Origin of the sequence: Ralstonia sp. Ralssp110 (assembly GCF_047325135.1) — a bacterium.
In the GTDB taxonomy this organism is placed as follows: Bacteria; Pseudomonadota; Gammaproteobacteria; order Burkholderiales; family Burkholderiaceae; genus Ralstonia; species Ralstonia mojiangensis.
In genome coordinates this window covers 2,032,702-2,089,516 of record NZ_CP168610.1, presented here as the reverse complement: position 1 = coordinate 2,089,516, position 56,815 = coordinate 2,032,702, and the positions used below count along the sequence as shown (strand labels likewise).

At 62.9% G+C, this 56,815-nt stretch carries 51 protein-coding genes and 1 tRNA gene; 32 read left to right on the top strand and 20 right to left on the bottom strand.

What is annotated here, in order from left to right; genetic code table 11:
- Positions 1-28: 28 nt before the first annotated feature.
- A complete protein-coding gene (locus tag ACEN9T_RS18680) occupies positions 29-358 on the bottom strand; it encodes a hypothetical protein (RefSeq protein WP_092971433.1) in 330 nt (109 codons plus the stop codon).
- A gap of 169 nt (positions 359-527) precedes the next feature.
- The gene (locus ACEN9T_RS18675) at positions 528-1,421 is read right to left on the bottom strand and encodes an HAD-IIB family hydrolase (RefSeq protein ID WP_413706729.1); all 894 of its coding nucleotides are present in this window, start codon (positions 1,419-1,421) and stop codon (positions 528-530) included.
- Positions 1,422-1,617: 196 nt separating this feature from the next.
- Between ACEN9T_RS18675 and ugpB the strand changes: the two genes are divergently transcribed.
- The 9 genes from ugpB to zapE all read left to right on the top strand — a co-directional run bounded on the left by ugpB (position 1,618) and on the right by zapE (position 13,868).
- Positions 1,618-2,934 carry a sn-glycerol-3-phosphate ABC transporter substrate-binding protein UgpB gene (gene ugpB, locus ACEN9T_RS18670; RefSeq protein ID WP_092971432.1) on the top strand — a complete coding sequence of 439 codons (1,317 nt, stop codon included), beginning with the start codon at positions 1,618-1,620 and terminating at the stop codon, positions 2,932-2,934.
- Between the two features lie 76 nt (positions 2,935-3,010).
- A complete protein-coding gene (gene ugpA, locus ACEN9T_RS18665) occupies positions 3,011-3,892 on the top strand; it encodes a sn-glycerol-3-phosphate ABC transporter permease UgpA (RefSeq protein ID WP_092971431.1) in 882 nt (293 codons plus the stop codon).
- A gap of 18 nt (positions 3,893-3,910) precedes the next feature.
- The gene (gene ugpE, locus ACEN9T_RS18660; protein ID WP_413706728.1) at positions 3,911-4,759 is read left to right on the top strand and encodes a sn-glycerol-3-phosphate ABC transporter permease UgpE; all 849 of its coding nucleotides are present in this window, start codon (positions 3,911-3,913) and stop codon (positions 4,757-4,759) included.
- A gap of 10 nt (positions 4,760-4,769) precedes the next feature.
- Positions 4,770-5,867: a sn-glycerol-3-phosphate import ATP-binding protein UgpC gene (locus ACEN9T_RS18655; RefSeq protein WP_092971429.1), complete on the top strand. Its 1,098-nt coding sequence runs from the start codon at positions 4,770-4,772 to the stop codon at positions 5,865-5,867.
- On the top strand, positions 5,864-6,616 hold the full coding sequence (ugpQ, locus tag ACEN9T_RS18650; protein ID WP_413706727.1) for a glycerophosphodiester phosphodiesterase: 753 nt from the start codon (positions 5,864-5,866) through the stop codon (positions 6,614-6,616). The genes ACEN9T_RS18655 and ugpQ overlap by 4 nt, the downstream gene beginning before the upstream one ends.
- A gap of 291 nt (positions 6,617-6,907) precedes the next feature.
- Positions 6,908-9,772 (top strand): 2-oxoglutarate dehydrogenase E1 component, encoded by a 2,865-nt coding sequence (locus ACEN9T_RS18645; protein WP_092971427.1) that lies wholly within the window; start codon positions 6,908-6,910, stop codon positions 9,770-9,772.
- A gap of 134 nt (positions 9,773-9,906) precedes the next feature.
- The gene (odhB, locus tag ACEN9T_RS18640) at positions 9,907-11,163 is read left to right on the top strand and encodes a 2-oxoglutarate dehydrogenase complex dihydrolipoyllysine-residue succinyltransferase (protein WP_413706726.1); all 1,257 of its coding nucleotides are present in this window, start codon (positions 9,907-9,909) and stop codon (positions 11,161-11,163) included.
- A 69-nt stretch (positions 11,164-11,232) separates the two neighbouring features.
- Entirely contained in the window at positions 11,233-12,669 is a 1,437-nt protein-coding gene (gene lpdA / locus ACEN9T_RS18635) for a dihydrolipoyl dehydrogenase (RefSeq protein ID WP_092971425.1), read from the top strand.
- 101 nt (positions 12,670-12,770) lie between these two features.
- Complete coding sequence (gene zapE / locus ACEN9T_RS18630; RefSeq protein WP_413706725.1) at positions 12,771-13,868, top strand: cell division protein ZapE; 1,098 nt, start codon at positions 12,771-12,773, stop codon at positions 13,866-13,868.
- A 20-nt stretch (positions 13,869-13,888) separates the two neighbouring features.
- Here the strand turns inward: zapE and ACEN9T_RS18625 are convergent, their stop codons facing one another.
- A complete protein-coding gene (locus ACEN9T_RS18625; protein WP_092971423.1) occupies positions 13,889-14,731 on the bottom strand; it encodes a 2-phosphosulfolactate phosphatase in 843 nt (280 codons plus the stop codon).
- 175 nt (positions 14,732-14,906) lie between these two features.
- On the opposite strand from ACEN9T_RS18625, the gene ACEN9T_RS18620 reads away from it, so the two are divergent.
- The 9 genes from ACEN9T_RS18620 (at position 14,907) to ACEN9T_RS18580 (ending at position 22,974) form a co-directional block, all read left to right on the top strand.
- A complete protein-coding gene (locus ACEN9T_RS18620) occupies positions 14,907-17,450 on the top strand; it encodes a heavy metal translocating P-type ATPase (protein WP_413706724.1) in 2,544 nt (847 codons plus the stop codon).
- A 10-nt stretch (positions 17,451-17,460) separates the two neighbouring features.
- Positions 17,461-17,640: a cbb3-type cytochrome oxidase assembly protein CcoS gene (ccoS, locus tag ACEN9T_RS18615; protein ID WP_092971421.1), complete on the top strand. Its 180-nt coding sequence runs from the start codon at positions 17,461-17,463 to the stop codon at positions 17,638-17,640.
- Between the two features lie 95 nt (positions 17,641-17,735).
- Positions 17,736-19,193 (top strand): cytochrome-c oxidase, cbb3-type subunit I, encoded by a 1,458-nt coding sequence (ccoN, locus tag ACEN9T_RS18610; RefSeq protein WP_092971420.1) that lies wholly within the window; start codon positions 17,736-17,738, stop codon positions 19,191-19,193.
- Positions 19,194-19,203: 10 nt separating this feature from the next.
- Positions 19,204-19,887 carry a cytochrome-c oxidase, cbb3-type subunit II gene (gene ccoO / locus ACEN9T_RS18605; RefSeq protein ID WP_092971419.1) on the top strand — a complete coding sequence of 228 codons (684 nt, stop codon included), beginning with the start codon at positions 19,204-19,206 and terminating at the stop codon, positions 19,885-19,887.
- A gap of 3 nt (positions 19,888-19,890) precedes the next feature.
- A complete protein-coding gene (locus ACEN9T_RS18600; protein WP_009238364.1) occupies positions 19,891-20,073 on the top strand; it encodes a cbb3-type cytochrome oxidase subunit 3 in 183 nt (60 codons plus the stop codon).
- 12 nt (positions 20,074-20,085) lie between these two features.
- Positions 20,086-21,009, top strand: a complete 924-nt coding sequence (gene ccoP / locus ACEN9T_RS18595; protein ID WP_092971418.1) for a cytochrome-c oxidase, cbb3-type subunit III — start codon at positions 20,086-20,088, stop codon at positions 21,007-21,009.
- On the top strand, positions 21,006-22,469 hold the full coding sequence (gene ccoG / locus ACEN9T_RS18590) for a cytochrome c oxidase accessory protein CcoG (protein WP_092971417.1): 1,464 nt from the start codon (positions 21,006-21,008) through the stop codon (positions 22,467-22,469). Before ccoP ends, ccoG begins: the two co-directional genes overlap by 4 nt.
- A 26-nt stretch (positions 22,470-22,495) precedes the next feature.
- Entirely contained in the window at positions 22,496-22,723 is a 228-nt protein-coding gene (locus tag ACEN9T_RS18585; protein ID WP_092971416.1) for a FixH family protein, read from the top strand.
- Complete coding sequence (locus tag ACEN9T_RS18580; protein WP_092971415.1) at positions 22,720-22,974, top strand: hypothetical protein; 255 nt, start codon at positions 22,720-22,722, stop codon at positions 22,972-22,974. The genes ACEN9T_RS18585 and ACEN9T_RS18580 overlap by 4 nt, the downstream gene beginning before the upstream one ends.
- A gap of 20 nt (positions 22,975-22,994) precedes the next feature.
- Here the strand turns inward: ACEN9T_RS18580 and fnr are convergent, their stop codons facing one another.
- Entirely contained in the window at positions 22,995-23,723 is a 729-nt protein-coding gene (gene fnr / locus ACEN9T_RS18575) for a fumarate/nitrate reduction transcriptional regulator Fnr (RefSeq protein WP_092971874.1), read from the bottom strand.
- Between the two features lie 181 nt (positions 23,724-23,904).
- On the opposite strand from fnr, the gene ACEN9T_RS18570 reads away from it, so the two are divergent.
- The 8 genes from ACEN9T_RS18570 (at position 23,905) to truB (ending at position 34,431) form a co-directional block, all read left to right on the top strand.
- Entirely contained in the window at positions 23,905-24,648 is a 744-nt protein-coding gene (locus ACEN9T_RS18570) for a sulfite exporter TauE/SafE family protein (RefSeq protein WP_413708479.1), read from the top strand.
- Positions 24,649-25,132: 484 nt separating this feature from the next.
- Positions 25,133-25,972 (top strand): SMC-Scp complex subunit ScpB, encoded by an 840-nt coding sequence (gene scpB / locus ACEN9T_RS18565; RefSeq protein WP_092971873.1) that lies wholly within the window; start codon positions 25,133-25,135, stop codon positions 25,970-25,972.
- Between the two features lie 92 nt (positions 25,973-26,064).
- Complete coding sequence (locus tag ACEN9T_RS18560; protein ID WP_413708478.1) at positions 26,065-27,849, top strand: pseudouridine synthase; 1,785 nt, start codon at positions 26,065-26,067, stop codon at positions 27,847-27,849.
- Between the two features lie 206 nt (positions 27,850-28,055).
- Entirely contained in the window at positions 28,056-28,544 is a 489-nt protein-coding gene (gene rimP, locus ACEN9T_RS18555; protein WP_092971412.1) for a ribosome maturation factor RimP, read from the top strand.
- The gene (gene nusA, locus ACEN9T_RS18550; protein ID WP_413706723.1) at positions 28,541-30,016 is read left to right on the top strand and encodes a transcription termination factor NusA; all 1,476 of its coding nucleotides are present in this window, start codon (positions 28,541-28,543) and stop codon (positions 30,014-30,016) included. The genes rimP and nusA overlap by 4 nt, the downstream gene beginning before the upstream one ends.
- Before the next feature lie 62 nt (positions 30,017-30,078).
- Positions 30,079-32,973 carry a translation initiation factor IF-2 gene (gene infB / locus ACEN9T_RS18545; RefSeq protein WP_092971410.1) on the top strand — a complete coding sequence of 965 codons (2,895 nt, stop codon included), beginning with the start codon at positions 30,079-30,081 and terminating at the stop codon, positions 32,971-32,973.
- Between the two features lie 125 nt (positions 32,974-33,098).
- Complete coding sequence (gene rbfA / locus ACEN9T_RS18540) at positions 33,099-33,470, top strand: 30S ribosome-binding factor RbfA (RefSeq protein ID WP_004626422.1); 372 nt, start codon at positions 33,099-33,101, stop codon at positions 33,468-33,470.
- 1 nt (position 33,471) lies between these two features.
- Positions 33,472-34,431, top strand: a complete 960-nt coding sequence (truB, locus tag ACEN9T_RS18535) for a tRNA pseudouridine(55) synthase TruB (protein ID WP_092971409.1) — start codon at positions 33,472-33,474, stop codon at positions 34,429-34,431.
- Between the two features lie 67 nt (positions 34,432-34,498).
- Here truB and ACEN9T_RS18530 read toward each other — a convergent pair whose 3' ends face one another.
- From ACEN9T_RS18530 to ACEN9T_RS18515, 4 genes are all read right to left on the bottom strand, one after another.
- Positions 34,499-36,055 (bottom strand): DHA2 family efflux MFS transporter permease subunit, encoded by a 1,557-nt coding sequence (locus ACEN9T_RS18530; protein WP_413706722.1) that lies wholly within the window; start codon positions 36,053-36,055, stop codon positions 34,499-34,501.
- A 3-nt stretch (positions 36,056-36,058) separates the two neighbouring features.
- Positions 36,059-37,348: an HlyD family secretion protein gene (locus ACEN9T_RS18525; protein WP_092971407.1), complete on the bottom strand. Its 1,290-nt coding sequence runs from the start codon at positions 37,346-37,348 to the stop codon at positions 36,059-36,061.
- Positions 37,349-37,394: 46 nt separating this feature from the next.
- Positions 37,395-38,924, bottom strand: coding sequence for an AdeC/AdeK/OprM family multidrug efflux complex outer membrane factor (locus ACEN9T_RS18520; protein ID WP_413706721.1), 1,530 nt, complete (start codon positions 38,922-38,924; stop codon positions 37,395-37,397).
- A gap of 73 nt (positions 38,925-38,997) precedes the next feature.
- Entirely contained in the window at positions 38,998-39,516 is a 519-nt protein-coding gene (locus tag ACEN9T_RS18515; protein WP_260773391.1) for a MarR family winged helix-turn-helix transcriptional regulator, read from the bottom strand.
- 250 nt (positions 39,517-39,766) lie between these two features.
- Between ACEN9T_RS18515 and typA the strand changes: the two genes are divergently transcribed.
- The gene (gene typA / locus ACEN9T_RS18510; RefSeq protein ID WP_092971405.1) at positions 39,767-41,587 is read left to right on the top strand and encodes a translational GTPase TypA; all 1,821 of its coding nucleotides are present in this window, start codon (positions 39,767-39,769) and stop codon (positions 41,585-41,587) included.
- 73 nt (positions 41,588-41,660) lie between these two features.
- Here typA and metC read toward each other — a convergent pair whose 3' ends face one another.
- The 7 genes from metC to ACEN9T_RS18475 form a co-directional block, all read right to left on the bottom strand.
- Positions 41,661-42,860, bottom strand: a complete 1,200-nt coding sequence (gene metC / locus ACEN9T_RS18505; protein WP_413706720.1) for a cystathionine beta-lyase — start codon at positions 42,858-42,860, stop codon at positions 41,661-41,663.
- 26 nt (positions 42,861-42,886) lie between these two features.
- A complete protein-coding gene (locus tag ACEN9T_RS18500; RefSeq protein WP_413706719.1) occupies positions 42,887-44,476 on the bottom strand; it encodes a rhodanese-like domain-containing protein in 1,590 nt (529 codons plus the stop codon).
- Positions 44,477-44,567: 91 nt separating this feature from the next.
- Entirely contained in the window at positions 44,568-45,161 is a 594-nt protein-coding gene (locus tag ACEN9T_RS18495; RefSeq protein WP_092971403.1) for a cysteine dioxygenase family protein, read from the bottom strand.
- A gap of 74 nt (positions 45,162-45,235) precedes the next feature.
- Positions 45,236-45,991: an amino acid ABC transporter ATP-binding protein gene (locus ACEN9T_RS18490; protein ID WP_092971402.1), complete on the bottom strand. Its 756-nt coding sequence runs from the start codon at positions 45,989-45,991 to the stop codon at positions 45,236-45,238.
- Between the two features lie 29 nt (positions 45,992-46,020).
- Positions 46,021-46,713, bottom strand: a complete 693-nt coding sequence (locus ACEN9T_RS18485; RefSeq protein WP_024975903.1) for an amino acid ABC transporter permease — start codon at positions 46,711-46,713, stop codon at positions 46,021-46,023.
- 4 nt (positions 46,714-46,717) lie between these two features.
- Positions 46,718-47,410, bottom strand: a complete 693-nt coding sequence (locus ACEN9T_RS18480; protein ID WP_413706718.1) for an amino acid ABC transporter permease — start codon at positions 47,408-47,410, stop codon at positions 46,718-46,720.
- Positions 47,411-47,426: 16 nt separating this feature from the next.
- Positions 47,427-48,263: a transporter substrate-binding domain-containing protein gene (locus tag ACEN9T_RS18475; RefSeq protein WP_092971871.1), complete on the bottom strand. Its 837-nt coding sequence runs from the start codon at positions 48,261-48,263 to the stop codon at positions 47,427-47,429.
- 187 nt (positions 48,264-48,450) lie between these two features.
- On the opposite strand from ACEN9T_RS18475, the gene ACEN9T_RS18470 reads away from it, so the two are divergent.
- Positions 48,451-49,320: a LysR substrate-binding domain-containing protein gene (locus ACEN9T_RS18470; protein WP_012435357.1), complete on the top strand. Its 870-nt coding sequence runs from the start codon at positions 48,451-48,453 to the stop codon at positions 49,318-49,320.
- On the opposite strand, the gene ACEN9T_RS18465 is transcribed toward ACEN9T_RS18470, so the two are convergent.
- Positions 49,313-50,218, bottom strand: coding sequence for a sterol desaturase family protein (locus ACEN9T_RS18465; protein ID WP_413706717.1), 906 nt, complete (start codon positions 50,216-50,218; stop codon positions 49,313-49,315). The genes ACEN9T_RS18470 and ACEN9T_RS18465 overlap by 8 nt on opposite strands.
- Positions 50,219-50,364: 146 nt before the next feature.
- On the opposite strand from ACEN9T_RS18465, the gene ACEN9T_RS18460 reads away from it, so the two are divergent.
- Complete coding sequence (locus tag ACEN9T_RS18460; RefSeq protein ID WP_413706716.1) at positions 50,365-51,474, top strand: enoyl-CoA hydratase/isomerase family protein; 1,110 nt, start codon at positions 50,365-50,367, stop codon at positions 51,472-51,474.
- A gap of 95 nt (positions 51,475-51,569) precedes the next feature.
- Positions 51,570-52,553, top strand: coding sequence for a tRNA dihydrouridine(20/20a) synthase DusA (dusA, locus tag ACEN9T_RS18455; RefSeq protein WP_413708477.1), 984 nt, complete (start codon positions 51,570-51,572; stop codon positions 52,551-52,553).
- Between the two features lie 72 nt (positions 52,554-52,625).
- Here dusA and ACEN9T_RS18450 read toward each other — a convergent pair.
- Together ACEN9T_RS18450 and ACEN9T_RS18445 are read right to left on the bottom strand one after the other, a co-directional pair.
- A tRNA-His gene (locus ACEN9T_RS18450) sits at positions 52,626-52,701 on the bottom strand.
- Positions 52,702-52,791: 90 nt separating this feature from the next.
- Complete coding sequence (locus ACEN9T_RS18445) at positions 52,792-53,187, bottom strand: DUF4440 domain-containing protein (protein ID WP_092971397.1); 396 nt, start codon at positions 53,185-53,187, stop codon at positions 52,792-52,794.
- A gap of 132 nt (positions 53,188-53,319) precedes the next feature.
- Here ACEN9T_RS18445 and ACEN9T_RS18440 point away from each other — a divergent pair, with 132 nt between their 5' ends.
- A complete protein-coding gene (locus ACEN9T_RS18440; protein WP_092971396.1) occupies positions 53,320-55,050 on the top strand; it encodes a dipeptidase in 1,731 nt (576 codons plus the stop codon).
- A 16-nt stretch (positions 55,051-55,066) separates the two neighbouring features.
- Positions 55,067-55,378 carry a cupin domain-containing protein gene (locus ACEN9T_RS18435; RefSeq protein ID WP_092971395.1) on the top strand — a complete coding sequence of 104 codons (312 nt, stop codon included), beginning with the start codon at positions 55,067-55,069 and terminating at the stop codon, positions 55,376-55,378.
- A 342-nt stretch (positions 55,379-55,720) separates the two neighbouring features.
- Here ACEN9T_RS18435 and ACEN9T_RS18430 read toward each other — a convergent pair whose 3' ends face one another.
- Both ACEN9T_RS18430 and lexA read right to left on the bottom strand, forming a co-directional pair.
- Positions 55,721-55,906 (bottom strand): hypothetical protein, encoded by a 186-nt coding sequence (locus ACEN9T_RS18430; RefSeq protein WP_004626476.1) that lies wholly within the window; start codon positions 55,904-55,906, stop codon positions 55,721-55,723.
- A 119-nt stretch (positions 55,907-56,025) separates the two neighbouring features.
- Positions 56,026-56,676, bottom strand: a complete 651-nt coding sequence (gene lexA, locus ACEN9T_RS18425; RefSeq protein WP_092971394.1) for a transcriptional repressor LexA — start codon at positions 56,674-56,676, stop codon at positions 56,026-56,028.
- Positions 56,677-56,815 lie beyond the last annotated feature (139 nt).

Here is a 56,815-nt window from a genome sequence, read left to right as displayed (position 1 = left end):
TTTTTTGTGTCGCGAATGCGTGCCGTGCTTAGTGCAGCTTGTGCTTCAGCTGCGACAGTTCTTCATGCGCGCGCATCACGGCAGATTCCACGGAATGGTCCACCTTGCCAGTGGCGTTCTGGCAGGCCATCTTCGCGCGGTCGGAACAGGCTTCCAACTTGTCGATGGCTTCTACGAAAGTCTGCTGGTCTTCAGCGCCTTCCAGCCGCGAGTGGCATTGGCGGGCCTGGTCGTCCAGTTGCTGGATCGATTGCTTCAGCGAGTCAGGCACGTCCTTGTGCGAGGCGCAGGTCCGGGCCAGTTCGGCGATGGTGCTTTCCGCATGTTCAAAACGCTGGCGCAGTTTCTGTGTTTGCATGGAGGGCTCCTGTCGGTTGCGTAGAAAAGGCGTTGGCACCGCATGCACCGATATGAGGCCGTCACATGGTGCAAGGCGGTGCAACGCCCAATTTCGGCGCAAGCGGCGTGCCGCGTGCGGCAAGCGCCGCAGAAGCTCCACGTCGTGTTGCGGTGCAAAGATGTCCGGGTCAGCCGTGCGGTGCGGGCAGGGCGAGGGAGCGCGCCTCAAGGATGCGTTCGGCGACTTCGGCAAAGCCGCCGCCGCCTTCACCCTCAGTAAGGTAAGCGGGCGGCACGGGCAGCGCATCGATCACGTCCAGCACATTGGCCACACCCACCGAGAGCGGGAAGAACTCGAACATTGCAGCATCGTTGGCAGAGTCGCCCACGAACACCCAGCTTTCGCGTTCAGCATGCAGGTCGATACCGAATGCGCGGCGTGCGAGCGACACGCTGGCGCTCAGCTTGTCGTGCTTGCCGAACCAGCCGTTCACGTGAATCGAACTGACCGTGGCATGCATGCCGTGCGTGCGCATGATGTCGACGATGTGCTGCACGGCGTGCTGCGGCAGCGGCGGGACTTGCTCAGCATGATCGACAGCGAGATCCGCTGCGTGCCAGGCCTGGTCCGTTGCCAGCGCTGAACCCGGCACCGCACGCCGAATCTCTGCGCCGACTTCACGGATGCGCTCCAGATTGCGCGCGCGCGTTTGGGCGTCGTCAACAAAGTCGGTGGCCAGGTGCCCGCGCGAATCGACGCGCATGGCAAACGCGCCGTTCTCGCCGATCACGGCATCGACGGGCCACAGCCGCGCAATGACTTCGCACCAGGCAATCGAGCGGCCGGTGACCGGCACGACCCTGATGCCGGCACGATGCAAACGCTCCAGCGCCGAGTACGTCTGCGCGGGGAGCTTACCCCTCGTAGTGAGGGTGCCATCCACGTCGGTAAAGACGCCGGTGATATTGCGCAGTGCATCATCCGAGAGTTGATGCAGGGCCAGCGGAACTCGCCGCTCGGCGATGACGGGCGTGGTTTCAGGCGAGTCCGGAGCGGCAGGAGTGGTGGGTTGGGCGAGCATGCTGCGCGTGCAAAAGAGAGTGTCTTGAATCATTCTAACGGCCGTTGCAAGCCAAACCTTGGAGGGATTTCCCGATTTCTTTGTGACAGAAAGGGAAGTAACATCCCGCTGTCATAAAAATGACCGACCGTGCATATACAGTCGGCGCGCGGTGGGCGGAGCGAGGGAGCCCGCCGGGTCGAAACAAGGAGAAATGATGTCGATCAAGAAGATTGCGGGGGCGGCAGCAGTACTGGCCGCGTGTACGTTTGCGCAAGGCGCGTACGCAGTGACGGAAATCCAATGGTGGCATTCGATGGAAGGCGCCTTGAACGACAAGGTGAACGAGATCGCCACCAAGTTCAACGCCAGCCAGTCTGACTACAAGATCGTGCCGGTCTACAAGGGCCAGTACGATGAATCGCTGGCTGCGGGCATCGCGGCCTTCCGCGCGGGCAACGCACCGGCCATTCTGCAAGTGTTCGAGGTGGGTACCGCCACCATGATGAACGCCAAGGGCGCCATTGTGCCGGTCGCCAAGATCATGAAGGACGCCGGCGAGAAGTTTGACCCGAAGGCCTACGTGCCGGCCGTGGCGGGTTACTACACGTCGAACAAGGGCGAGATGCTGTCGTTCCCGTTCAACAGCTCGACGACGATCATGTATTACAACAAGGACGCCTTCAAGAAGGCCGGCCTTGACCCGAACAAGCCGCCCGCAACGTGGCAGGAAGTGGCTGTCGACGCGGCCAAGCTGAAGGCCGCGGGCGTGGCCTGCGGCTACACGACCGACTGGCAGTCGTGGGTGCATCTGGAAAGCTTCTCGGCCTGGCACAACGTATCGTTCGCTACCGAGAACAACGGTTTTGGCGGAGCAAAGGCTCGCTTGAACTTCAATGGCCCCGTGCAGATCAAGCACATCGAGAACCTGCTCGACATGGAGAAGAAGGGCTACTTCACCTACGCCGGCCGCAAGGACGAGCCGAAGGCGAAGTTCATCGCGGGTGAGTGCGCCATGCACACGGGTTCGTCGGCAGCGCTGGCGAACATCCGCAAGAACGCCAAGTTCAACTTCAGCCCGGCCCCGCTGCCGTACGAAGCCGGCGTGGCGGGTGCCCCTCAGAACACGATCATCGGCGGGGCTTCGCTGTGGGTGATGGGCGGTCACAAGGCTGAGGAGTACAAGGGCGTGGCGAAGTTCTTCACGTTCCTGTCACGTCCGGAAGTGCAGGCCGACTGGCACCAGTCGACGGGTTATCTGCCCGTTACCCTGGAAGCGTATGAGCTGACGAAGAAGTCCGGTTTCTATGAAAAGAACCCCGGTGCCGACGTGGCGGTCAAGCAGATGATCGTCAAGACGACCGACAAGTCGCGCGGCATTCGTCTGGGCAACTTCCCGCAGATCCGTCAGGTGATCGACGAAGAGCTGGAAGCCGTCTGGGCCGGCAAGAAGACGCCGAAGGAAGCGCTGGACACGGCTGTGTCACGCGGCAACGAGCTGCTCGCCCGTTTCGAGAAGACCGTCAAGGAATAAGCGCCGATTCGGTGCTCGTCTAAACCGCCGGCCTCGTGCGCTCGCACAGGCCGGCGGTGCGTTTTTGGAATGTCGCATGGAAAAACGCGTCGTTTTTCGGTCGCGCTGGCTGCCGTATGTGCTGGTTGCCCCGCAGATCGTCATCACTCTGGTGTTCTTCTTCTGGCCCGCGGGGCAGGCGCTATATCAGTCGCTGCTGCGCCAGGATGCCTTCGGCATCAACCTCGAATTCGTGGGGCTGGAGAACTTTCGTGATCTCTTCAACGACCCGACCTACCTCGGTTCGTTCCAGACCACGGCGGTATTCGCCATCGGCGTCGCGCTGGTGGGTCTCGGCACCTCGCTGGCACTGGCGTATTTTGCCGATCGCGCGCTGCGTGGCGCCACGTTCTACAAGACCTTGCTGATCTGGCCGTACGCCATTGCGCCGGCCGTGGCGGGCGTGCTATGGAGCTTCCTCTTCAACCCCTCGCTGGGTATCGTGTCGTTCGTGATCCGCAAGATGGGCGTGGACTGGAACTTCGTGCTCAACGGCGGGCAGGCGCTCACGCTGGTGGTCATCATCGCGGCGTGGAAGCAGATCAGCTACAACTTCCTCTTCTTCCTGGCGGGGCTGCAGAGCATCCCGAAGTCGCTGATCGAAGCGGCCGCCATTGACGGTGCCGGGCCGTGGAAGCGCTTCTGGTCGATCGTTTTTCCGCTGCTGTCGCCCACCACGTTCTTCCTGATGGTGGTGAACGTCGTGTACGCGTTCTTCGACACCTTCGCCATCATCGATTCGGTCACGCAGGGCGGCCCGTTCAAGGCGACAGAGACGCTGGTGTTCAAGGTCTATCAAGACGGCGTGCGCGGTCTCGATATCGGTGGATCGGCCGCTCAGTCGGTGATCCTCATGGGCCTGGTGATCGTGCTGACGATCGTCCAGTTCCGTTACGTTGAACGCAAAGTCCAATACTGAAAGGAGGGCATCCGCACCATGATTGAACGCCGTCCATTCCTGGACTTCCTCACCCACGTCGTGCTGATTCTCGGCGTGATCGTCGTGGCGTTTCCGGTGTACGTCGTATTCGTCGCGTCGTCGTTGACGGCCGAAGACGTGCTGCAGGCGCCGATGACGCTGATTCCTGGTCCGCACCTCATCGAAAACTACCGCACGGTGCTCACGTCGGGCATGGGCAACTCGGCCACGCCTGTCGGCACCATGCTCATGAACAGCCTGATCATGGCGCTGGGCATTTCGCTCGGGAAGATCGCGATTTCCATCATCTCGGCCTTCGCGATCGTCTATTTCAAGTTCCCGCTGCGCAAGACGTTCTTCTGGCTCATCTTCGTCACGCTGATGCTTCCGGTGGAAGTGCGGATCCTGCCCACATACAAGGTGGTGGCGGATCTCGGCATGCTGAACACTTACGCTGGGATGACGATTCCGATCATCGCGTCGGCCACGGCCACGTTCCTGTTCCGGCAGTTCTTCCTGACCATTCCCGATGAACTGGCGGAAGCTGCGCGCATCGATGGCGCCGGCCCGCTCAAATTTTTCTGGGACGTGGTGCTGCCGCTCTCGCGCACCAGCATCGCGGCGCTGTTCGTGATCCAGTTCATTTACGGCTGGAACCAGTACCTCTGGCCGCTCTTGATCACGACCGAGAAGAACATGACGCCCATCGTGCTGGGCGTGACGCAAATGATCTCCCGCTCCGGCGATTCCGCCACCGACTGGAACCTGCTGATGGCCACCGTGATGCTGGCCATGTTGCCGCCTGCGGCAATCGTGATCGGCATGCAGCGGTGGTTTGTGAAGGGCCTCGTCGAAACCGAAAAGTAAAAGAAGCAAGATGGCAAAACTTTCGCTACGCAACGTCCAGAAGCACTACGCCAACCTCCAGGTCGTGCACGGCATCGACATGGAGATCGGCGACGGGGAGTTCATCGTCATCGTCGGCCCGTCGGGCTGCGGCAAGTCCACGCTGCTGCGCATGGTGGCGGGGCTGGAGCCCATCACCGGCGGCGAAGTGTGGATTGGCGACCGCGTCGTCAACGAACTGGAACCGGCCGAGCGCGATATCGCGATGGTGTTCCAGAACTATGCGCTGTATCCGCACATGAGCGTGTTCGACAACATGGCCTACGGCCTGAAGATCCGAGGCTTGCCCAAGAGCGATATTCAAGCGCGCGTGGAACAGGCCGCGGGCATTCTTGAACTCGGCAAGCTGCTCGATCGCAAGCCGCGCCAGCTCTCGGGCGGCCAGCGCCAGCGTGTGGCCATGGGTCGCGCGATCGTGCGTGAGCCGGCTGTGTTCCTGTTCGACGAACCGCTCTCCAACCTGGATGCCAAGCTGCGCGTGCAGATGCGTCTGGAACTGAAGGATCTGCATCGCCGTCTGCGTACGACGAGCCTGTACGTCACGCACGACCAGGTCGAGGCGATGACGCTGGCCGATCGCATGATGGTGCTCAACGGAGGCCGCGTTGAGCAGATCGGCACGCCGCTTGAGGTGTACTCGCGTCCGGCCAGCACGTTCGTGGCAGGCTTCATCGGCTCGCCGCCGATGAACCTCGTGCCCGTGTCGCGCAATGCCGGCGGCGGCACGCAGATCCGGGTGGATGGTGCGAAGGAGGGCGACACTCCTGCCACGCTTGGCCATCTGCCGATGGGTCTTCATCTGCCCGAACACGCGCTGATGGGTTTGCGCCCCGAACACATCGAGCCGTGCTCAGTTGACGAAGCCATCGCCCTGATCGACGTGCGTGTGGTCGAAGCCCTTGGTGCAGATGCATTTGCGTATGGTGCGCTGGCTGGTCATCCGGTCGTGGTCCGGCTGGAGCCGCATGCCAGCGTAAAAGCCGGTGACAAGCTGCCGATCACCGCGGCCGCCGAACACTTGCACTGGTTCGATCCGCAAACCACCCGCCGCATCGAGGCGCTGGCATGACCGGCGCACGCGCCTTGCCTGACTGGCCATATCCACGCGCCATTGCGCACCGCGGCGCGGGGAAGCTGGCGCCGGAGAACACGCTGGGGGCCTTCCGCCATGGCGCGTCGTTCGGCTACCGCATGTTCGAATTCGACGTGAAGCTTTCCGGCGACGGCGCCTCGGTCCTGTTGCACGACGCCACGCTGGATCGCACCACGAATGGCGCGGGCCGCCTCGATGCGCTCACGCTTGGTCAGATTGCACAACTGGACGCAGGCAGTTGGCACAGCGCTGCCTACGCGGGTGAGCCGGTGCCGACGCTGGCAGCCATCGCACGCTACCTTCGCGCCAACAACTTCCTCGCCAATATCGAAATCAAGCCGGTGCCAGGCGCGGAGTGGCGTACGGGCGCCGCTGTGGCGCTCGACGCCCGCACGCTGTGGGCCGGCGCCGACGTGCCGCCGCTGCTGTCGTCGTTTTCGGAAGACGCGCTGGCTGCCGCGCGTGAGGCTGCGCCGGAATTGCCCCGCGCGTTGCTGCTCGACAAACTGCCCGCCGATTGGCTTGACCGACTGCACGCATTGGACTGCGTTGCGCTCGACGCCAACCATCGCGAACTGACGCCTGAGGTCATTGACGAGGCACACGCCGCGGGCTTCCGCGTCTGCTGCTATACGGTCAACGATCTGGATCGCGCGCGGTTGCTCTGGAGCGCGGGGCTGGACGGCTTGATCACCGATTGGGTCGACCGAATTTCGCCCGCCTGAATGTGATCAAGGCATGGCATTGACGTGGCATAACAACGGTCCTTTGTCACGTCAAAGAATCGGAATATTGCTTATAAACATGCTATGCTTCCCCTCCGTGAAGACTTAGGTCCTTCCCGCACAACTTGTCTGTAAAAGCTGTCTCGGTACCCCCTTTCTGCCTTGCGCGATCCGGTCCGACCAGGTGATTTCAGGCGATTTAGTTTGCGATCCGCTAACCGGTCAAGCCGTGTCGCGGAAGGTTGATGAACCCGCTGAACTCCGGCAGACCCGGAGAAAAGTGAGCGCCCCATGACAGAGCTGTATAAGCAGTACCTGGACACTTCGTACCTGTCCGGCGGTAACGCCGCCTACGTTGAAGATCAGTACGAAGCGTACCTTCAAGATCCCACGTCCGTTAGCGAGGCACTGCGCGCGTACTTCGATGCGCTGCAGAACGTCCCCGCCGTCGACGGTTCCAACGCCCGGGATATCGCCCACGCCCCCATCGTCACGTCGTTCGCCGAGCGCGCCAAGGCTGGCCCGATCAAGACGATTGTCGCGTCTGCCGATTCCGATATGGGTCGCAAGCGCGTGTCGGCCACGCAGCTGATCGCCGCGTACCGCAATGTTGGCCTGCGTTGGGCTGATCTTGATCCGCTCAAGCGTCAGGAGCGCCCGCCGGTGCCGGATCTGGACCCGGCTTTCTACGGTTTCACTGAAGCCGATCAGGACATCATCTTCAATGCCAGCAACACGTATTTCGGCAAAGAATCGATGAGCCTGCGCGAGCTGGTCAACAACCTGCGCGAGACGTACTGCGGCTCGATCGGCGCCGAGTTCATGTACATCAGCGACCAGGCGCAAAAGCGCTGGTGGCAAGAGCGTCTGGAAACCATTCGCTCCAAGCCGACGTTCTCGGCTGAAAAGAAAAAGCACATCCTGGAACGCCTGACGGCCGCTGAAGGCCTCGAGCGCTTCCTGCATACGAAGTACGTCGGTCAGAAGCGTTTCTCGCTGGAAGGCGGCGAAAGCTTCATCGCGGCGATGGACGAGCTGATCCAGCATTCCGGCGCCAAGGGCGTGCAGGAAATCGTGATCGGCATGGCCCACCGCGGCCGTCTGAACGTGCTGGTCAACACGCTGGGCAAGATGCCCGCCGACCTGTTTGCCGAATTCGAAGGCAAGCACGTGGACGACCTGCCGGCTGGCGACGTGAAGTACCACAAGGGCTTCTCGAGCGATGTGACCACGCCGGGCGGCCCCGTCCACCTGTCGCTGGCGTTCAACCCGTCGCACCTGGAAATCGTTAACCCGGTCGTCGAAGGCTCGGTCAAGGCGCGTCAGGAGCGCCGCGACGATAAGCACGGCGCGCAAGTGCTGGCTGTGCAGGTGCACGGTGACGCGGCCTTCGCTGGCCAGGGCGTCGTGATGGAAACGCTGAACCTCGCGCAAACGCGCGGTTACGGCACGGGCGGCACGATCCATATCGTGATCAACAACCAGATCGGTTTCACGACGTCGGACCCGCGCGACTCGCGCTCGACGCTGTACTGTACCGACGTGGTCAAGATGATCGAAGCGCCGGTTCTGCACGTGAACGGCGACGATCCGGAAGCCGTCGTGCTGGCCATGCAACTGGCCGTGGACTTCCGTACCGAGTTCCAGAAGGACATTGCGGTCGACATCATCTGCTTCCGTAAGCTCGGCCACAACGAGCAAGACACGCCGGCAATGACGCAGCCGCTGATGTACAAGAAGATCGGCACGCACCCCGGCACGCGCAAGCTCTACGCAGACAAGCTCGTCACGCAGAACACGCTGAAGACCGAAGAGCCGGACGCCCTGGTGCAGGAATTCCGTGCCGCCATGGACGCGGGCAAGCACACGGTCGACCCGGTGCTGTCGAACTTCAAGAACAAGTTCGCTGTGGATTGGCTGCCGTTCCTGAACCGCAAATGGACGGATGCGGCCGATACCGCTGTGCCGATGGCCGAACTCAAGCGTCTGGCCGAGCGCATCACCGCCATCCCCGATCACTTCAAGCTGCACCCGCTGGTTGAGAACGTCGTCAACAACCGCGCCAAGATGGGCAAGGGCGAGCTGTCGCTGGACTGGGGCATGGGCGAGCACCTGGCTTTCGCATCGCTGGTGGCGTCTGGCTACCCGGTGCGTATCACTGGTCAGGATGCGGGTCGCGGTACGTTCACGCACCGTCACGCAGTCCTGCACGATCAGAACCGCGAGCGTTGGGACGCCGGCAGCTACATCCCGCTGCAGAATGTGTCGGAGAGCCAAGCTCCCTTTACGGTGATTGACTCGGTGCTGTCGGAAGAGGCCGTGATGGGCTTCGAGTACGGCTATTCGTCGGCTGAGCCGAACACCCTGGTGATCTGGGAAGCCCAGTTCGGTGACTTCGCCAACGGCGCACAGGTCGTGATCGATCAGTTCATCTCGTCGGGCGAAGTGAAGTGGGGTCGTGCCTCGGGTCTGACGCTGATGCTGCCGCATGGCTACGAAGGCCAAGGTCCGGAGCACAGCTCGGCACGCCTGGAGCGCTACCTGCAGCTCTGCGCAGACCACAACATGCAAGTGGTGCAGCCGACCACGCCGGCGCAGATCTTCCACCTGCTGCGTCGCCAGATGATCCGGATGTTCCGCAAGCCGCTGATCATCCTGACGCCGAAGTCGCTGCTGCGCAGCAAGGATGCTGTGTCGCCGCTGTCGGATCTGGCCAAGGGCCATTTCGAAACGGTGATCGCCGATACGGCCGAAGATCTGAACGCCGCCAAGGTCAAGCGCGTCGTGGCCTGCTCGGGCAAGGTCTACTACGACCTGGTCAACGCCCGTAAGGAACGTGGCCTGACCGACACGGCCATCATCCGTGTGGAACAGCTCTATCCGTTCCCGCACAAGGCGTTCGCAGCCGAGCTGAAGAAGTATCCGAACCTCGCCGAAGTGGTGTGGTGCCAGGACGAGCCGCAGAACCAGGGCGCCTGGTTCTTCGTGCAGCACTACATCCTGGAGAACATGACCGAGGGTCAGAAGCTGGGCTACGCAGGTCGCCCGGCATCGGCATCGCCGGCCGTGGGCTACTACGCCAAGCACAACGAGCAGCAGAAGGCGCTGATCGATGCCGCGTTTGGCAAGCTCAAGGGCTTCGTGCTGAACAAGTAAGCGACCTCTGCACCAAGGCGGCAGCTTCGGCTGTCGCCTTGACGCATCTTCGCTCCCGAATTCCACCGTATATCGAATTAGCGCGGCTCCCGCACAAGAGGAGCACGTGCACATGAATCCAAGGAACCACCGAAATGGCTATCGTTGAAGTCAAGGTCCCGCAGTTTTCCGAGTCCGTTGAAGAAGGCACGCTGATCTCCTGGAAGAAGAAGCCGGGCGAAGCCGTGGCCCAGGACGAAATCCTGATCGAAGTCGAGACCGACAAGGTCGTGCTGGAAGTGCCGGCCCCGTCGGCGGGCGTGCTGGCTGAAGTGCTGGTGGCGGACGGCGCAACCGTGACGTCGGAACAGCTGCTGGCCAAGATCGACACCGAAGGCAAGGCAGGCGTCGCAGCTCCTGCTGCTGCGCCGGCTCCCGCGGCGGCTGCTCCGGCGCCGGTACCGGCTGCTGCCGCTCCGGCCGCCGCTGCAGCGGGTGGCGTGGCGATGCCGTCGGCCGCCAAGCTGATGGCTGAGAACAACCTGTCGGCTGGCCAAGTGGCCGGCACGGGCCGCGATGGCCGCATCACCAAGGGCGACGTGCTGGGTGCCGTGGCTGGTGGCGCCAAGCCGGCTGCTGCTGCCGCTCCGCAAGCCGCACGTCCGGCGTTGCAGCAAGTGGCTGCTCCGGTGGACTTCGCCGCTCTGGGCGACCGCCCGGAAGAGCGCGTGCCGATGAGCCGCCTGCGCGCCCGTATCGCCGAGCGCCTGGTGCAGTCGCAATCGACCAACGCCATCCTCACCACCTTCAACGAAGTCAACATGAAGCCGGTGATGGACTTGCGGGCCAAGTTCAAGGACCAGTTCGAGAAGACCCACGGCGTGAAGCTGGGCTTCATGTCGTTCTTCGTGAAGGCGGCTGTCCACGCGCTGAAGAAGTACCCAGTCATCAACGCATCGGTTGACGGCAACGACATCGTCTACCACGGCTACTTCGACATCGGTATCGCTGTCGGCTCGCCGCGCGGCCTGGTGGTGCCCATCCTGCGCAATGCCGACCAGATGAGCCTGGCCGATATCGAGAAGAAGATTGCCGAGTTCGGCCAGAAGGCCAAGGACGGCAAGCTGACGCTGGACGACCTGACCGGCGGTACGTTCTCGATCTCGAACGGCGGCACGTTCGGCTCGATGCTGTCGACCCCGATCATCAACCCGCCGCAATCGGCCATCCTGGGCGTACACGCCACCAAGGATCGCGCCGTGGTGGAGAACGGCCAAGTCGTGGTCCGCCCGATGAACTATCTGGCCATGTCCTACGACCACCGCATCATCGACGGCCGCGAAGCCGTGCTGGGCCTGGTGGCAATGAAGGAAGCGCTGGAAGATCCGGCCCGCCTGCTGCTGGACCTGTAATCGACGCGTTGATGACCTGAGACGCCGCAGCCCGTTGGGTGCAGCGGCGTCCGAATCGAGGATTTCTCCATGAGCAAAGAATTTGACGTGCTGGTGATCGGCGCCGGCCCCGGTGGCTACATCGCCGCCATCCGCGCTGGCCAGCTGGGCCTGAACGTGGCCTGCTGCGAAGACAACGCCTACGACGATCCGAAGGGCGAGCCGCGCCTGGGGGGCACCTGCCTGAACGTCGGCTGCATTCCCTCGAAGGCGTTGCTAGCCTCGTCGGAAGAGTTCGAGAACGTGAACCACCATCTGGCCGACCACGGCATCACGGTGGACGGCGTCAAGGTCGACGTGGCCAAGATGCTCAAGCGCAAGGACGACATCGTCGGCAAGATGACCAAGGGCATCGAGTTCCTGTTCCGCAAGAACAAGGTGACGCTGCTCAAGGGCCACGGCAAGTTCGTCGGCAAGACCGACGCTGGCTATCAGGTCGAGATTGCAGGCAAGGCAGGCACGGAAGTCGTGACGGCCAAGCACGTGATCATCGCTACGGGCTCGAAGGCTCGTCATCTGCCGGGCGTGAAGGTCGACAACGTGACCATCGCCGACAACGAAGGCGCACTGAAGTTTGGCGAAGTGCCGAAGAAGCTGGGCGTGATCGGTGCCGGCGTGATCGGCCTCGAGCTGGGCTCGGTGTGGCGCCGTCTGGGCGCCGAAGTGACGATTCTCGAAGCGCTGCCGAGCTTCCTCGGTGCGGCTGACGAATCCGTTGCCAAGGAAGCCAACAAGCTGCTGACCAAGCAGGGCCTGAAGATCAACGTCGGCGTGAAGGTCGGCGAGATCGAATCGTCGGGCAAGGGCGTAAAGGTCAACTACACCGACGCTGCCGGCGCTGCGCAAGTGCTGGAGTGCGACAAGTTGATCGTGTCGATCGGCCGCGTGCCGAACACCGACAACCTGGGCTTGGAAGCGATCGGCCTGGCGGCGGATCAGCGTGGCTTTATCGAGGTGGACGAACACTGCGCGACCAAGCTGCCGAACCTGTGGGCGATCGGCGACGTGGTGCGTGGCCCGATGCTGGCGCACAAGGCAGAAGACGAAGGCGTGGCTGTGGCCGAGCGCATCGTCGGCCAGAAGCCGCACATCGACTACAACTGCATTCCGTGGGTTATCTACACGTACCCGGAAATTGCATGGGTGGGCAAGACCGAGCAGCAGCTCAAGGCCGAAGGGCGCGAGACCAAGGCGGGCCAGTTCCCGTTCATGGCGAACGGTCGTGCACTGGGCATGGGCGCATCCGACGGTTTCGTGAAGGTCATCGCTGATGCGAAGACCGATGAAATCCTGGGCGTGCACATCGTGGCGGCCAACGCCTCGGACTTGGTTGCCGAAGCCGTGGTGGCAATGGAGTTCAAGGCTGCAGCTGAAGATATCGGCCGTATCTGCCATCCGCACCCTTCGATGTCGGAAGTGATGCGCGAAGCTGCGCTGGCGGTCGACAAGCGTCAGCTCAATATGTAAATCGCAAGCCGCAAGGCAAGCACGATGCCCGGTGAATCCACAAGATTGCCGGGCATCGGTCCATTTGGGCCCGCAAACGGTGCCCCAAGCAGATTAAGCAGATGAACGTCCAGGAAACCTACCTACAGGAACTGAAGGTGCGCGGCTATCAGCCCGACGAAGCGCAACAACGCGCCGTCGATCGCCTGCAGCGGTGCTACGACGAATGGGTTGCCTACAAGGCCCGTCGTTCGAACGCGCTGCGCAAGATGCTCGTGCGCCCCGATTTGCCGCGTGGGGTCTACATGTGGGGCGGGGTGGGGCGCGGCAAGTCGTTCCTGATGGATGCGTTCTATAGCTGCGTGCCATTGGTGCGCAAGACGCGTCTGCACTTTCACGAGTTCATGCGCGAAGTGCATCGCCAACTGGAAGAACTGCGCGGCCGCGCTGATCCGCTGGACGAGCTGGCCCGTCGCATCGCCAAGCGCTACCGCTTGATCTGTTTTGACGAATTCCACGTCAGCGACGTTGCCGACGCGATGATCCTGCACCGCTTGCTCGATCAGCTCTTTGCCAACGGTGTGCAGTTTGTGATGACGTCCAACTATCGTCCGGACTTGCTGTATCCGGACGGCCTGCACCGCGACCGTGTGCTGCCGGCCATTGCGCTGCTGCAGGAGAAGCTCGACGTCCTCAACGTCGACGCGGGCGTCGATTACCGCAAGCGCGCGATGGAGCAAGTGCAAGCCTATTACACGCCGCTAGGCGCGAAGGCCAATTCGGCGTTGCGCGATGCGTTTACGGCGGTGGCCGGAGTGCCGGACGAGTCGCCGGTGCTGCGCATCGAGCACCGTGAGATTCGTGCGGCGCGCAAGGCCGGCGGTGTGGTGTGGTTCGACTTCGCCACGCTGTGCGGTGGCCCGCGCTCGCAGAACGATTATTTGGAGATCGCTTCGCGCTTTCACACCGTTATCCTGGCCGATGTGCCGAAGATGACGCCGCGCATGGCATCGGAGGCGCGCCGCTTCACGTGGCTGATCGACGTGTTCTACGATCACAAGGTCAAGCTGCTAATGTCGGCGGAGGTGCCGGCAGACGAGTTGTACACCGAAGGCCAGATGGCCAACGAATTCCAGCGGACCGTGTCGCGCATCGTCGAGATGCAGTCGCGCGAATACCTCGATGCACCTCGCCGCGAAGTGGACACGTCACTGACCTGATCTCGCCCGCTGCCGTGTGACTAGTGCGACGTCGGCGGCGAATTGCGATGCGACGGCGGCGCCTGCGAGGGCCGCAAGCTGGCGCCAAAGAAGTCCTGTGGCAGGCGCTCGGTTTTGCGATTGACGTTGCGGAACGCGCCTTCCACCAGCATGGGCGCGACATTGCTCACATCGGTTTGCGACGCCATGGTCACGTCTTCGGTAAAGCCGCGTTCGCACAGCTCGCGGCCGGACACAGAATCAAGCAGCCACGCTTTCATCATGCCGGTCTGCGACGCCTCGCGATAAATCGCGCGAGCGGCGAGCGCTTCGGGCGAGAGCGCTTGCGGCAAGAACCCCGCCACTGTTTCCGACAGGTGATGCACGATTGCACCGGCGGCGAGCCAGTCTTCAAGGGCGGGGCGCAGGCTGCCATCGGCCCAGCGTTCTCCTGAGGCCACCACGGCCACGCGACGGCCCAGCCGCGATGCTGCTTCAGCCACCGCGCGCGCGTTGCGCAGGCAACCAGCAAACGTCGGCGTCGATCCGGTGGCGAGTGCGAGTGTTGCCCCATTAGGCGAGGGCAGGACGAGGTTGCTGCCCATTGGCAATTCCCGCAGCGACGTTGGCGAGAGCGTATACCCCGCCTGACTGCGGTTGTGGCCCGCCAGCATGGCCCCGGCACGGCGCGCGAAGGTTTCAGCGCTGGCGTCGCGCCATGGGTACGGATAGATGCGTGCCCCGCGCGCCACGGCCACATCCACACAAGTGCAGAAGGAAAGCACGTCCACCACGATGACGGCGTCGCAATGTGGCGCCAGCGCGGATGCTCCGTGCTCGCCCCATTCGCAGTGGATGTTGTACAGGCTGAATTCGGTTGCCATGTCGCGCCCTCCTGGTTGGCTGGTGCAGCTCTTCACTATAGGCGGCTTATTTTTTTATGGGAAAGTGGGCATGTTGAGGTGCGCTGAGGGTCGCATTTCAGGCTGATTCTTATTGGACCGTGCTTGATGCGTATCAAGGGCGCGCCGGGGGATGCTGGCTAGCATCGTCCTCATAATGACGACGATATTCGCCCCCAACCATCCAACCGCGCCGGTTGCCGGCATAGGTTCGCCTCCTGGCCCGAGCGGAGCCGCCGCGTCGCGCATCACCTGCTATCACTGCGCATCGCCACTGGATGGCGCCACCGCTCTCCGCGCTGACATCGGCGGCAAGTCCCGCGAATTTTGCTGTGCCGGCTGCCAGGCTGTCGCGCAAACGCTGCACGCCTCCGGCATGGGCCACGTCTATGACGGCCCAATCGCTTTCGCCAAGCCCATCGAAGGTGACCGTCGCACCGAAGCCGAAGCTGTTTGGGCAACCTACGATCTGCCCGTCATGCGTGAGCGCTTCGTGCGCACGAGCGCTGACGGTGCGGAAGAACTTTCCCTTGCGATCAGCGGCATGCGTTGCGCTGCGTGCGTCTGGCTGATCGAGCGTGCGCTCTCGCGAGTGCCGGGCGTGCGCGAAGCTACCGTCAATTACGCCACGGAACGTGCGCGCATCGTCGGAGATGCAGGGGCGATGCGGCTGTCCGCGGTGTTCGCTGCCATTGCCGACGTCGGATATGAAGCCTGGCCAGACCAGCCGTCCGCCCGCCGCACTGCCGAGGCGCGCGAACGCCGCAGCCTGCTGATCCGCTTGGGGCTGGCGATGCTCGGCATGATGCAAGTGATGATGTACGCGTGGCCGGTGTACCTGCACGGCAGCGACATCCCCGCGAGCCAGACGCGCCTGATGCAGTGGGCCAGCCTGATGCTGACCGTGCCCGTGGTGTTGATTTCTGCGCGACCCATCTTCATCAATGCGTGGCGGCAAGTGAGGCATGCGCACGTCGGCATGGATGTGCCCGTGGCGCTGGGGATCGGCGCAGCGTTCATTGCCAGCGTATTCGCTACGTTGCGTGGTCATGGCGAAACGTATTTCGATTCCGTGACGATGTTCGTCGCTTTCCTGCTGGCGGCGCGCTATCTCGAACTGCGTGCGCGGCAGAGTGCAGCTTCCGGCGCTGAAGCGTTGGTGCATCAGTTGCCAGCCACCTGCCGGCGGTTCCATGCCGAAAGCGGCGCGCTGGAAACCATCCCCGTTGCAGCCTTGCAGCAAGGCGATTGCGTGGAAGTGCGCGCCGGTGAAGTTCTGCCCGCCGACGGCACCATTGAACGCGGCACCACTGAGATCGACGAATCGCTTCTCTCCGGTGAAAGCGTGCCGCGCCCGCGCGACGTGGGCGCGGCCGTGCTGGCAGGCAGCTACAACGTCGTCAGCGCCATTCGCGTGCGTGTCAATCGCGTAGGCGCCCAGACACGCCTTGCCGCCATCGTGGATCTGCTGGAACGCGCCTTAACGGACAAGCCACGCATGGCTGAACTCGCTGATCGTGTTGCCGGGCGCTTTGTGGCAGTGCTGCTCGGCTGGGCGCTACTGACGGCGATCGCGTGGTGGTGGATCGATCCGACACGCATGTTTGCCGTCACCGTGGCGGTGCTGGTGGTGAGTTGCCCATGTGCGTTGTCGCTGGCCACGCCGTCTGCGCTGGCCGCGGCCAGTGGAGCGCTGGCACGGCGCGGTGTGCTGGTCACGCGTGGCCACGCGATCGAGAGCCTGGCAGCCGTGACGGACGTGCTGCTCGACAAGACCGGTACGCTCACCGAGGGGCGTTTGCGCTTGCTGAGCATCGAGACCTTCGCCGATGTGGATGCCGAACACTGCCTCGCATTGGCATGCGCGATGGAGCAATCCGAGAATCACCCGATCGCCCAGTCGCTGCGGGCCGCCACCTCCGCTGAAATGCCGTTGCCAACGTTGGGGCGCGTGACCAATGTGCCGGGGCAGGGCGTGTATGCCCTGGCCGATAACCAATTGGTGCGTCTTGGAACGCAGTCGTTCGCGGCAGTGCACTACGCAGATCAGCCCGTTGCTTCCATTCGTTACGGCACGGAAGCACCGATGGAGGAAGTGCCGCCGGCGGCCGCATGCACGTCGGTCTGGCTCGGCCGCAATGGCCAACCGCTCGCGCGCTTCACTCTGGCCGATACGCCGCGGGCCGATGCGCCTGCATGCCTGAGTGCCTTGCGCGCACAAGGATTGCGCTTGCACCTCGTTTCCGGCGATGCGCCTGAGACCGTGCACTGGTGGGCCAACCGCCTCGGCATCGACCGCGCCGCGGGCGGCGTCAGCCCGGAAGACAAACGCGCCTACGTGCGCAAGCTGCAGGCAGACGGCGCCCGTGTGCTTGCCGTCGGCGACGGCATCAACGATGCGCCGTTGCTCGCCCAGGCGCAGGTCTCCATCGCCATTGGGTCGGGTGCGCCCCTCGCCCAGGCCGGCGCCGACGCCATCCTCACCGAGCCTCGCCTGTTTGCCATTAGCGAGGCCGTGTCGATCGGCCGTCGCACGTTGCGCGTGGTGCGCCAGAACCTCGGCTGGGCTTTTGCCTACAACGCGATCAGCATTCCGCTCGCCACGCTGGGGTGGCTGTCGCCGCTGGCGGCGGGCATCGGCATGTCGGTGTCGTCGTTGCTGGTAGCGCTCAATGCGTGGCGCTTGTCGCGCGCGGTCTAGGAGGGCTGCCATGGAAACCCTATTCCTGCTGATTCCGCTGTCGCTGATGTTGGTTGTGGCGATTGTCGGAGTGCTGTGGTGGGCGGTCGGCTCGGGCCAATACGACGATCTCAAGGCGCCGGCTGAATCGATTTTGCTCGACCCTGATACCCCGGTGCGTGACGCAATGTCGCGGGACGGAACTACTTGACCACGTTGGCTGGGGTGCCTTGATGCACGTCAAGACTCGATTGTCGCCCCATTCTTAACATGACCCTATCAAACCAACACTCTCGGGGAGCAAGCATGCAATCGTCCAGCGCGTTGCAGCCCACCCAGACCTTCAACTACCGCGTTGTTCGCCAGTTCTCGATCATGACGATCGTCTGGGGCATCGTCGGTATGGCGGTCGGTGCGCTGATCGCGGCCCAGTTGATCTGGCCGCAACTGAATTTCGGGGTGCCTTGGCTGACCTATGGTCGGCTGCGTCCTCTGCACACGAATGCCGTCATCTTTGCGTTTGGCGGCAGCGCACTGTTTGCGACGTCTTACTACATCGTGCAGCGTACCTGCCAGGTGCGTTTGCTTTCCGACAAGCTCGCCGCCTTCACGTTCTGGGGCTGGCAGGCAGTGATCGTGGCCGCCGCCATCACGCTGCCGCTTGGCTACACGAGTTCGAAGGAATACGCCGAACTCGAATGGCCGATCGACATCCTGATCACCGTGGTGTGGGTGGCCTACGCGATCGTCTTCTTCGGCACCATTGCCAAGCGCAAGACCCGGCACATCTACGTCGCCAACTGGTTCTTCGGCGCCTACATCATCACGATCGCGCTGCTGCATATCGTCAACAACGCTGAGTTGCCGGTGTCGCTGTTCAAGTCATATTCGGCTTATGCCGGTGTGCAGGATGCGATGGTGCAATGGTGGTATGGCCACAACGCAGTGGGCTTCTTCCTGACTACCAGCTTCCTGGGCATGATGTATTACTTCGTGCCCAAGCAGGCCGAGCGCCCGATCTATTCGTATCGCTTGTCGATCGTGCACTTCTGGGCACTGAACTTCACGTACATGTGGGCGGGCCCTCACCACCTGCAATACACCGCACTGCCTGACTGGGCTCAGTCGCTCGGCATGGTGTTCTCGCTCATTCTGCTGGCGCCGTCGTGGGGCGGCATGATCAACGGGATCATGACCCTGTCGGGCGCCTGGCACAAACTGCGCACCGATCCGATCCTGAAGTTCCTCGTGGTGGCGCTGTCGTTCTACGGCATGGCGACGTTCGAGGGCTCGATGATGTCCATCAAGACCGTGAATGCGCTGTCGCACTACACCGATTGGACGATCGGGCACGTTCACTCGGGTGCCCTCGGCTGGGTGGCGATGATCACCATCGGTTCGATGTACTACATGATCCCGCGGCTGTTTGGCCAACAGAGGATGTACAGCACACGCCTGATCGAGGTGCACTTCTGGGTGGCGACCATCGGCGTGGTGCTCTACATCGCTGCCATGTGGGTTGCCGGCGTGATGCAAGGTCTGATGTGGCGCGCTACTGAGGCCGACGGCACGCTGACCTACAGCTTCGTTGAAGCGGTGAAGGCAACGTACCCGTTCTATCTGATTCGCCTCGCTGGCGGCCTGTGCTTCCTGGGCGGCATGCTGCTGATGGCATTCAACGTGTTCAAGACCATCCAGGGCAGCAAGGCCGTCGATGCACCAATTCCTCAACCGGCCCAGACCCCGATGGTCGCGGCTCAGTGAGGAGGGGAACATGAGCAACCAATCCAACAAGTTTTTCTCGCACGAGACGCTGGAAAAGAACATCGGCTTCCTGATCGTGCTGACGCTGGTGGTGGTCAGCATTGCAGGCCTGGTGCAGATCGTGCCGCTGTTCTTTCAGCATTCGACCACTGAACCGGTCAAGGGCATCGCTCCGTATTCGCCGCTCCGGCTGGCGGGGCGCGACATCTACATCCGCGAAGGCTGCGTCGGGTGCCACTCGCAGCAAGTGCGTACGCTGCGCGCCGAAACCGAACGCTACGGCCACTATTCGCTGGCAGGCGAATCGGTGTTCGATCACCCGTTCCTGTGGGGCTCCAAGCGCACGGGCCCGGATCTGGCACGCGTGGGGCAACGCTATTCGGACGACTGGCATCGCATCCATCTGCGCGACCCGCGTGAGGTGGTGCCCGAGTCGAACATGCCTTCGTATGTGTGGCTCTCGAAGACGCCGCTGGACAACAGCGACATCGAAAAGAAGATGCACGTCCTGCGCCAGCTCGGTGTGCCGTACACGGATGCGCAGATCGCCGGGGCGCGTGAGCAACTCGCAGGCAAGACGGAAGAGGATGCCGTGGTCGCCTACCTGCAAGGCCTCGGTGTGGAACTGCGCAACGTCCGGGACGTGGCTGTCGAGCCGGCTGCCGCGCCTGCCACCGTTGCGGCCAAGGAGTGAGCCATGGCCATGCTGAGTGCAATTGCGACTGCCGTCTTCCTCGTGCTGTTCGTCTGCATTACCTGGTGGGCATTCTCCGCGCATCGCCGCGCTGCGAATGCGGAATCGGCCATGCTGCCGTTTCTGCTGCCCGATGAGGCCGAGGTCGCCGGTGCGCGCGCAGACGCGTCGCGCCCGCATCAATAAGGACACAGAATCATGAGCGACTTCATTTCGGAGTTCTGGGGGTATTACATCGCAGCGATCGCCTTGGTCGGCATCGTGTGGTGCATCTGGCTGCTGTTCTCCCAGCGGCGCATTCAAGTGGCACCGGGGCACAGCGCCGGTGAAGATACAGGCCATGTCTGGGATGGCGATCTGCGTGAATTGAACAATCCGCTGCCGCGCTGGTGGATGTGGATGTTCCTGCTGTCGTGCATCTTTGCGTTGGGATACCTGATCCTGTACCCCGGCCTGGGTGCATACGGCGGGGTGCTTGGTTTCTCCACGCGCGGCGAGCTGGCCTCGCAGCGTGCGGCGGCCGATGCTCAGGTCCGCCCGCTCTATGAGCGCTATGCCGGCATGGACATCAAGCAGATCGCCGCCGACCCGCAGGCCCATGAGATCGGCCAGCGCCTGTTCCTGAACAACTGTGCGCAGTGCCATGGCTCGGACGCTGGCGGCGCGAAGGGCTTCCCGAACCTGACCGACAACGACTGGCTGTACGGCGGCGAGCCCGAGACGATCCTGACGACCATCACCAAGGGGCGTCACGGCGTCATGCCATCCCTCGCGGCGGTGGTGGACGGCAATCAGGCTGTCAACGTGGCCAACTATGTGCGTTCGCTGTCGGGCCTGTCTTACGACCCGATCAAGGCAGCGCGTGGCGAACCGACGTTCAAGTCGGTCTGCGCGGCCTGCCACACGGCAACCGGCAAGGGCAATCAGGCGCTCGGCGCGCCCAACCTGACCGACCGCGTCTGGCTGTACGGCAGTTCGGAAGCGACCATCGTCGAGACCATCCTCAAGGGCCGTGACAACACAATGCCGGCACACGAGAACCTGCTCTCGCCGGAGAAGATCCGCATGCTGGCGGCCTATGTCTGGGGTCTGTCGAACAGCAACACGAGTCACGCGCAATGAGCGACAAAGAACCAGCCTGGCGCCCGATGACGCCCGCCACCGCGGCGGCGGGCGCCGAGGACGCCCCGACCGAGCAGATGCTCTATGAGGTCCGGCGCAAGATTTATCCGCGCGCCGTGACCGGCGCCTTCGCGCGTTGGCGCGTCTGGCTGGTGTTGGCCACGCAAGCCATTTTTTATGGCTTGCCGTGGTTCCAGTGGAACGGTCGCCAAGCAGTGCTGTTCGACCTGGGCGCACGCAAGTTCTACCTCTTTGGCCTCGTGTTGTGGCCGCAGGATGTCATCTATCTGACGGTGCTGCTGGTGCTATCGGCGCTGGCGCTGTTTCTGTTTACGGCAGTGGCAGGGCGGCTCTTCTGCGGCTATGCCTGTCCGCAGACGGTCTACACAGAAATCTTTATGTGGATCGAGCGGCATGTCGAAGGTGACCGCTTTGCCCGCATCCGGCTCGATGGCGAGCGTTGGAGCTTGCGCAAGCTGCGCCTCAAGGCCACCAAGCATTCGGCTTGGGTGCTGATCGCGCTGTGGACGGGCTTCACCTTCGTCGGCTTCTTCACGCCGATCCGCGACCTGGGCATGGAGACCTGGACGCTGTCGCTCGGCCCTTGGCAGACGTTCTGGATGCTGTTCTACGCATTTGCGACCTGGGGTAACGCCGGTTTCATGCGCGAACAGGTCTGCCGCTACATGTGTCCCTACGCTCGTTTCCAGAGCGTGATGGTCGATCCCGATACCTACGTCGTCACTTATGACACGCAGCGCGGTGAGCCGCGCGGAAGCCGATCGCGCAACGCTGATTTCGAAGCGCAGGGTCTGGGTGCCTGCGTGGACTGCAGCATCTGTGTACAGGTATGCCCGACCGGCATCGACATCCGCCAGGGGCTGCAATACGAATGTATCGGTTGCGGCGCCTGCATTGACGCCTGCGATCAGGTCATGGACAAGATGCGTTACGCGCGCGGTCTGATCCGCTATACGTCGGAACGCGCGATGCGCGATCGGCTCAGTCCGAAGGACGCCCGTCGGCATCTGCTGCGCCCGCGGGTGCTGATCTATACCGGGATCATGTTGGTGCTCATCACCGGCTTCATCGTGGCGTTGACCATGCGGCAGCCGCTCAAGGTCGACGTGATTCGTGATCGTGGTGCACTGGCCCGTGAAGTAGACGGCGGCAAGATCGAGAACGTTTATCGCCTGCAACTGATGAACGCGTCCGAGCACCCCATACGCGTGACCATCACCGCCGAGGGCATGCCGGAACTGGACGTGCAGGGCGGCAGCGGCGAGTCGACCACATTGGAGTTGCCGCCCGCGGCCAACCGACTGCTGCCTGTGCGCGTACGCCGGCCGGCCGACGATGCCGCCCCCGGCTCGCACAAAATCCGTTTCGTCATCCATGCAGACAGCGGTAGCGACAGCCTCGTACTGCGCGAACCGTCGAGCTTCATCGTGCCGCGCTGATGCGGCATCCCAAACAGGAGGCAACGATGCACGCAACGCAATCTTCCGCACAGGCCCGTCCCTGGTGGCGCGAGCCCTGGCCATGGCTGCTGATGGCAGGGCCGTTCGTCGCCATGGTCGGCTGCGGCGTCACCATCTGGCTGGCAATGTCGCATCCCGATCCTGCTATTCATGACAACGTGGTGCGCCGCGGTTTGGTTGTTGAAAAGACGGTCGTCGCGCCGCCACATGCCATTCACGCGGAGGCCCGATGAAACGTCGACTGCTGATGTGGATTCTGTGGCCGGCATTTCTGTCGGCCGCGTTGGCTGAGCTGGTGGTTTTTGCGGTGGTGGACCCCGCCGACCTGCGCTTCTTCGGCGAACAGATCACGGTGTCGACCCAGGCGGTCTACACCGTGTCGTTCTTTGTGTTCTGGTTGCTGTGCGGATTGTCGAGCGCGCTGACGCTCTATGTGTCGCCGGGCATCGGCAAACTGGAAGCGCATGAACACCCGCTCGTGTGAGCGGGAGCCATGGAAGCAGATTAGGCGGCCTGACCGCTCATGACCTGGCGCAGGCCGGCCAGGTCGACCAACTTGACGTGGCGCTGGCGGATCTGAATGAGACCCGCTTCGGCAAAGCGCGAGAACAGGCGGCTGACGGTTTCGAGCTTCAGACCCAGATAGCTGCCAAGTTCTTCACGGCTCATACGCAGCACAAACTCGGTCGACGAATATCCTCGCTGGGCCGATCGCTTCGAGAGGTTGAGCAGGAACGCTGCCAGACGCTCCTCCGCACGCATGGAGCCCAGCGTGAGAAGCATCAGATGATCCTGAGAGATTTCCTTGCTCATGATGCGCAGGAACTGATGCTGCAGCGAAGGCAGCCGGCGCGAAAGGTGCTGCAGCTCGTCGTAGCGCACCACGCAGACTTCAGTATCTTCGAGCGCGGTGGCGTCCGACACGTGGCGCATGTCGCCAATGCCATCGAGCCCGACGATTTCACCCGGCAGATGGAACCCAGTGATCTGGTGTCGACCGTCTTCAAGCGTCAGATGGGTTTTGAGCGTGCCGAAACGAATGCCGTAAACCGCTTCCAGAGGCTCCCCCAAGGAATAGAGCGATTGCCCCTTCTTAATGCGGATGCGTTCGCCGACCAAATCGTCCATCTTGCGCACGTCGTCCGAGTTCATTCCCACCGGCAGGCAGATTTGCCCGAGTACGCAGGTGGAACAACGCGAGGCTTGGTCGGTAAGTGCGATTCGAGTGAGCACGGGCGGGGGCGGCTGAATTTCGGGAAAGTGAAATGAGTAATTCTTGTGGTGCAACTGAGCCTTATTATAACGGCGACCTTCTCCGCGTCGGACATTTCCGATGCGGCAAAACGCACCAATTACGCTTAGTTCGCAACAGCAAAACGAAAACCTTGGCCCATATCAAAAGAGCGTCAGAAAGATGAGTGCCGCCGCGCTTCTGAGCGTTTTCCTCATTGCGTTGCTCGGCGGTGTCCATTGTCTGGCGATGTGCAGCGGTATCGCACTCGCGGCCGAGCGTGGGGCGGTGGCGGTGCGGATCGTGTCTCGCCGCCGACTATGGTTTGAGCAGGTCGTCATGCATGCCGGCCGGCTGACCACCTATACGCTGCTTGGCGCAATCATGGGTGCGATGGGTGCGACCGTCTGGCGCCAGCAATGGCTGCCGATTCAACGTGGCTTGTTTGCCTTTGCCAGTGCATTGCTACTCGCCTACGGTTTGTTGCTGCTCATGCGTTCCGCCGGAGATGTGTGGCGCAGCGTGTGGCTTGAGCGCTTGCTCGGCCGCGTCGCTGGTGGTCTGTCTCTAGTGGCCGCTAGGCTGGGCGGCAAGCTTCAGCGTCAGCCGCCGTTGCTGCGCCGCTATGTCACGGGTATGGCGTGGGGCTTAGTGCCGTGCGGTATGGTTTACGGCGCATTGGCTGTAGCGTTGTTGGCAGGCAACGCAGCCTCAGGGGCCGTGGTTATGCTCGTCTTTGGTGCCGGCACACTGCCCAACCTTCTGATGATGTCTGGCTTTGCCGGGTGGTTGCGAGGGCTGTCGCGCCAGCGATGGGCGCGAAGCGCGGCTGGCATCGCCATCGCCGGATTTGGGGTCTGGGGGCTGGTTCACGCGATCTGGCTGCCAGAGATGCTTAACGCACACGGATTCTGTCTCGTGCTGTAAGCGCTTAAAGCGCGTAGAAATCACCATCCGGCCCGGGATGGGAGGCTAGGACATCTTCCCGGTTGCGGCGCTGCTGGAAATTGCCCTACAATCGACAACAATTCGATTCGCCACCCGCGCAAATCAACAATCCCAAGCGCGGCGCCAAGCGATGCCATCCAGCGGTAGAGTCACCCTGGACAGTCGATTCGGGCGGGCTGCCGTTCTTCTTGGTAGTCGTCCGGTGCAGTATCCGTCCCCATGGCGGCGGAAGAAATTGCCCTTGTGGTGCCTGACCGGCACCGGATCAACTCGCTCCTCCGGCCCTACTTTGCGGGCACAGCCACTGCGTTTCGGTGCAGGACCAATTGAATAATTGGCCTTCGCGCGCCGGGCCCGGGTGGGCAACAGCATTCAGAAATGCCGCGTGCTTCGCGGCGGGACGACAAACCTCAAGCGTGACGGCGACTGGCCGTGCGCGAGCAATGACGAGCCGCTCAACCCGATGAATACCCAAGAGGCGAAGATCGTCCTCGAGACCGCGCTGATCTGCGCGCAGGATCCGTTGCGAGTCAATGACTTGCGCAAGCTCTTCGACGAAGATGTTTCCGCAGACACCATCCGTGTGCTGCTCGAAGAACTGCGCCAGGACTGGCTGAATCGCGGTGTCGAACTGGTCGCGCTAGCCTCCGGCTGGCGCCTGCAGAGCCGCCCGGAAATGCGCGTGTATCTCGATCGCCTGCATCCGGAAAAGCCGCCCAAGTACTCGCGTGCCGTGATGGAAACCCTGGCGATCATCGCTTATCGCCAGCCGGTCACCCGCGGCGATATCGAAGACATTCGCGGTGTGACGGTCAATACGCAGGTCATCAAGCAGATTGAAGACCGCGGCTGGATCGAGGTCATCGGTCATCGCGACGTGCCGGGTCGCCCCGCGCTGTATGCGACGACCAAGCAGTTTCTCGACGATCTTGGCTTGCGCTCGCTGGACGAACTGCCGCCGCTGGAAGATGCCCGCGCTCAGGCGCAGGCGAGCCTTCTGGAGCAGGGCGCCATTGAATTCGAGGGTGGTGCAATTGCGGTAGAAGAGCTGACAGCGATGGTCAACGACGCGCCGGGAGGTGCTGAGAGCGTAGAGGCTCTGGTGGAGGGCTCTGCCGGATCGCCCGTTGGCGAGGCGTCCGTCGAAGCAGCTGAAACGCCAGCGCAGCCTGTTGGGGTTGCGGTGGGTGATGAGCCAGAGCTGGAAACCGAGTCGCAAGCGATGAATGCGACCGAGGCAACTGAAGACGAGTACAAAACACCGGTCGAGCCGCCTGCGGCTCCCGCCAATGAACATTCGTGACGCCATGCCTGCCGCACAGTCGGTGCATGGTCTGAACCCCTAGATTTTTTGAAGACGTTGTGAGCACCCAGCCAGACTCCATGGATACACGTATGCCGGCCGACGCCGACGCTCAGCCGCCGCGACAAGACGGCGGTGATGGGACTGAGGCCGCGCCTCGTCGCAAGGGTTTGCGCCGAGGCTTGCGCAACCTCGTGGCTTCGCGCCGCCAGCAGCAGGATGGCCGCCCTGAGGGTGAAGCCGCTGAGGCCGGTGGTGCTGACGCCAGCCAGCCTGCGCAACCGCGCAAGAGCCGCGCGCCACGGGCACGCAAGCCGAAAGAGTCGGCTGGTGAGCCGGCGGTCGTTGCCGCAGAAGGTGCTGCACCAGCCGAGCAGGGACCAACAGAAGGCCAGGGCGAGCGGCGGGGCCCGCGCGGCCGTTTCGGCAAGAACCGTCGCCGTCAAGGCGAAGGCCAACCGGCGGAACGCGCCGATCGCAGTGATCGTACGGAAGGCGCTGGCGGCAAGAGTGTCGGCGGTCGTGGCAAGCAGCAGAACCGCAGCGGCAAACCGCAAGGCAAGGCTGGCGGCCAGACCCAGAATCGCGGGGGCAAGGGGCTGAAGGGCGGCAAGGGCTCCGAAGACGTCTTCCAATACGTGATTTCCGGCGCTTACGACTCGGAAGTTGACGCTGGCGGTGCATCGCAGCCCCCTAAGGCGCGCGAACTGACCTCCGACGACGACGCTCCCAAGCTGCACAAAATCCTGGCGGACGCCGGGCTTGGCTCGCGCCGCGACATGGAAGACCTGATCCTGCAAGGTCGCGTCTCCGTGAACGGCCTGCCGGCCCACATCGGCCAACGCATTCTCGCGACCGATCAGGTGCGCGTGAACGGCAAGCTGATCCAGCGCAAGCTGCCGAACAAGCCGCCGCGCGTGCTGCTATATCACAAGCCGGCCGGTGAAATCGTGAGCCAATCCGATCCGGAAGGCCGTCCGACGGTGTTCGATGCATTGCCGCGCATGAAGACCGGCAAGTGGGTCGCCGTCGGTCGCCTCGACTTCAATACCGAGGGCCTGCTGATTTTCACGACCTCCGGCGACATCGCCAACCGCTTCATGCATCCGCGCTATGGCGTTGAGCGTGAATATGCGGTGCGTACGCTGGGCGAGCTGGCCGAAACTGACCGTCAGAAGCTGCTGCACGGCATCCCGCTCCAGGACGGCGAAGCCAACTTCCTGCGCTGCGTCGATGGCGGCGGCGAAGGTGTCAATCATTGGTACCACGTCGCTCTGACGGAAGGTCGGAACCGCGAGGTTCGACGCATGTTCGAGGCGGTCAATCTGACTGTGTCGCGCCTGATCCGTACGCGCTATGGCAGCTTCGTTCTGCCGCGCGGGCTCAAGCGCGGGCGCTGGCAGGAGGTGTCGGCCGAGGATGTCCGCACGCTGATGGGCACGCTGGGCATGAAGGTGCCGACGGCCAGTTCTGGCGGTGGGCAAGACCGCCAGGGCAATCGTCGCCGTGGGCCGGCGCCGGTGCTGATGGGGCCGATGTCGTCCGGTTTTGCGGGTGAAGCCAACTTCCAGTCACGCGGTATGGGCGTTGAGAACGGTAATCGCGCGCAACCCGCGCAGCGCCGTCCGTCCAACCCGCGTCAGCCCGATCCGATGCAAACGTCCATGGGCTACATCAATGTGGGCGGTCCGACCACGCTGACAGCGCGCACCCGTATGGGCGAGCGCCCGAATGGCCGCGGCGGCGCGGCCGGTGGCGGTGGTATGCGTGATGGCAATCGCGCGCCCGGCAACAAGCGCCCCGGAAAGAGTGGCGGCGGCACATCGAACGGCAACAAGGCGCCGCGCGGTGGTGGCAAACGCGGCGGTAAGCGCTAAAAATGTGGGCGTTGTGTGCGACCTTCGTCGCAACGCCCCATTTTGTGGCGGCTTCGGGGCAATTTTTGCGTTTTGCCTCGAAGCGTATTACAATGTGAGTCTAATCAAAAGTCATCCTGCAGAAGATGGGCGAATGATATGGGCGTTGCGCCCATTTTTTTTTGCTTCGGCAGGTTGGCCATACCGGGAAATTCTTCAGGAAAAACGTGCATCTGACTGATCTGATTGAGAAAACCCTCACCGCCATGGGATACGAGCTGGTGGAAGTGGAGCGCGCACCCGCCGGGCTGCTGCGCGTGTATATCGATCAGGCAGAGAACGGCATCGTCATTGAAGATTGCGAAAAAGTGAGCCATCAGCTCACGCGCGTGTTCGAAGTTGAAAACGTCAACTACGAACGGTTGGAAGTGTCGTCGCCCGGGCTGGACCGCCCGCTGCGCACGCTGGCCGACTTCACGCGCTTCGCCGGCCTTGAGGTCAAGGTGACGTTGCGCCTGCCAGTGGACGGGCAAAAGAATTTCACGGGAATCATTCAGGCTCCGACGGGCGAGCCAGGCCAGGAACGAATCGGCCTTGAGTTTGAGGGCAAGGAAGGCCCCGCACTGCTGGAATTCACGCTGTCGGAACTCGACCGCGCCCGGCTGGTGCCCGTGCTGGACTTCAAAGGAAATCGAAACAAAGGGAACAAGCAATGAGCCGCGAAGTTCTGTTGCTCGTCGATGCGCTTGCGCGCGAAAAAAACGTCGACAAGGATGTGGTGTTCGGGGCGCTGGAGGCCGCATTGGCTTCGGCGACCAAGAAGCGCTTTGAAGAAGACGTGGATGTGCGCGTGGCGATCGACCGTGAGTCGGGCGAACACGAAACCTTCCGTCGCTGGCTCGTCGTTCCCGACGATGCAGGCCTGCAGGAGCCGGACAAGCAGATTCTGCTGTTCGAAGCCAAGGAGCAGGACGCTGATATCGAGGTCGACGACTTTGTCGAAGAGCAGATCGAATCGGTTGAGTTCGGCCGTATCGGCGCGCAGGCTGCCAAGCAGGTGATCCTGCAGCGCATCCGCGATGCCGAGCGCGAGCAGATCCTGAACGACTACCTGGATCGCGGCGAGAAGGTCATGACCGGCACGATTAAGCGCGCCGACAAGAAGGGCCTGATCGTGGAAACTGGCCGCGTCGAGGCGCTGCTGACCCGCGACCAGATGATCCCGAAGGAAAACCTGCGCACGGGCGACCGTGTCCGCGCGTACATCCTGAATGTCGATCGCACCGCACGTGGCCCCCAGATTGAGCTTTCGCGCACTTGCCCAGAGTTCCTGATCAAGCTCTTCGAAAACGAAGTGCCTGAAATGGAACAGGGCCTGTTGGAGATTAAGGCCGCCGCGCGCGATCCGGGCGTGCGTGCGAAAATCGCAGTCGTTGCACACGACAAGCGTATCGACCCGATTGGCACTTGCGTCGGCGTGCGCGGCACCCGTGTGACGGCTGTGCGCAACGAAGTTGGCGGCGAGGCTGTGGACATCGTGCTGTGGTCGGAAGACCCGGCGCAGTTTGTGATCGGTGCGTTGGCGCCGGCACAAGTTCAGTCGATCGTCGTGGACGAGGAAAAGCACAGCATGGACGTGGTTGTCGACGAGGAAAACCTCGCCGTGGCCATCGGCCGTAGCGGCCAGAACGTTCGCTTGGCGTCGGAGTTGACGGGCTGGCAGATCAACATCATGACGCCGGCAGAGTCTGCGCAGAAGCAGGCAGAAGAAAGCTCCGTCGTTCGCCAGTTGTTCATGGCGAAGCTGGACGTGGACGAAGAGGTTGCCGACATCCTGATCGAAGAGGGCTTCAGCTCGCTCGAGGAAGTGGCTTACGTGCCGCTGCAGGAAATGCTGGAAATCGAAGCGTTCGACGAGGACACCGTCAACGAGCTGCGCAACCGCGCTCGCGACGTGTTGTTGACGATGGAGCTGGCGAAGGAAGAAAAGGTCGAGAAGGTGTCGCAAGACCTGCGCGACCTCGAGGGGCTGACCCCGGAGCTGATCGGCAAGCTGGCCGAGGGGAACATCCAGACGCGTGACGACTTGGCCGAGCTGGCCGTGGACGAATTGGTCGAGATGACCGGCGTCGACGAAGAACAAGCCAAGGCGCTGATCATAAAGGCGCGTGAACACTGGTTTTCGTGAGTCGCGTAAGCGTTGATCGTTTATCGCAATTCTCACTGAAACCAAGCATCGAAAGGGTTTGAATGGCAAGCACAACAGTTGCCCAACTCGCTGGCGAATTGAACCGAAGCGCATCAGCGCTGCTGGAACAATTGCAAGCCGCGGGCGTGCAAAAGGCGACGCCGGAAGACGTCATCACCGAATCGGACAAGACCCGACTGCTCGACTATCTCAAGCGAGCACACGGCAGCGCCGAGGATGGCGCGCGCAAGAAGATCACGATCACCAAACGCGAAACCAGCGAAATCCGCCAAGCGGATGCCACCGGCAAGACGCGCACCGTGCAAGTGGAAGTCAAGAAGAAGCGCGTGCTGGTCAAGCGTGATGAGCCGAACGCGGCGCAGGCTGAATCGGACGCCGCAGAGGTTGCACCGGTGGTCGATGCCGAGGAAATCGCGCGTCGCGAGGAAGAACAACGCCACCAGGCTGAATTGCTGGCCCGTCAGGAAGCCGAGCTGAAGGCGCGCCAGGAGGCGATGGAGCGCGAGGAAGCTGAGCGTCGCGCCCGTCAGGAAGCTGCTGAAGCCGAGCAGAAGCGTCAGGCTGAACTCGCCGCCAAGAAGGCGGAAGAGGAAGCCGTTGCTGCCCGCGCAGCCGCTGAAGCGTCGGACGAAGCCCCGCGCCGCAAGGCCGAGGAAGATGCCGCACGTCTGGCAAGTGAGCGCGAAGCTGCGCAGAAGGCCGCTGATGAGGCGCGCGTTGCTGCCGACAAGATCAAGGCCGAGGAAGACGGTGCGCGCAAGCGCCGTGAAGCTGCCGAAGCCGAGGCACGCGCCATCCGCGAGATGATGAGCGCCCCCGCTCGCGTGCTGAAGACACCCGCCGAGCGCAAGGCTGAAGAAGTCAAGAAGGCCGAGCAATCGGGCACGCTGCACAAGCCGGTCAAGCCGGCTGGCGAGGCACGCCCGGCTGCGGCCGCCAAGAAGCCAGCTGCCCCGGCGCCTGCCGCTGCAGCACCCAGTTCGCCTACGGGCGACAAGAAGGGCGGTCGCGGCAAGTCGGGCTGGCAGGACGATAACCGTAGCGGTAAGCGTGGTGGCCTGAAGACGCGCGGCGACACCGGCGGCGGTGCCGACGGTTGGCGCTCCGGCTCCAAGGGCGGCCGCAACCGCCATGGCGACGACAACCGCAATGCTTTCCAGGCACCGACCGAGCCGGTTGTGCGTGAAGTGCACGTGCCGGAAACCATCTCTGTGGCCGATCTGGCGCACAAGATGTCGGTCAAGGCTGCCGAAGTCATCAAGCAGATGATGAAGCTCGGCCAGATGGTCACGATCAACCAAGTGCTGGACCAGGAGACCGCGATGATCGTGGTCGAAGAAATGGGCCACCAGGCGGTCGCGGCCAAGCTGGATGATCCGGAAGCGCTGCTGATTGGCGGTGTGGAAGAGCCGACGAATGCTGAGGCCGAAACCCGTCCGCCGGTCGTGACTGTCATGGGTCACGTCGACCACGGCAAGACCTCGCTGCTGGACTACATCCGTCGCGCCAAGGTTGCGGCAGGTGAAGCCGGCGGTATCACACAGCACATCGGTGCGTATCACGTCGAAACCGACCGTGGCGTCATTACGTTCCTGGACACCCCGGGTCACGAGGCCTTCACGGCCATGCGTGCACGTGGTGCCAAGGCAACCGACATCGTGATTCTGGTCGTGGCTGCCGACGACGGCGTCATGCCGCAGACGAAGGAAGCCATCGCTCACGCGAAGGCCGCCGAGGTGCCCATCGTGGTTGCGATCACGAAGGTCGACAAGCCTGAAGCCAACCCCGACCGCGTCAAGCAGGAACTGGTGGCTGAGAGCGTGATTCCGGAAGAGTACGGCGGTGATGTGCCGTTCGTGCCGGTGTCCGCCAAAACGGGCGAAGGTATCGACAGCCTGCTGGAAAACGTGCTGCTGCAGGCCGAAGTGCTGGAACTGAAGGCGCCAGTCAACGCGCCGGCCAAGGGTCTGGTGGTGGAAGCGCAGTTGGACAAGGGTAAGGGGCCGATCGCTACGGTGCTGGTGCAGAGCGGTACGCTCAAGCGCGGCGACGTGGTGCTCGCGGGCACGGCCTATGGCCGCGTGCGCGCTATGCTGGACGAAAACGGCAAGCCGGCCAAGGAAGCTGGCCCGTCGATCCCGGTGGAAATCCAGGGCCTGTCGGAAGTGCCGGGCGCTGGCGAAGAAGTCCTGGTGCTGCCGGACGAGCGCAAGGCGCGCGAAATCGCGCTGTTCCGCCAAGGCAAGTTCCGTGACGTAAAGCTGGCGCGCCAACAGGCTGCCAAGCTGGAAAACATGCTGGAACAGATGAGCGAAGGCGACGTGAAGTCGCTGCCGCTGATCATCAAGGCGGACGTTCAAGGTTCGCAGGAAGCATTGGTGCACTCGCTGCAGAAGCTGTCGACCGACGAAGTGCGCGTACAGGTCGTGCACGCGGCCGTGGGTGGCATCACCGAGTCGGACGTCAACCTGGCAACCGCATCGAAGGCCGTCATCATCGGCTTCAATACGCGGGCCGACGCAGGCGCACGCAAGCTGGCCGAGCATCAGGGCATCGACATCCGCTACTACAACATCATCTATGACGCTGTGGATGAGGTGAAGGCAGCGATGTCGGGCATGCTCTCGCCGGAGAAGCGCGAAGAAACGACGGGCCTTGTCGAAGTACGCCAGGTCTTCCACGTACCGAAGGTTGGTGCGGTGGCGGGCTGTATGGTGCTGGACGGTTTCGTCAAGCGCAATTCGCTGGTGCGGGTGCTGCGTGCGAACGTGGTCATCTTCTCGGGCGAACTCGATTCGCTCAAGCGCTTCAAGGACGATGTGAAGGAAGTGAAGCAAGGCTTCGAGTGCGGCCTGTCGATCAAGAACTTCAACGACGTTCAGGAAGGCGATCAACTCGAGGTCTACGAGATCACCGAGGTGGCGCGTACGCTGTAATCCGTTGGCCGGACGCTGCGGTGTCCGGCTCGACTTTGCGACGGTGGCCGGGCGCGTCCCGCGCCACCGTTTTGTCTTTTTGGGCCGGGCTGGCGCGTGCTGGCGGCCCATGTGAGGAACACACTATGCCGAAGAAATCGGGATCGGCCGCTGGCCGCAACGTGCGCATCGCCGATCAGATCCAGCGTGATCTGGCCGAGTTGATCCAGCGCGAAATCAAGAACCCGGCAATGGGCCTTGTGACCCTGCAATCGGTCACGCTTACGCCTGACTACGCGCACGCCAAAATCTACTTCACGGTGCTGGGCGCCGAGCCGGAAGTTGCCGGCGCCATTCTGAACGAGAAGGCGGGCTACCTGCATTCACTGTTGTTCAAGCGCCTGCACATCCACACCGTGCCGACGCTGCATTTCCACTTTGACGGTTCGGTTGAGCGCGGTATCGAGATGTCGCGCCTGATCGATGAGGCCAACGCCACGCGTGCCAAAGACGATTGAAATGGCCGAGCAACATGTGCCCAGGTCGCAGAAGCCGCCGCGCCGCGATGTTCATGGCGTGCTGCTGCTGGACAAGCCGATCGGCTGGTCGAGCAACGATGCGTTGATCCGCGCCAAACGTCTGTTGTGGGCCAAGAAGGCCGGGCATACCGGCACGCTCGATCCGCTCGCTACCGGCTTGCTGCCGCTGTGTTTTGGCGAGGCAACCAAGTTTTCGCAGGATTTGCTCGATGCGGACAAGACGTACGAAACCATCGTGCGTCTTGGTATCAAGACGAGTACCGCAGATGCGGAAGGCGAGGTGCTGAGCGAGCGCCCCGTATCGGTCACACCCGAGCAACTGCGGGCAGCCATCGCGCGCTTTGTCGGCGAGATCGACCAAGTGCCTCCGATGCACTCGGCGCTGAAGAAGGACGGCAAACCGTTGTACGAGTACGCGCGCGCGGGTCAGACCGTAGAACGCGCTGCACGTCGGGTAACGATCCACGCGATTGATGTACTGGCGACGGATCTGGAGTCGGCAGCCCCGACGATCACGTTGCGCGTGTCATGCAGCAAGGGAACGTACATCCGTACGTTGGGTGAAGACATTGGCGAGGCGCTGGGCTGCGGTGGACATTTGGTTGCGCTGCGTCGCACCCAGGTCGGTAACCTGACGCTGAACGGTGCCGTGACGCTTGAATCGCTGGACGAAGCGGCCGACGATGCGCGCGCCGCATTGCTGGCCCCAGTCGATGCGCTGTTGCAGACGCTGCCGCGCGTGGAGCTGGATGCGGAAGAGAGCCGCCGCTTTCTGCATGGTCAGCGCCTGCCGTTGCGATTGACGTTGCCGAATGCAGACCAGGTGCGCGTGTACGGCGTGCGCGAGGCGATAGGGGCGGGCGCCACGGCGGTGTCGCTGCTCGGTGTGGCTGCTTGGCAAGATGGTGTGCTGCGACCGGGGCGGCTCGTGCATCTTTAAGCCGATCGACGGCAGCAAAAAAAGCCACGCAGCTACGCGTGGCTTTTTTTGTTTGCTCGATGTTGGATCAATGCGCGCCGGCTGCCGCTTCCGCACCGGCCGCCGACTTCGCCGGCTTGGTCAGCCAGATGAAGACGATCAGCACGATAAACAGCACCGCCGAAATCCAGAAGATATCGTTGGCGCCCAACATTGCGGCTTGCTGCGAGATCACGCGTTCGATCACGCCATTGGCCTGCAGGTTGGGCATGCCCAGTTGTGTGTACTGGTTGATCGATGACGCATAGGCAGGGTTGTACGGATTCACGTGCTCGACCAGTTGCGCGTGGTGCAAGGCAGAGCGGTTGTCCCACACCGTGGTCGAGATCGACGCACCGATGCCGCCGAACATGATCCGCACGAAGTTCGACAGACCCGATGCCGCCGGAATCCGCTCGGGAGGCAGGCCTGACAGGATGATCGACGTGAGCGGGATGAAGAACATCGCCATTGCAGCACCCTGGATCAGCGTGGGAATCATCAGCGTCCACGTGTCCACTTGCACGGTAAAGCGCGAGCGCATCCAGAACACGAGTGCGAAGGTAATGAACGCTGTCGTCGCTACCCAGCGCGCATCCATCTTTGGCAGGTTCTTGCCGATGACGGGCGACAGGATGATGGCGAAGATGCCCACCGGGGCCATGATCAGGCCCGCGTCCGTGGCGGTGTAGCCGACGATGGTCTGCAGCCACAGCGGCAGGATCACCAGGTTACCGAAGAACAGCCCGTACGCCACCGAGATGGCGACGACCCCTGCGCTGAAGTTGCGGCCCTTGAACAGCGTCAGGTCCACCACGGGGTGATCTTCGGTCAGCTCCCACACCAGGAAGAACGCGAAGCCCACGATGGCAACGACCGTCAGCACCACAACCTCGGTTGAATTGAACCAGTCGAGTTCCTTGCCGCGATCGAGCATCAACTGAAGCGAGCCCACCCACAGGATCAATAGCGCCAGGCCGATCTTGTCGATCGGCAGCAAGCGTGTCGGCGATTCGCGGTCCTTGTAGATGACCCACGTTGCGTACGCAGCCAGGATGCCCACAGGGATGTTGATGTAGAAGATCCACGGCCAGCTCATGTTGTCGGAGATCCAGCCGCCGAAGATCGGCCCCATGATCGGCGCGACCAGCGTGGTCATGCCCCATAGCGCCAATGCCATTGAGCTTTTGGCGGGCGGATATGTCGACAGCAGCAGCGATTGCGACAGTGGAATCATCGGGCCTGCCACGGCGCCCTGGAGGATCCGGGCGGCGATCAGCATGCCCATATTGGGCGCCAGCCCGCACGCCCACGACGACAGCACGAACAGCAGGATGGACGTGACGAACAGGCGCACCTGCCCGAAACGCTGCGTCAGCCACCCCGTGAGCGGCACCGAGATGGCGTTGGCTACCGCAAACGAGGTGATGACCCACGTGCCCTGGTTCGGGGCCACACCCAGGTCGCCCGAAATTGCCGGGATCGACACGTTGGCGATGGACGAATCCAGCACGTTCATGAAGGTGGCCAGCGACAGCGCGACCGTACCGATCGCCAGTTTGGCGCCGGTCAGTGGCTGTAGCGGCTTGGGCGCGGCGGTTGCCATGCGTCAGACCTTGGGTGCGGGTTGCGAAGCGCGCGGAGCCGTTGCGGCCGGCACGTTGGTAGCGGCCGGTGCCGTGGCGCCGCCGCGGCCTGCGTTGGCGGTGATGATGCTGGCGATGACCTGATCGGCGTCTTTCCCGGCCTGGTCGTATACCGTCGTTTGCAGCGGCGAAGCCGTCGGCGCGGTGGCCAGGCTTTGGCCGCCTTCGTCATGGATGTCGACCTTGGCTTCCATTGACAGGCCCACGCGCAGCGGATGGTCCTTCAGTTCCTTCGGGTCGAGCGACACGCGCACCGGCAGGCGTTGCACCACCTTGATCCAGTTGCCCGTGGCGTTCTGTGCCGGCAGCAGCGAGAACGCCGAGCCCGTACCCGCCGAGAAACCGGCCACCTTGCCGTGGTACGTCACGCTGCTGCCATACACGTCGGCCACCAGTTCAACCGGCTGGCCCACGCGCATGTGGCGTACCTGGACTTCCTTGAAGTTGGCGTCCACCCAGAGCTGGTCCAGCGGCACGATGGCCATCAGCGGCGTACCCGGAGCGACGCGCTGGCCGACCTGCACCGAACGCTTGGCTACGTAGCCCGTGACCGATGCCGGCAGGCTGGTACGCGCATAGGCAAGGTAAGCCTCGCGGACTTTGGCGGCAGCCTGCAACACATTCGGGTGACGCTCCAGCGTGGTCTGTTCGGTCAGCACGCGGTTGCCCTGCAGTTGTTCCTTCGCAGCTTCCAGTGCAGATTGGGCAGCCTGCACAGCCGTTTGTGCGTGCGAGATTTCTTCCTGCGACACCGCGCCCGTACCGGCAATCTGCTTGCGGCGGGCTAGGTCGTCCTTCGCCTTGGCGAGATCGCTCTCACGCATGGCCAGCGTGGCGGTGAATGCGCTGGTGTTCGAGTACAGCGTACGCACCTGGCGCACCGTCTGCGCGAGCGCGGCTTCCGCCTGCTCCAGTGCGACGCGTGCATCTGCGCGGTCCAGTTCAATCACGGGCTGGCCGGAGGTCACGAGCTGCGTGTCATCCGCGCGAATGGCGACCACGGTGCCCGCCACCTGCGGCGTTACCTGGACGACGTTGCCTTGCACGTATGCATCGTCGGTCGACTCGAACCAGCGGCCGTACAGGCCCCAGTAGAGGCCGTAGCCGACGCCGGCAACCACCAGTGCGGCGGCCAGCGTGGTCAGCATGCGCTTGCGCTTTCCGTTGGCATTGCCGTTGCCGGCGGGCGTTGCCGCGGGGGCTGCTGGTGCTGGGGCAGCGGACGGTGCGGCTTGGGGCTTGTTGTCACTCATGATGTTGGCTCAAAAGAATGCGTTGGAACGATCAGTTCAGTTCGGGTCAGCTGTGCGATGCGGCGGCCAAAGGTTTGGCGCCAGGGAGCTCTTCTGCCGTGTAGCCGCCGCCGAGGGCCTTGATCAGTGCCATCTGCGCGTCGAGTCGGCGTGCCTGCAGATCGGTCGCGAGCTTGCGTTGCTGCAACACGGTCGTCTCAGCGTTCAGCACGACCAGTTGCGTGCCAAGGCCGGCGCTGTAGCGCGTGCGTGCAAGGCTGTAAGCGCGCTCAGCTTCGCTCAGTGCAGTGCGCTGGATCGTGATCTGCGAATCAATGCTGTGCAGCGTAGTGATCTGGTCAGCGGTGTCGTGCAGGGCTTCGGTCAGCGTCTGGTTGTAGCTTGCGACAGCGGCGTCATAGTTGGCGTACTTGCCGCGCAGGTTGGCCCGCAGCTTGCCGCCTTGGAAGATCGGCAGCTTGAGCGCCGGGCCGATACCGAGCTGACGCGATGCGCCAAGCAGCAGGTTTTCCGGCGCAATCGAAGCCAGCCCCAGGAATGCAGTCAGGCTGATATCCGGCAGGAACTGCGCCTTGGCGACGTCGATATCCTTCGACGCGGCTTCCACGCGCCAGCGCGCAGCCACGAGATCCGGGCGACGGCCGATCAGGTCGATGGTTAAGTTGTTCGGCAGCCTGGGCGTGGCTTGCGCAAGCAGCGTCGGGCGCGTGATCGTGAGGCCGCGGTCCGGACCCTTGCCCAGCAGCGCGGCCAACTGGTTGCGTGCCAGCGTGATCTGCTCGTCGACTTGTTCAAGTTCCGTTTGTGCAGCGGCCACATTGGCGCGAGCCTGCGTGGTTTCAACTTGGGTATCGAGGCCTGCGCGCACGCGTTGGCTCGCCAGGTTGGTCAAATCCTTGCGCTGCACGATTGCACGTTCGGCCACGTCGCGCTGCGCGTAGAGCGCGGCCAGCTTGGCGTAGGTGCGTGCCACCGTGGTCGATAGCATCAAACGCGAAGCCTGGCTTTCCGCTTCCATCGATTTGTCGTCGGACAGCGCAGCTTCCAATGCGGAGCGATTCTTGCCCCAGAAATCCAGGTCATAGCTCACGCCAAGCTGGATCTTCGATTCTGTGAACCAGCGGCCCGCCAGCGGCGTGCCTTCAAACATGTCGTATTCCGACAGGCGCTGGCGCGTCATGTCGGCATCGAGCCCGACACTTGGATACAGGTTGCCGCGTACCACATCGGCCATCGCACGCGAAGCACGCACGCGAGCAAAGGCGACTTGCAGATTCGGATTGTCCTTGATGGCTTCGTCCACCAGCGCGCGCAGTTGCGGATCGTTGAACTGGTCGACCCAGTTCTGCGACGGCCACTGACCGCCCTGCGAGGGCAACGATTGCGCGCTCGCCAATTGGCCCGGCGTTGTCAGCGTCTGCGTGCTGTGCGAATTGCCGAGGTTTGCGCAACCGGCCAGCACAGCCAGCGTCACGGCGGAAAGCGCCACGCCCAGGCGCGCCGGCCATTGCGCGCGCGGACTGCCGGCGCGGCTTAGGGGCGAAAATGCCTGAGGGGCGGAGTTCGAGGCGTTCATGTTGTTTGATGGGTCAAGCGATCAAGGGGCGGAAAGCGTTCGGTGCTGCGGATGCAATTCAGGCAGGGCGGCGTCAATGACCGGCGGGGCGCACGCGATGCCCCTCCGTGGCGGCACCGTTGTCGAGAATGCGCTTGAGAAGCCCGCGCAGCGTATCGACGTCGCCCGAGGTGAAGCCAGCAAAAAAACGGTTCAGCACGTGCGTATAGATGGCTGGCATGCGGTCAGCCAAGTCACGGCCGGCTTGCGTCACCTCCAGATGCACGACGCGGCGGTCGGACTCGCTGCGCACGCGCTCGATCAGGCCGCGCTTTTCCATGCGGCTGAGCATGCGCGTGAGCGAACCGATGTCAGTGTTCAGTTCGCGGCCGAGGTCGGTGGCGGTTTGGCATCGGCCGTTGGCGAGAAGCACCAGGCAACTGGCCTGGGAATGCGTCACATCCATCGCGGCAACTTCCTGCTCGATGGCCATGGACAGCGCCGTCTTGGCGCGCCCCACGAGGTAGCCCACGCTTTCGCACATGCGGTAGTCCTCCACCCGGAAGAGGGTTCCGGCAGCAACTTCGGTGGCGGGTCTTGTCTGTTCGGACATCTTATGTATGCACAATCATTGTCCGGACAAATATACGAATTGACGCAGCAAACAGCAAGGTACTGAATGTGTGATTCCAATTTTAGAAACAATCAGTGATTCAACGAGCACTTGTACAATGTTCCTCCATCGATTCGTCACGGAGTGTCATGTCTTGCGCATCGCAGCATGCTAGAATGTCAGGTTATTCCGCGAGCTGAATTTGGGTGCTGTCCCGGGCTCGTGTCACGTCTTTTCGAGTTCACATCCCATGCGCGCGCTTCGCAACATCGCCATCATTGCCCACGTTGACCACGGCAAAACCACGCTGGTCGACCAGCTCCTTCGCCAAGCCGGCACGTTCCGCGAGAACGAGCAGATCGCCGAGCGCGTGATGGATTCGAACGACATCGAAAAAGAACGCGGCATCACGATCTTGGCCAAGAACTGCGCGGTCGAGTACAACGGCACGCACATCAATATCGTCGACACGCCGGGGCACGCCGACTTCGGTGGTGAGGTGGAGCGTGTGCTGTCGATGGTCGACGGCGTGCTGCTGCTGGTGGATGCAGTAGAAGGTCCGATGCCGCAAACGCGTTTCGTGACGCGCAAGGCGCTGGCCCTGGGCCTGAAGCCGATCGTCGTGATCAACAAGGTGGACCGCCCGGGTGCGCGTCCGGAGTGGGTGATCAACCAGACCTTCGACCTGTTCGACAAGCTGGGCGCCAACGACGACCAACTCGACTTCCCGGTGGTGTACGCCTCGGGCCTGAACGGTTACGCCGGCCTGACCGACGACGTGCGCGAAGGCGACATGAAGCCGCTGTTTGAGACCATTCTCGACAAGGTGCCGCAGCGTAACGACGACCCGAACGGTCCGTTCCAGCTGCAGATCATCTCGCTGGACTACTCCAGCTACGTCGGCAAGATCGGCGTGGGCCGCATCACGCGTGGCCGCGTTCGTCCGCTGCAGGACGTGGTGGTCAAGTTTGGCCCGGAAGGCAACCCGATCAAGGGCCGTATCAACCAAGTGCTGAAGTTCCGCGGCCTGGAGCGCGAGCTGGTGCAGGAAGCCGAAGCCGGCGACATCGTGCTGATCAACGGTATTGAAGAGCTGGGCATCGGTTGCACCGTGTGTGCGCCGGACGCCCAGGAAGCGCTGCCGATGCTGAAGGTGGACGAGCCGACGCTGACGATGAACTTCTGCGTCAACACCTCGCCGCTGGCTGGCCGCGAAGGCAAGTTCGTGACGAGCCGCCAACTGCGCGACCGTCTGGACCGCGAGCTGAAGTCCAACGTGGCACTGCGTGTGAAGGACACCGGCGACGACACGATCTTCGAAGTGTCGGGCCGCGGCGAACTGCACCTGACGATTCTGGTGGAAAACATGCGCCGTGAGGGCTATGAGTTGGCCGTGTCGCGCCCGCGCGTGGTGTTCAAAGACATCGACGGCGTGAAGTGCGAGCCGTTCGAGCGCCTGACTGTGGACGTGGAAGACGGCCACCAGGGCGGCGTGATGGAAGAGCTGGGCCGCCGCAAGGGCGAACTGCTCGACATGGCGTCGGACGGCAAGGGCCGCACGCGTCTGGAATACCGCATTCCGGCCCGTGGCCTCATCGGCTTCCAGGGTGAATTCCTGACGCTGACGCGCGGTACCGGCCTGATCAGCCACATTTTCGACGACTACTCCCCGGTCAAGGAAGGTGACCTGGGCGAGCGTCACAACGGCGTGCTGATCTCGCAGGACGACGGCGCTGCCGTGGCCTACGCGCTGTGGAAGCTGCAGGATCGCGGCCGCATGTTCGTGTCGCCTGGCGATGCGCTTTACGAAGGCATGATCATCGGTATCCACAGCCGCGACAACGACTTGGTCGTCAACCCGATCAAGGGCAAGCAGCTGACCAACGTGCGTGCGTCGGGTACCGACGAAGCCGTGCGCCTAGTGCCGCCGATCCAGATGTCGCTGGAATACGCGGTGGAATTCATCGCCGACGACGAGCTGGTGGAAGTCACGCCGAAGAGCATCCGCCTGCGCAAGCGTCACCTGAAGGAACACGAGCGCAAGCGCGCATCGCGCGAAGAAGCGGTCTGATCGCTAGGCGATCTGCCAGAAAAACGCCCCGAGGTTTCGGGGCGTTTTTTTTTGCTCGGCGATAACGCTGGTGCTATGCCTCAACGCGCGCGAACGCTTGCGTCAGATCATCGATCAGGTCTTGCGGGTCTTCCAGTCCGATGTGCAGGCGCACGATCGGGCCGGCTGCAGACCAATCCGTGCAGGTGCGCGTGCCCGCCACGTTGCTGACTGTCGCAAGGCTCTCGAAGCCGCCCCATGATGCGCCGATGCCAAACAGCGCGAGGGCATCGACGAAGCGCCCGGCGGTTTGCAGATCGGCTTGGGCAAATTCGAACGAGACCAGTCCGTTGGTACCGGTGCAATCGCGTTGCCAGAGGGCGTGGCCGGGGTCGTCGGGAAGAGCGGGGCAGAAGACCCGTGCGACTTCCGGCCGTGCCAGCAGCCAGCGCGCAATCTCCAGCGCGTGGCGTTCGTGCATGGCGAGGCGCGCGGCCAGCGTGCGCGTGCCGCGCAGCACGAGATAGGCATCGTCAGGGCTGACCGCCACGCCTTGGGCGTCGCACATCGTGGCGAGCGTTTGCCAGCACGCCTGTGTGGTGGTCACCGTGCCCATCATCACGTCGGAGTGGCCGCTCAGGTACTTGGTCGCCGCCATGATCGACACGTCGGCGCCCAGTGTGAGTGGGTGGTATTGCAGACCGGAGCCCCACGTGTTGTCGGCGACGACCAGCGCCCCATGGCGATGCGCAATCTCAGCGAGCGCGGGCAGATCGCACATCTCATAGACAAGCGAGCCGGGGCATTCCACGTAGACGAGCTTGGTCGTCGGTTTGAGCTGCTGTGCGACATCGCTGCCGTCGGCGTAGAAATACGTCACCTCCACGCCCCACGGGCGCAGGAACGTATCGACGAAATGACGCAGCGGCTGGTAGACGCAATCGGCAATCAATACGTGATCACCTGGGCGCGCGAAGGCCAGGAAAACCATCGAGATGGCGGCCAGGCCAGTCGGGAATAGCCGCGTGCGATAGCCGCCTTCGAGTTGCGCGACAACATCTTCCAGCGCAAAGCCCGTGGGGTTGCCGCGCGCGCCGTAGGTAAACATGCGTTCGGTGCCGCGACGGCGGCGCGCGTCGTTCATCTCGCCCATCGAATCGAACAGCACGGTGGAGGCGCGCACAACGGGCGGGTTGACGGCTCGGCCGCCTTCAAAAACTGGCGAGGTGCCGCCCTTGACGAGGCGAGTCGCGAGTCGGGTTGCCAGTGGTGGTTCGATTTTCTGCGATGACATGGTGAGTGGGCCTCGAAGGTTGAGCGTCATGACTGCGCGGCGCCGGCGCCCACGCGGAAGGCGCCAAGTTCCTGCGCATCGAGCTGGGCGAGGAGGCCGGTTTCCCAGGCCAGGTATTGCCTGGCCGCAGCCTTGTTGCCGTCGTGCCGATCATGCACGAAGAAGAGATAGTCGATGCAATCGGCGTCGGGCGGTGCGCTGTCGGAAGCTTCGGTGGCGTAGCCGGCGGCAGTCCACGCGGCAATGCCGCCGGCTAGCAGTTTGAGACGCGATGCGGCCTGCGGCGCGTGTGCGGCCCAATCTGCTGCGGCGAGCTGTGCGATGCGCGGGTCGTCGGCAATCAACACGGTATCGCAATCAGCGGCCAGGGCCGGCAGGCGCGGGCGAATGGCCCAGGTAGCGCCAGGCACATGGGCACGGCGGAAGGCCATGCTGGGGCGCAAGTCGATGACGTGCGTGGTGCCCGCCGCCAGCGGGCCGGCGAGTGCCTGCGCGCTGATCTCGGGCAACGGCTGCGGCAGCGTGGTCGTGGGCGCCGGCAGGCTCGCATTGCTGTTCAACCCATCACGCAGCACATAGGCATCGTGACCGAGTTGCCGCAGCCAGCTCGCAACGATTGGCGCGCGCACGCCGTCGGCGTCGAACAACACAAGGCGGGCATGGCGCACGCCGACGTACTGATCGGTTGCCTGGATCAACTGGCCGCCCGGCGCATGCTGTGCACCCGGCAGGCTGCCGTTGGCGAACTCCTCGGGTGTGCGGACATCGCAGAGGAAGAGGCTGTGTTCGCCTTGCGCAACCCAGCGTGCGAGCGTGGCCGCATCCACCTCGGGTACGGCAAAACGTGCGGCGAGTTGCTGACTGGCCTCGCGCATGTCCTTGACGGTGGCGGGCGGCACGACGTCGGGATAACGGCGCGTGCTGCCGTGCTCCAGAGGCAGGTCTTCCAAGTACCAGCCTTGCGTTCCGTTCTCCAGTGCCATTACCGGGTTCGGGATGCCCAGGTTGATCAGCGTCTGAGCGCCGATGATGCTGCGTGTGCGGCCCGCACAGTTGACGACGATCGGCGTGGTTGCATCGGGGACAAGCTCGCGGATGCGCAGCCCCAGTTCGCCGTTCGGGCAGCAGATCGACGACGGGATCGTCATCTTCAGATATTCGCTGACGGGGCGGCCGTCGACGATGACGACGTCGTCGCCGCGTTCGCGCATGGCCGCAAGCTCGCGCGCCGTGACGCGTGGCGTGTGGTACGCCATCTCGACGAGTTCACCGAAGGTTTTGGACGGCACGTTGACGCCGGCAAACAGTGTGAAGCCCGCGTGTCTCCAGCCTTGTGCGCCGCCTTGCAGCACGTGCACATTGGTGTAGCCGATGGCGGTCAGTCGTTCGGCCGCGCGGTCGGCAACGCCATCGTTGTCGTCATAAACGACCACGCGCACGGCGCGGCGAGGCGCGAGCCGCGGGACATCGATCTCAAGACGGCTGTATGGCAGCGGGATGGCGTAGAAGAGGTGGGCTTCGCCGTACTGGCCGTGCTCGCGCACGTCGAACAGCGCGATCTCGGCGCCGTCGTGCAGCCACGCTTTCAAGGTCTGGGCGGTAACGAACGATGTCATATCGATGCGAAACGAATCAAAAGGGTGAGCGCGCCCCTCCGCGCACGCAGCGCGGATTACAGGCAACGCGATTCGGGTTGCGGCTAGGCGGTTAGCGGCGCGTCTTCACGCCGATGCCCATGGTCTGGTAGCGGCCGGTCGCCAGGTCGAACGTGATGCGCTCGGTCAGCGTTTCGAGTGCGCGTCCGTACATGTGCAGATGGCGGATGGGCGCCTCGCCCTTGATCTCAACCGCGTGGATGTCTTCGGCTGCCAGCGCGATGCCGGTACCGGGTTCGACGACGACGGTGTCGGTCATTTCCAGCGTGCCGACGCCGGGTGTGGCGCGGTCGTCGGTGCGGCGGTAGACGTAGTTGTATTCCGTGCCGTCCACGGCGGCGATGCAGGCCCACGTGGTGTGGTTGTGCGGCGTGATCTTCTTGCCCGGGCGCATGACGTTCAGGTACAGCGCGTAGGTCTGGTCGGCATCTTCGTGAATCAGGTAGCGGGCTTGCAGCTCGCCGTCGCTGGGAGGCGGGAAGTCGGTTTCCTGCCAGAACTCCGTGCGTGCGGCGAGTCCTTTGACCTGTTCGAGCACGTCCGCCAGTGCGGGGCGTGTTTCACCTTCGGGTGCAAGTGCGGCTTTCATGGCGGTAATCGCATCATTGACTGCCGCTTGGCGTTGGTGAGGAAGAGATGTGGACATGGATGGATTCTCCTGAGGTATTGGGGCGCCTTGCGTTGTATTACGTGGCGTTGTTGTCGTTGTCGTTGTCGGTGTCAGGCGACGAGTTCAGCTATGCGCGGGGCCGGCCGCAGGACGTCTTGCAGAAAGCGCTGCGCACGCGCGTGCTTCGGTCGGCTGAAGAACTGGTCAGGCGGCGAGTCCTCCAGCAACTCGCCCTGGTCCATGAACCAGACACGGCTCGACACATCGCGCGCGAAGCCCATTTCGTGGGTGACGATCATCATCGTGAGACCGTCGTCTGCCAGCTGGCGCATCACGTGCAGAACCTCTTGCACCATCTCGGGGTCGAGCGCGCTGGTCGGCTCATCAAACAGCATGAGCGGCGGCTTCATCGCCAGCGCCCGCGCAATTGCCACGCGCTGCTGCTGGCCGCCCGAGAGGTTCGCGGGCATCGCGTCGATCTTGTGGGCAAGGCCGACCTTGGCAAGCAGCGCTTCGGCTTGCGCCGTCGCTTCGTCGCGCGACAGACCGAGCACTTTGGTTGGCCCGAGGATCAGGTTCTGCCGCACCGACAGGTTCTGGAACAGGTTGAAATTCTGGAACACGAAGCCGATGCGCGCACGCAATTGGTTGACGCGTACATCGCGTGCATGGACATCGCGTCCTTCGAAGCGGATACATCCGCCGTGGATGGCTTCCAGCCGCGTGACCGTGCGGATCAGCGTGGATTTGCCCGAGCCCGAGGGGCCGCACACCACAACGACTTCACCGCGTTCGATGGTGGCATTGATGCCTTTGAGCGCGTGGTAGTCGTCGTAGTACTTGTCGACGTTTTCAAATGCCAGCATGGGATGTGGTCTCCGGCAAGGGATTGTTCCTAGGCGAGCCCTGCGCGATGGCGGGCAATGCGGCGCTCCAGCTGCCCCGCGAAGCGCGAGATGGCGAAGCACAGAACGAAGTAGAAGGCTGCCAGCACGAGGAAGGTCTCCAGTGGCTTGGTCAGCGTGATGGTGTTGACCTGCGCCGCCGAGTACGTCAGCTCCGGCACGCCAATCACATAGGCGAGCGACGTTGCCTTGATGATCGACACGAACTGGTTGACGATCGACGGCAGCATGTTGGTCAGCGCTTGCGGCAGCTGTACGTAGCGCATGCTCTGCAGCCAGGACAGGCCGTTCGAGCGCGCTGCTTCCATCTGCCCGCGCGGCAGGCCCTCGAGCCCGGCGCGCACGATCTGCGAGAGGAATGCGCTCTCGTAGACGATGATCGCGCAGACGGCCGTGGTGAACGCCGACACTTCCTTGCCCACCAGCAGCGGCACCGCAAAGTAGGCCCAGAAGATGATCATCAGCAGCGGAATGCCGCGCACCAGGCGAGACCAAACACCGGCAATACGACGCAGCCAGCGCCACGGGCTCACGTGCGCCAGGCCGATCAGCACTGCAATCGGAAACGACATCACCAGGCCCAGCACCGAAAGCACCAGTGTCACCGCCACGCCGCCCAGCGGCCCATTCGGCCACGACCCGACCAGAAACAACGCCAGATAGTCATGCAGGATTTCAAGCATGGCGTCAGACCCCCAGTGGCGTCGTGCGTCGCTTGGCAACGCGATCCGACAGCGACATCAGCGCAAGCGTGCCGAGCAGATACAGCAGCGTGGCGATGAGGAACACATCAAACGTGCGGAAGGTGAGGTTGTCGATCTGCCGCGTGCGGTAGAGCAACTCGTGCACGCCGATGGCCATCGCCAGCGAGCTGTTCTTGAACAGCAACAGCGCCTGGTTGAGCAGTGCTGGCAGCGCCACACGAATCCCCTGCGGCAGGATCACGTAACGCAGCGCCTGCAGATGCGTCAGCCCGATCGACCACGCCGCCTCCTGCTGCGTATGCGGGATCGCACGCAGGCCGGAGCGCAGGTCTTCGGAGATGAACGCGCCCGAGTTCAGTGCCAGGGCAATCGCCGCGAAGAAGAACTCGGTGTTGCCGGCGTTGATCCATACCTTGAGCGAGTCCGGCAGCAACTGCGGGATGCCGAAATACCACACCAGGATCTGCACCAGCATCGGCACGTTGCGGTGGTATTCGACAACCACAATGACGAACGCCTTGAACACGCGCACCGGCAGCGCACGCAGCGTTGCCAGTGAAACGCCAACGGCGATGGCCAGCAGGCCCGAGACGACAAACAGACGCAACGTGGTCAGGATGCCGTCCCGCAGCAGGCGCAGGTAGCCGTCTTCGAGCAGGAACGAGAGATCGAACATGTCGGCCGCCTTGGGCTTACTGCGGCTTGATCGGTTCGACCTTGTAGTCGCGCGAGAACTTGTAGATCGACTTGGCGCCGAGCCACTTGTCGAAGCTCGTCTGCAGGCCGCTGGACTGGTCGTAATCCGCCAGCACCTTGTTGACGGCTGCCATGAGCGCGGGCTCGTTCTTGTTCATCACCACGCCCCAGCGTTCTTCATAGACGGGCGCCGTCAGCAGGCGATATTGCTGGCCGCCTTTCTGCGCTGCCTCGTTGGCAAAGCGCGCCAGCACGAGCTGCCCCGCCACCAGCCCGTCGACCTTGCCTTGCTGCAAAGCGAGATACGCAGACGAAATATCGTGGAAGGTCAGCAGACGCGAATCCGGCAGGCGCGTGACCGACACCGCTGCCGAGCTGGAACCTTCGGATGCGGCGATTTTCTTGTTGGCAAGCTGATCGAGCGTCTGGATGGGCGAATCAGCCCGCACCAGCACGCGGATTGGCGCAACGAAATATTGGTTGCTGAAATCCACTTGCGCGGCACGCGCCGGCATCCACGCTACGGCAGCGGCCAGCACATCCACGCGATGTGTCTTCAGTTCAGGAATGCGTGCGTCGGTTGACAGCGCGCGGTGCTCCAGCTTGACGCCCAGCCCCTTGGCCAACGCGCTGCAGACATCCACGTCAAAGCCGACGATCTGCCGCGTGGCGGCGTCGGGAAAGGCGTAAGGCTCGCTGGCGTTCTGGGTGCCGCAGACCAGCGTGCCGCGCGATTTGATGTCGGTCAGCGCGTCTGCGTGCACCACACCTGCCACGCCCAGCGTGCCCAAGGTCAGCGTCGCAGCGGCTTGTGCCCATTTCCATACCCACATGGTGTTCCTCCTTTGTATGAAACCGATTCAGTGTCGGACCGCGATTCCCCCGCGGCTCAGGTGTCTGCCTGAACGTATTGTTCGTTCAGTGTTATTTGTATTTCCGGCAGGTTATCGGCCAGAATTGCGCAGAACAATTTAATTTTTGGTCGGAACTGATTAGGGCTTCTGAAGTATCGGGATCGAGATGCGAAATCTGGACATCGATTTGCTGCGCACATTCGTAGCGATCGCACAGCACGAGACGTTTGCCGCAGCAGCGGCACGGGTGGGGCGCACGCAGTCTGCGGTCACGCAGCAGATGCAGCGGCTGGAGGAGGAAATGGGCTGCGCGCTGTTCGAGAAGCGCGGCCGCCACAAGATGATGACGCCCGATGGCGTGCGGCTTGTCGCCTATGCGCACAAGATCCTGGCGCTCAACGACCAGGCCGTGCAGGTGATCCAGACCGGCGGCCCAATCGAGAAAATCCGCATCGGCTCACCGCATGATGTGGCCGATTCGATCTTGCCGAATCTGCTGCGGCGGTTGTCCAAGCTGTCGCCGGAATTGCAGATGGAAATCAACGTTGGACGCAGCCCGTTCCTGATGGACGCGTTGCGCGACAAGACGCTAGACCTGGCGATTTCTACGCGCTATGACGATGCGTTTCCCGGCATCAAGCTGCGCACGTCGCCGATGGTGTGGATCTGCGCGGAAGATTTCATCTTTAACCCCGCCGCGCCGGTGCCGCTGGTCATGGCCGACGAGTTGAGCCTGTTCCGCCAGCTGTCGATCGAGTGCCTGGATGCGCACCACATTCCGTGGCGCACGAGTTACCTGTCGCCCACGCTGACGGGCATCAAGGCTGCGATCAGCGCGGGGCTGGGCGTGACGGCGCGCACGACCGAACTGCTCGATGCCAACATGCGTGTGCTGACTGAAGCCGATGGCCTGCCGCGCCTGCCGGAAGTGGCGTTTTATCTGTACGTGCAGCCGACGTGCACCAGTGCCGTCCTGCGCGATCTGTTCGATTCCACCGATCGCGTCGCCACGCGCTTCGGCCCGCCGTTCATGTGAGCGGCATCGCCTCGGCCGTGACCGCAGCGCGGGGGCTGCGCCACTCGGGTGGTTTCCACAGGTAGCGAATGTCCCGATCGCGGAACACGTCTGCCCACATGTCGCGCCATTCGTGGAAGGTGAGGGTGATCGGGTTGTGTGCGTGGACCTGCCGCGTGATGCCAAAGACGGGTGCATCTTCCTCTGGCACGAAGCTGCCGAACATGCGATCCCAGATGGTCAGCACGCCGGCGTAGTTGCGGTCGATGTACTGCGGGTTCTTGGCGTGGTGCACGCGATGCACTGACGGCGTATTCACGTATTGCCCGAGCCAGCGCCAGAAGCCCGCGTAGCGCGAATCCAGCGCGCCCAGCCGCGTATGGACGAAAAACTGGAACGCGAGGTTCAGGCCCACGGCGAGGATCACCCAGTCCGGCGTAAAGCCGATCCACGCAAGAGGAATCCAGAACAGCCACATGCCGGAAATCGGATAGGTCAGGCTCTGGCGGAACGCCGTCGAAAAATTCATGCCTTCCGACGAGTGATGCGTCACATGCGAGGCCCACATCCAGCGCACGCGGTGGCTGGCGCGGTGGAAGAAGTAGTACAGAAAATCCTGCAGCAGCAGGAGCAACCCGAATGACCACCACGTCTCGGGCATCGCACGCAGGCCGTGGCTGTACGTCCACGAATAGACCGTCTTGATCATCAGCCACAGGAAGAACGCATCCGACGCCTGGTGCATGAGCGCAAGGCAGGCGTTTGAAACGGTGTCCTTGAAGCTGTAGACGGACGGATCCCGCTTGCGCCAGTACCACGCCTCAGCGCCGATGGTCAGTAAGAAGATCGGCGCAAAGGCCAGCAGGATCAGGCCTGGGTCGAAACTGGATGCGCCCGGGGTGGCGTTGGCAGGGGTCATTGGATTGTTGTGATGTGTGTCGTCTCCAACTGGCAGGTATACGCCCAACACCCGCGCTGCGAAAGAGGGCGGGCTAGAGCCCTTCCTCGCTTCAATGCGCTGTCGTGTACAGTGCGAGCCGTTATTCCCACAACAACATCCGAGACATGCAATCCACCGTTTCCATCGCGCCTCAGGCTGAAGTCCAACCGAACGTGATCGCCGAAGTACGCGGCGGCATCGGCTGGCTGACGCTGAACCGGCCACAGGCGCTTAACGCGCTGTCGCTGGAGATGATCCGCGCGATGTCGCATGCGTTGCTGGCCTGGCAGCACGATCCGGAAGTCCACGCCGTCATCCTACGTGGCGAGGGCGGCAAGGCCTTGTGTGCGGGCGGCGACATTCGTTTCTTCCACCGCGCCGCCACGGCCGGCGACCCGCAACTCATCACCTTCTTCACGGAGGAATACCGCCTCAACCACCTCATCTTCAGCTATGCCAAGCCCTACATCGCTCTGATGGACGGCGTGGTGATGGGCGGTGGTATGGGCATTTCGCAAGGCGCATCGCTGCGTGTGGTGACCGAGCGCACGAAGATGGCCATGCCCGAAACCAACATCGGTTTGTTCCCAGATGTGGGCGGCGGTTGGTTCTTGGCGCGCGTGCCGGGCCATGTGGGCGAATACCTGGGCGTGACCGGGCAGATGATTGAGGCGGCCGACGCGCTGTCGGTCGGCTTCGCCGACTGCCACGTCACCGCCGAGGCGCTGGCGGCCATCGTCCAGCGCCTGCGTGACGGCAACTGGAGCAGCGCCGAGCAGATCGCTGCCTGCTTTACCGAAGCCGCATCGGCGCCCGATGATGCCAAGGCGCTCATCGCGCCTCACCGCGAGGCTATCGATGACTGCTTCAGTCAGAACAGCGTGCAAGGCATCTTCGCCGATCTGGCCGGCAGCACGGATGCCGAATGGGCCGCACAGACCGCCGCGCACATGGCCAAGCGCTCGCCGTTGATGATGGCGGTGACGCTGGAGCTGATCCGTCGCGGCCGCCACACCACGTTGGCAGATGAACTACGCCGCGAGCTGGACATGATGACGCACGTGTTTGCTGAAGGCGACGGTATCGAGGGCATTCGCGCACTCGCGGTCGACAAGGATCATGCGCCAAAGTGGAAGCACGCGAACATCGACGCCGTGCGTGACGATGAAGTGGCTGCGTTCTTTATCTCGCCGTGGCGCCATGAGCAGCATCCGCTGCTGGGGCTGACGGACTAGAACCGGTAAACTGCGCGCCTGGAATTTGAATCGTTGATCTTGCTGTGACCGCTGAACGCCCCACGCTCAACCCTCGCCGCTTGTCGGTGGCCCCGATGATGGATTGGACTGACCGACATTGCCGGTTCTTCCATCGCCAGATCTCGCGCCACACGTGGCTCTACACGGAAATGGTGACCACCGGCGCGCTGCTGCACGGCGACGTCCCGCGCCACCTCGATTTCGACGAGGTCGAGCACCCCGTGGCACTGCAGCTCGGCGGCAGCGAACCTGATGATCTCGCCCAGGCCGCGCGCCTCGGCCAGCAATGGGGCTACAAGGAAATCAACCTCAACTGCGGCTGCCCGTCGGAGCGCGTGCAGCGAGGCGCGTTCGGCGCGTGCCTGATGGCCGAACCGAAGCTCGTCGCCCAGGGTGTCAAGGCGATGCGCGACGCGGTGTCGATTCCGGTCACGGTCAAGCACCGCATCGGCATCGACGCCATCGAGACCTACGATTTCGTGCGCGATTTCGTCGGCACCATCGCCGAGGCCGGCTGCGAGACATTCATCGTCCACGCGCGCAACGCCATCCTCAAAGGCCTGAGCCCGAAGGAAAACCGCGAGATTCCGCCGCTGCGCTACGAAGTCGTCTACCAGCTCAAGCGGGATTTTCCGCATCTGGAAATCCTGCTTAACGGCGGGGTGCAGACGCTGGAGCAGATCGACACGCACCTTGCGCACGTTGATGGCGTCATGATCGGCCGCGAGGCGTATCACCATCCGCATCTGATGGCGGTGTTCGATGCGCGGTACTACGGCGCAGGCACCGAGGCCCTCACGCGCGCAGAGGTGGAAGACGCGATGATCGGCTACGTCGGCCGCTGGGTAGAGCGCGGCGGCTTCGCTGGGGCGGCGGTGCGCCATATGCTGGGGCTGTATCGCGGCGTGGCGGGCGCGCGGGGCTGGCGGCGCGTGCTGTCGGATTCCAAGGCGCTTGGCCGCGTCAAGACGCTGGCCGACGCCCACGCGCTCTTCGACGAGGCGCGGGCGCACCTGCGGCGCGGCGAAGAATCGAACGATGAGGCGGTAGCGGTTTGACGCACGAAGGGGTGGGGTGCCCCGACCGTTGAATGCAAAAAAGCCCGCGAATGCGGGCTTTTTCTTGAATCTTGGGGTGACTGATGGGATTCGAACCCACGACAACCAGAATCACAATCTGGGACTCTACCAACTGAGCTACAGCCACCATTGTTCCTTGAGCAGCGCCTCGCCGTTCAAGGAAACAGCGATTATACAAACATTCTTTCGACTTGCCTAGAGGGTTTCGCAAGGGAGTTCAACGAGCTTCCGCCACGACCGTTCCCTGGTGGTACACAATCTTCCAGCCATCCGCTGTTCGCCGCCACAACGTCGCCCGGCGCGTCGTCCGGTTCGATTGCACCAGCGTGTACGTCAGCAAGTAGTTGTCCGGCGCAATCTCCTGGCAGCGGAAATCGCGCGTTTGCCAGAAGTCCTCGCCGATATGGCCGTGCCGGGCATCGAGAACGCCGAGCACATAGCTGCGGCTATACCGCTGACCCGAGGCGCCTGTTTCCCAGAAATCTTCCGTGGTCATGCGCTCAAAATCTTCGCGGCGCGTGCCTAATTCGGGGCGATGGAAGATCGGTTCGCGCCGGCGCAGTTCTTCCAGCACGCTCAGCAGACCGGGGGCGGTATCAAGAGACGGTTCCATGCGGCAAGCCTCCTGGGAAAGTTCCAAGCATACCGCGCAGCGAGCGTGGCTTAGCGTTTTTCGCGGTGCACAATGCATGGCTTGTGCTTCGCCCCTATGATGGCGCCTTTCCCTTTTCCGGAAACCACTCCGATGCAACGCACTGCCCGTATTGGCCTGTCTTCGCTGACGATCGCACTGTCGCTGGCTTGCGGCACCGGCGCCTTTGCCGCCACGCTTCAGAAACCGCAACTCGATGCGCTGCTCGCCGCCGAACAATCCAAGGCATCTGCTGACCTGAACAGCTTTCTAGCGGCAGCCGCCAAGGCTGATCCGCGGGTCGCAGGCAGTGTTGCCGCGTACCAGAAGAAGGCCGCGCTCACTGGCGACGACCTCGTCAACATCGGGCGTCTGCTCGGTCTGTACAACCGCCTGCACAACCAGCAGGCCGTGATCGCCTCGATCGAGAAGATGGTCGCGCTGCCCACGGTGCGCGACGACAAGATTCCGCAGTACGAAAACCCTGCCATCGTCGCGTTTGGGAAGCTGATCGAAGGCATGGCGCACGACTTTGGCCTGAAATACCGCAACGTCGATAACCGTGTATTTGAAGTCACGCTGCCCGGCACCGGTTCGGACGAATTCGGCATCCTGACACACGCTGATGTCGTACCCGCAAAGCCTGAAGAATGGGTGCTCGGCGACGGCACGAAGCTCGATCCGTTCAAGGTCACGCGCGTCGGCAATTTGCTGTACGGCCGCGGCACGATTGACGACAAAGGCTCGATTGCCGCCGCCATGTACGCCATGAAAACGGTCAAGGACAGCGGCGTGCCGCTCGCGCGGACGATCCGTCTGATGATCGAAACCACCGAAGAAACGGGTGGCGATGGCATGAAGTACTACCGCGAGCACACGCAATTGCCTGCGTACAACATCGTGCTCGACAGCAAATACCCGGCCGTGGTTGCCGAGAAAGGCACCGGCGCGCTGAAGGTGTTCTTCCCTGCGCAGGCCGGCGATGCCTCGCATACGGCCATCGTTTCGATGACGGGCGCGGCGTCGGCCAGCTCGGTCCCGCAGACGGCCACCGCCACGCTCAAGGGCGGCGATCTGGGCGTGGCAGCCGCCGCGCTCGAAGCCAAGCGCGATGCGTTCGTGAGCAGCTTGGCCGCACAGGGCAAGTTTTCGATCGACATCACACGCACCGCAGACAGCCTTGTCGTTAAGGTGACCGGCACGTCGGCGCACGGCTCGCGCCCGGAGGAGGGCGTCAACCCGCTGCCGCGTCTGGCGCTGTTCCTGCGGGCAGCTGATCTCGGCCTCGCAGACAACGCTTACGCCCACGCCGTGCGCTATCTGACCGACCTTTATGGCACGGACTACCTCGGCAACACCATGGGCCTTGCCTACAAGGACGACTTCATGGGGCCCCTCACCATCTCGCCTACGGTGATCGGTGACAAGAACGGCCGCGTGGAGGTGACCGCCAACGTGCGCATGCCGCGCGGCAAAACGCCCGACGCGCTGCGCGGTGAGATCGCCGGCAAGATCAACGCGTGGGCCAACGCCAACCACGTCGCCCTTGAGATCAACCACGATCAGGGCAACTGGATGGCGCGTGATCCTAAGGGGGCATGGTTGTCGACGCTGCTCAACATTTACGGTGACACGACGGGTCTTGACGCCAAGCCCGTCCCCACGGCCGGCAGCACGACCGCCAAGCTGATGCCGAATGCCATCAACTTCGGCCCCGCGATGCCCGGCAAGAAGTACACCGCGCACAACGCCAATGAGTACAAGGAAGTGCCGGACCTCGACCTCGATATGCAGATGTTCACCGAGATGCTGGTACGTATCGGCAATCTGCAGTCGATGCAGTAAACGAGACGCGATCGCCATGAAGATCATTCGCGCCAAGTCGTTCACTGCCGAGCGTGCCTGGGGCGCGCTCGACATTGCCAATATGAGCGGCATTACCACGCGCCTGCATTGGACGGACCAGCCTTATCGCTGGCATGTGAACGACGGCGAAGAGGTGTTCGTGGTGCTCGACGGCACGGTCGACATGCATTACCGCGAAGCCGGCGAAGAGAAGGTCGCGACGCTGGAGCACGGCGACATCTTCTTTGCCGGCGTTGGCTGCGAGCATGTGGCGCACCCGCGCGGCGAGGCAAGAATTCTCGTCGTCGAGAAAGCCGGGAGCGTTTAGCGGCTCGCCGGATGGTTGCAGCGAAAAAAAAGCCCGCAACTGCGGGCTTTGAATTCAGCGATCTCATTGCCCCTGAGGGCACTGGCAATACTACTGTCACGTACGCCAAACAACATCCGGGTAAACGTCCGTTTTGCTGACGGAACATCGTTGAATGTGCCGCTGCAGCAACTTGCGAACAGAAAAAACAGCCCGCTCAAACGGCGGGCCGAAAATCAGTTGAAGAAAGCCCTGTCCTCAGGGCACGGCAAGTGTATGAAATCAGTTGCGGCGACAGCATTGGGGTATGCCCTGATCGGCCGCGGCGGCGCCCTTCACAGCCCTTCATCGTCTTACTTTCCCTCAGCAGCTTTCGGCGCCAGCAGTACGTGAAGCCGCCGGAATCGCATCGAGCATGCGGCAGATGGCGGCCATGCTGCCAACCATCGTGCGGCGTTGCTCCCCCTGATAGATGCGCACGCCCTGGGTTTGGCGGAAAGGTACCGGCTGTACCGGGCGGCGGCGGGAAGACATCGATCCGAGTCGCATGGCAGACCTCGTGAGTTCGGGTGGAAAAGCGAGTGGCAAGACTCCGCCCTGGCGAGCCGATGGCTCACCTCCAGGTTGGATCAAACAGCGAAGGTTTGGCGCTGAGATGCGCCGGAGACTTACGGAGCAGCAGGCCGGATCAGACCGACGGCCAAGCCCTCCAGGTGAAACTCATCACGATCCAGATCAACGTGGATCGGTTCGAAATCCGGGTTTTCGGCAATCAGCTCGACATGGCGGCCCTTGCGCTGGAAGCGCTTGACCGTGACGTCGTCACCCAGTCGAGCCACCACGATCTTGCCGTTGGTGGCTTCGGCGGCGCGCTGCACGGCCAGGAGATCGCCATCCAGAATGCCGGCGTCGCGCATGCTCATGCCACGCACCTTCAGCAGAAAATCGGGCTGCGCAGAGAACAGGGACGGGTCGACCTGATACTGGCGATCAATGTGCTCTGCGGCCAGGATTGGACTACCGGCAGCCACGCGGCCCACCAGCGGCAGCGTCAATTGCATCAGCCCCATCGACGGCAGCGAGAACTGATGCTGTGCCGCGTCGCCGGCTGCACGCAGTCGAATGCCGCGAGAGGCGCCCGGCGTCAGTTCGATCACACCCTTGCGTGCCAGCGCACGCAGGTGTTCCTCGGCCGCATTGGGCGATGAGAAACCGAACTCTGCGGCAATCTCGGCGCGTGTGGGCGGAAAGCCCGTGCGCTGGATCGTCTGGCGGATCAGGTCGTAAATCTGCTGTTGGCGAGGGGTGAGGGCGGCCATTGGCGTACTGTATATTTGAACAGGTGCTGTGATTTTATACAGTGATGCGGGAAGCGCAAGTGATTTTGTTGTGACGTGTTGCGCGAGCGCCCGCTGCTTATGACCGGCGTCAAAACCCATGCGAGTGGTTAGAAGCTTA

Coding starts and splice junctions, on each gene's coding strand:
- ACEN9T_RS18645 (WP_092971427.1), top strand. CDS start 6,908: ATGACAGAGCTGTATAAGCAGTACCTGGACACTTCGTACCTGTCCGGC.
- ACEN9T_RS18625 (WP_092971423.1), bottom strand. CDS start 14,731: ATGGCAACCGAATTCAGCCTGTACAACATCCACTGCGAATGGGGCGAG.
- lpdA (WP_092971425.1), top strand. CDS start 11,233: ATGAGCAAAGAATTTGACGTGCTGGTGATCGGCGCCGGCCCCGGTGGC.
- ACEN9T_RS18430 (WP_004626476.1), bottom strand. CDS start 55,906: ATGCGACTCGGATCGATGTCTTCCCGCCGCCGCCCGGTACAGCCGGTA.
- ACEN9T_RS18440 (WP_092971396.1), top strand. CDS start 53,320: ATGCAACGCACTGCCCGTATTGGCCTGTCTTCGCTGACGATCGCACTG.
- ACEN9T_RS18435 (WP_092971395.1), top strand. CDS start 55,067: ATGAAGATCATTCGCGCCAAGTCGTTCACTGCCGAGCGTGCCTGGGGC.
- ccoN (WP_092971420.1), top strand. CDS start 17,736: ATGCAATCGTCCAGCGCGTTGCAGCCCACCCAGACCTTCAACTACCGC.
- ugpQ (WP_413706727.1), top strand. CDS start 5,864: ATGACCGGCGCACGCGCCTTGCCTGACTGGCCATATCCACGCGCCATT.
- ACEN9T_RS18675 (WP_413706729.1), bottom strand. CDS start 1,421: ATGCTCGCCCAACCCACCACTCCTGCCGCTCCGGACTCGCCTGAAACC.
- ACEN9T_RS18585 (WP_092971416.1), top strand. CDS start 22,496: ATGCACGCAACGCAATCTTCCGCACAGGCCCGTCCCTGGTGGCGCGAG.
- typA (WP_092971405.1), top strand. CDS start 39,767: ATGCGCGCGCTTCGCAACATCGCCATCATTGCCCACGTTGACCACGGC.
- ACEN9T_RS18580 (WP_092971415.1), top strand. CDS start 22,720: ATGAAACGTCGACTGCTGATGTGGATTCTGTGGCCGGCATTTCTGTCG.
- ACEN9T_RS18620 (WP_413706724.1), top strand. CDS start 14,907: ATGACGACGATATTCGCCCCCAACCATCCAACCGCGCCGGTTGCCGGC.
- ccoP (WP_092971418.1), top strand. CDS start 20,086: ATGAGCGACTTCATTTCGGAGTTCTGGGGGTATTACATCGCAGCGATC.
- ACEN9T_RS18445 (WP_092971397.1), bottom strand. CDS start 53,187: ATGGAACCGTCTCTTGATACCGCCCCCGGTCTGCTGAGCGTGCTGGAA.
- ACEN9T_RS18680 (WP_092971433.1), bottom strand. CDS start 358: ATGCAAACACAGAAACTGCGCCAGCGTTTTGAACATGCGGAAAGCACC.
- ccoS (WP_092971421.1), top strand. CDS start 17,461: ATGGAAACCCTATTCCTGCTGATTCCGCTGTCGCTGATGTTGGTTGTG.
- lexA (WP_092971394.1), bottom strand. CDS start 56,676: ATGGCCGCCCTCACCCCTCGCCAACAGCAGATTTACGACCTGATCCGC.
- ugpE (WP_413706728.1), top strand. CDS start 3,911: ATGATTGAACGCCGTCCATTCCTGGACTTCCTCACCCACGTCGTGCTG.
- ccoG (WP_092971417.1), top strand. CDS start 21,006: ATGAGCGACAAAGAACCAGCCTGGCGCCCGATGACGCCCGCCACCGCG.
- scpB (WP_092971873.1), top strand. CDS start 25,133: ATGAATACCCAAGAGGCGAAGATCGTCCTCGAGACCGCGCTGATCTGC.
- ACEN9T_RS18530 (WP_413706722.1), bottom strand. CDS start 36,055: ATGGCAACCGCCGCGCCCAAGCCGCTACAGCCACTGACCGGCGCCAAA.
- metC (WP_413706720.1), bottom strand. CDS start 42,860: ATGTCATCGCAGAAAATCGAACCACCACTGGCAACCCGACTCGCGACT.
- zapE (WP_413706725.1), top strand. CDS start 12,771: ATGAACGTCCAGGAAACCTACCTACAGGAACTGAAGGTGCGCGGCTAT.
- ACEN9T_RS18560 (WP_413708478.1), top strand. CDS start 26,065: ATGCCGGCCGACGCCGACGCTCAGCCGCCGCGACAAGACGGCGGTGAT.
- truB (WP_092971409.1), top strand. CDS start 33,472: ATGGCCGAGCAACATGTGCCCAGGTCGCAGAAGCCGCCGCGCCGCGAT.
- ugpB (WP_092971432.1), top strand. CDS start 1,618: ATGTCGATCAAGAAGATTGCGGGGGCGGCAGCAGTACTGGCCGCGTGT.
- ACEN9T_RS18485 (WP_024975903.1), bottom strand. CDS start 46,713: ATGCTTGAAATCCTGCATGACTATCTGGCGTTGTTTCTGGTCGGGTCG.
- ACEN9T_RS18475 (WP_092971871.1), bottom strand. CDS start 48,263: ATGTGGGTATGGAAATGGGCACAAGCCGCTGCGACGCTGACCTTGGGC.
- ACEN9T_RS18490 (WP_092971402.1), bottom strand. CDS start 45,991: ATGCTGGCATTTGAAAACGTCGACAAGTACTACGACGACTACCACGCG.
- odhB (WP_413706726.1), top strand. CDS start 9,907: ATGGCTATCGTTGAAGTCAAGGTCCCGCAGTTTTCCGAGTCCGTTGAA.
- ccoO (WP_092971419.1), top strand. CDS start 19,204: ATGAGCAACCAATCCAACAAGTTTTTCTCGCACGAGACGCTGGAAAAG.
- ACEN9T_RS18500 (WP_413706719.1), bottom strand. CDS start 44,476: ATGACATCGTTCGTTACCGCCCAGACCTTGAAAGCGTGGCTGCACGAC.
- ACEN9T_RS18525 (WP_092971407.1), bottom strand. CDS start 37,348: ATGAGTGACAACAAGCCCCAAGCCGCACCGTCCGCTGCCCCAGCACCA.
- ugpA (WP_092971431.1), top strand. CDS start 3,011: ATGGAAAAACGCGTCGTTTTTCGGTCGCGCTGGCTGCCGTATGTGCTG.
- ACEN9T_RS18460 (WP_413706716.1), top strand. CDS start 50,365: ATGCAATCCACCGTTTCCATCGCGCCTCAGGCTGAAGTCCAACCGAAC.
- ACEN9T_RS18515 (WP_260773391.1), bottom strand. CDS start 39,516: ATGTCCGAACAGACAAGACCCGCCACCGAAGTTGCTGCCGGAACCCTC.
- dusA (WP_413708477.1), top strand. CDS start 51,570: ATGATGGATTGGACTGACCGACATTGCCGGTTCTTCCATCGCCAGATC.
- nusA (WP_413706723.1), top strand. CDS start 28,541: ATGAGCCGCGAAGTTCTGTTGCTCGTCGATGCGCTTGCGCGCGAAAAA.
- rbfA (WP_004626422.1), top strand. CDS start 33,099: ATGCCGAAGAAATCGGGATCGGCCGCTGGCCGCAACGTGCGCATCGCC.
- ACEN9T_RS18655 (WP_092971429.1), top strand. CDS start 4,770: ATGGCAAAACTTTCGCTACGCAACGTCCAGAAGCACTACGCCAACCTC.
- ACEN9T_RS18470 (WP_012435357.1), top strand. CDS start 48,451: ATGCGAAATCTGGACATCGATTTGCTGCGCACATTCGTAGCGATCGCA.
- ACEN9T_RS18600 (WP_009238364.1), top strand. CDS start 19,891: ATGGCCATGCTGAGTGCAATTGCGACTGCCGTCTTCCTCGTGCTGTTC.
- ACEN9T_RS18570 (WP_413708479.1), top strand. CDS start 23,905: ATGAGTGCCGCCGCGCTTCTGAGCGTTTTCCTCATTGCGTTGCTCGGC.
- ACEN9T_RS18520 (WP_413706721.1), bottom strand. CDS start 38,924: ATGAACGCCTCGAACTCCGCCCCTCAGGCATTTTCGCCCCTAAGCCGC.
- ACEN9T_RS18465 (WP_413706717.1), bottom strand. CDS start 50,218: ATGACCCCTGCCAACGCCACCCCGGGCGCATCCAGTTTCGACCCAGGC.
- infB (WP_092971410.1), top strand. CDS start 30,079: ATGGCAAGCACAACAGTTGCCCAACTCGCTGGCGAATTGAACCGAAGC.
- ACEN9T_RS18480 (WP_413706718.1), bottom strand. CDS start 47,410: ATGTTCGATCTCTCGTTCCTGCTCGAAGACGGCTACCTGCGCCTGCTG.
- ACEN9T_RS18495 (WP_092971403.1), bottom strand. CDS start 45,161: ATGTCCACATCTCTTCCTCACCAACGCCAAGCGGCAGTCAATGATGCG.